This is a genomic window from Pseudomonas sp. p21 (assembly GCF_001642705.1).
Taxonomy (GTDB): domain Bacteria; phylum Pseudomonadota; class Gammaproteobacteria; order Pseudomonadales; family Pseudomonadaceae; genus Aquipseudomonas.
Map to the genome: position 1 here is coordinate 171262 of NZ_LWBV01000004.1, position 56660 is coordinate 227921.

The 56660-nt window shown below is 63.5% G+C and carries 49 protein-coding genes and 1 pseudogene (2 of these 50 only partly in view); 25 read left to right on the plus strand and 25 right to left on the minus strand.

What is annotated here, in order from left to right:
• Together A4C63_RS14235 and A4C63_RS14240 are read right to left on the minus strand one after the other, a co-directional pair.
• Positions 1 to 443: the 5' portion of a prepilin peptidase gene (locus A4C63_RS14235; RefSeq protein WP_063913209.1), read on the minus strand. The gene continues 76 nt to the left of window position 1, outside the view; only the first 443 of its 519 coding nucleotides appear in the window; its start codon is at positions 441 to 443; the stop codon falls past the left edge of the window.
• A 36-nt stretch (positions 444 to 479) separates the two neighbouring features.
• The gene (locus A4C63_RS14240; protein WP_063913210.1) at positions 480 to 674 is read right to left on the minus strand and encodes a Flp family type IVb pilin; all 195 of its coding nucleotides are present in this window, start codon (positions 672 to 674) and stop codon (positions 480 to 482) included.
• Positions 675 to 1119: 445 nt separating this feature from the next.
• On the opposite strand from A4C63_RS14240, the gene A4C63_RS14245 reads away from it, so the two are divergent.
• Complete coding sequence (locus A4C63_RS14245) at positions 1120 to 2001, plus strand: AraC family transcriptional regulator (protein ID WP_063913211.1); 882 nt, start codon at positions 1120 to 1122, stop codon at positions 1999 to 2001.
• A 4-nt stretch (positions 2002 to 2005) separates the two neighbouring features.
• Here the strand turns inward: A4C63_RS14245 and A4C63_RS14250 are convergent, their stop codons facing one another.
• Positions 2006 to 3229: an SAM-dependent methyltransferase gene (locus A4C63_RS14250; RefSeq protein ID WP_063913212.1), complete on the minus strand. Its 1224-nt coding sequence runs from the start codon at positions 3227 to 3229 to the stop codon at positions 2006 to 2008.
• Between the two features lie 244 nt (positions 3230 to 3473).
• Positions 3474 to 4091 carry a TPM domain-containing protein gene (locus tag A4C63_RS14255; RefSeq protein WP_063913213.1) on the minus strand — a complete coding sequence of 206 codons (618 nt, stop codon included), beginning with the start codon at positions 4089 to 4091 and terminating at the stop codon, positions 3474 to 3476.
• Between the two features lie 186 nt (positions 4092 to 4277).
• On the opposite strand from A4C63_RS14255, the gene bglX reads away from it, so the two are divergent.
• From bglX to A4C63_RS14275, 4 genes are all read left to right on the plus strand, one after another.
• Positions 4278 to 6569, plus strand: a complete 2292-nt coding sequence (gene bglX, locus A4C63_RS14260) for a beta-glucosidase BglX (RefSeq protein WP_063913214.1) — start codon at positions 4278 to 4280, stop codon at positions 6567 to 6569.
• Positions 6570 to 6717: 148 nt separating this feature from the next.
• The gene (locus A4C63_RS14265; RefSeq protein ID WP_063913215.1) at positions 6718 to 8475 is read left to right on the plus strand and encodes an ATP-binding protein; all 1758 of its coding nucleotides are present in this window, start codon (positions 6718 to 6720) and stop codon (positions 8473 to 8475) included.
• A complete protein-coding gene (locus A4C63_RS14270; RefSeq protein ID WP_063913216.1) occupies positions 8469 to 9803 on the plus strand; it encodes a sigma-54 dependent transcriptional regulator in 1335 nt (444 codons plus the stop codon). Before A4C63_RS14265 ends, A4C63_RS14270 begins: the two co-directional genes overlap by 7 nt.
• A 278-nt stretch (positions 9804 to 10081) precedes the next feature.
• Positions 10082 to 11401 (plus strand): MFS transporter, encoded by a 1320-nt coding sequence (locus A4C63_RS14275; protein ID WP_063913444.1) that lies wholly within the window; start codon positions 10082 to 10084, stop codon positions 11399 to 11401.
• A 277-nt stretch (positions 11402 to 11678) separates the two neighbouring features.
• Here A4C63_RS14275 and A4C63_RS14280 read toward each other — a convergent pair whose 3' ends face one another.
• A complete protein-coding gene (locus A4C63_RS14280) occupies positions 11679 to 12431 on the minus strand; it encodes a hypothetical protein (protein WP_063913217.1) in 753 nt (250 codons plus the stop codon).
• Between the two features lie 343 nt (positions 12432 to 12774).
• Here A4C63_RS14280 and A4C63_RS14285 point away from each other — a divergent pair, with 343 nt between their 5' ends.
• Together A4C63_RS14285 and A4C63_RS14290 are read left to right on the plus strand one after the other, a co-directional pair.
• Entirely contained in the window at positions 12775 to 13140 is a 366-nt protein-coding gene (locus A4C63_RS14285; RefSeq protein WP_063913218.1) for a hypothetical protein, read from the plus strand.
• Between the two features lie 118 nt (positions 13141 to 13258).
• Positions 13259 to 13864, plus strand: coding sequence for a flavin reductase family protein (locus tag A4C63_RS14290; RefSeq protein ID WP_063913219.1), 606 nt, complete (start codon positions 13259 to 13261; stop codon positions 13862 to 13864).
• Here the strand turns inward: A4C63_RS14290 and A4C63_RS14295 are convergent, their stop codons facing one another.
• Both A4C63_RS14295 and A4C63_RS14300 read right to left on the minus strand, forming a co-directional pair.
• Positions 13865 to 14098 carry a hypothetical protein gene (locus tag A4C63_RS14295; RefSeq protein WP_051098363.1) on the minus strand — a complete coding sequence of 78 codons (234 nt, stop codon included), beginning with the start codon at positions 14096 to 14098 and terminating at the stop codon, positions 13865 to 13867.
• Positions 14099 to 14180: 82 nt separating this feature from the next.
• A complete protein-coding gene (locus A4C63_RS14300) occupies positions 14181 to 14474 on the minus strand; it encodes a putative quinol monooxygenase (RefSeq protein ID WP_063913220.1) in 294 nt (97 codons plus the stop codon).
• A gap of 202 nt (positions 14475 to 14676) precedes the next feature.
• On the opposite strand from A4C63_RS14300, the gene A4C63_RS14305 reads away from it, so the two are divergent.
• Positions 14677 to 15597: an AraC family transcriptional regulator gene (locus A4C63_RS14305; protein ID WP_063913221.1), complete on the plus strand. Its 921-nt coding sequence runs from the start codon at positions 14677 to 14679 to the stop codon at positions 15595 to 15597.
• 136 nt (positions 15598 to 15733) lie between these two features.
• Here the strand turns inward: A4C63_RS14305 and A4C63_RS14310 are convergent, their stop codons facing one another.
• Complete coding sequence (locus A4C63_RS14310) at positions 15734 to 17371, minus strand: 5-guanidino-2-oxopentanoate decarboxylase (RefSeq protein WP_063913222.1); 1638 nt, start codon at positions 17369 to 17371, stop codon at positions 15734 to 15736.
• A gap of 114 nt (positions 17372 to 17485) precedes the next feature.
• Between A4C63_RS14310 and A4C63_RS14315 the strand changes: the two genes are divergently transcribed.
• Entirely contained in the window at positions 17486 to 18361 is an 876-nt protein-coding gene (locus A4C63_RS14315; RefSeq protein ID WP_063913223.1) for a LysR substrate-binding domain-containing protein, read from the plus strand.
• Between the two features lie 98 nt (positions 18362 to 18459).
• Here the strand turns inward: A4C63_RS14315 and A4C63_RS14320 are convergent, their stop codons facing one another.
• Together A4C63_RS14320 and A4C63_RS14325 are read right to left on the minus strand one after the other, a co-directional pair.
• Positions 18460 to 19074, minus strand: coding sequence for an NAD(P)-dependent oxidoreductase (locus A4C63_RS14320; RefSeq protein ID WP_063913224.1), 615 nt, complete (start codon positions 19072 to 19074; stop codon positions 18460 to 18462).
• Positions 19075 to 19101: 27 nt separating this feature from the next.
• Positions 19102 to 19977 carry an MBL fold metallo-hydrolase gene (locus A4C63_RS14325; RefSeq protein ID WP_063913225.1) on the minus strand — a complete coding sequence of 292 codons (876 nt, stop codon included), beginning with the start codon at positions 19975 to 19977 and terminating at the stop codon, positions 19102 to 19104.
• Positions 19978 to 20080: 103 nt separating this feature from the next.
• On the opposite strand from A4C63_RS14325, the gene A4C63_RS14330 reads away from it, so the two are divergent.
• Positions 20081 to 20986, plus strand: coding sequence for a LysR family transcriptional regulator (locus A4C63_RS14330; RefSeq protein ID WP_063913226.1), 906 nt, complete (start codon positions 20081 to 20083; stop codon positions 20984 to 20986).
• Positions 20987 to 21008: 22 nt separating this feature from the next.
• On the opposite strand, the gene A4C63_RS14335 is transcribed toward A4C63_RS14330, so the two are convergent.
• Complete coding sequence (locus A4C63_RS14335; protein WP_003259571.1) at positions 21009 to 21878, minus strand: oxaloacetate decarboxylase; 870 nt, start codon at positions 21876 to 21878, stop codon at positions 21009 to 21011.
• Between the two features lie 440 nt (positions 21879 to 22318).
• On the opposite strand from A4C63_RS14335, the gene A4C63_RS14340 reads away from it, so the two are divergent.
• Positions 22319 to 23770, plus strand: a complete 1452-nt coding sequence (locus A4C63_RS14340; RefSeq protein ID WP_063913227.1) for an MDR family MFS transporter — start codon at positions 22319 to 22321, stop codon at positions 23768 to 23770.
• 250 nt (positions 23771 to 24020) lie between these two features.
• On the opposite strand, the gene ttgR is transcribed toward A4C63_RS14340, so the two are convergent.
• Positions 24021 to 24653 (minus strand): efflux transport transcriptional regulator TtgR, encoded by a 633-nt coding sequence (ttgR, locus tag A4C63_RS14345; RefSeq protein WP_025340482.1) that lies wholly within the window; start codon positions 24651 to 24653, stop codon positions 24021 to 24023.
• A gap of 258 nt (positions 24654 to 24911) precedes the next feature.
• Between ttgR and ttgA the strand changes: the two genes are divergently transcribed.
• From ttgA to A4C63_RS14375, 6 genes are all read left to right on the plus strand, one after another.
• Positions 24912 to 26066, plus strand: a complete 1155-nt coding sequence (ttgA, locus tag A4C63_RS14350) for a toluene efflux RND transporter periplasmic adaptor subunit TtgA (RefSeq protein WP_063913228.1) — start codon at positions 24912 to 24914, stop codon at positions 26064 to 26066.
• A 3-nt stretch (positions 26067 to 26069) separates the two neighbouring features.
• Positions 26070 to 29222 (plus strand): multidrug efflux RND transporter permease subunit TtgB, encoded by a 3153-nt coding sequence (gene ttgB / locus A4C63_RS14355; protein WP_063913229.1) that lies wholly within the window; start codon positions 26070 to 26072, stop codon positions 29220 to 29222.
• Complete coding sequence (locus tag A4C63_RS14360; RefSeq protein WP_063913230.1) at positions 29219 to 30676, plus strand: AdeC/AdeK/OprM family multidrug efflux complex outer membrane factor; 1458 nt, start codon at positions 29219 to 29221, stop codon at positions 30674 to 30676. Before ttgB ends, A4C63_RS14360 begins: the two co-directional genes overlap by 4 nt.
• 363 nt (positions 30677 to 31039) lie before the next feature.
• Positions 31040 to 32296, plus strand: a complete 1257-nt coding sequence (locus A4C63_RS14365) for an OprD family porin (protein WP_063913231.1) — start codon at positions 31040 to 31042, stop codon at positions 32294 to 32296.
• Positions 32297 to 32497: 201 nt separating this feature from the next.
• Entirely contained in the window at positions 32498 to 33421 is a 924-nt protein-coding gene (locus tag A4C63_RS14370; RefSeq protein WP_063913232.1) for a LysR family transcriptional regulator, read from the plus strand.
• 193 nt (positions 33422 to 33614) lie between these two features.
• Positions 33615 to 34139: a DUF962 domain-containing protein gene (locus tag A4C63_RS14375; protein WP_063913233.1), complete on the plus strand. Its 525-nt coding sequence runs from the start codon at positions 33615 to 33617 to the stop codon at positions 34137 to 34139.
• A 110-nt stretch (positions 34140 to 34249) separates the two neighbouring features.
• Here the strand turns inward: A4C63_RS14375 and pcaC are convergent, their stop codons facing one another.
• The 9 genes from pcaC to pcaR form a co-directional block, all read right to left on the minus strand.
• Positions 34250 to 34645 carry a 4-carboxymuconolactone decarboxylase gene (gene pcaC, locus A4C63_RS14380; protein ID WP_003259581.1) on the minus strand — a complete coding sequence of 132 codons (396 nt, stop codon included), beginning with the start codon at positions 34643 to 34645 and terminating at the stop codon, positions 34250 to 34252.
• A 10-nt stretch (positions 34646 to 34655) separates the two neighbouring features.
• Entirely contained in the window at positions 34656 to 35447 is a 792-nt protein-coding gene (gene pcaD, locus A4C63_RS14385) for a 3-oxoadipate enol-lactonase (protein WP_063913234.1), read from the minus strand.
• Positions 35448 to 35458: 11 nt separating this feature from the next.
• Complete coding sequence (locus tag A4C63_RS14390; protein WP_063913235.1) at positions 35459 to 36811, minus strand: 3-carboxy-cis,cis-muconate cycloisomerase; 1353 nt, start codon at positions 36809 to 36811, stop codon at positions 35459 to 35461.
• A gap of 9 nt (positions 36812 to 36820) precedes the next feature.
• A complete protein-coding gene (locus A4C63_RS14395; protein ID WP_063913236.1) occupies positions 36821 to 38110 on the minus strand; it encodes an MFS family transporter in 1290 nt (429 codons plus the stop codon).
• Positions 38111 to 38298: 188 nt separating this feature from the next.
• On the minus strand, positions 38299 to 39504 hold the full coding sequence (gene pcaF / locus A4C63_RS14400; RefSeq protein WP_172827527.1) for a 3-oxoadipyl-CoA thiolase: 1206 nt from the start codon (positions 39502 to 39504) through the stop codon (positions 38299 to 38301).
• Positions 39501 to 40280 carry a CoA-transferase subunit beta gene (locus A4C63_RS14405; protein WP_063913238.1) on the minus strand — a complete coding sequence of 260 codons (780 nt, stop codon included), beginning with the start codon at positions 40278 to 40280 and terminating at the stop codon, positions 39501 to 39503. The genes pcaF and A4C63_RS14405 overlap by 4 nt, the downstream gene beginning before the upstream one ends.
• Positions 40277 to 41137, minus strand: coding sequence for a CoA transferase subunit A (locus A4C63_RS14410; RefSeq protein WP_015271654.1), 861 nt, complete (start codon positions 41135 to 41137; stop codon positions 40277 to 40279). The genes A4C63_RS14405 and A4C63_RS14410 overlap by 4 nt, the downstream gene beginning before the upstream one ends.
• 178 nt (positions 41138 to 41315) lie before the next feature.
• Positions 41316 to 42662, minus strand: a complete 1347-nt coding sequence (locus A4C63_RS14415; protein WP_063913239.1) for an MFS transporter — start codon at positions 42660 to 42662, stop codon at positions 41316 to 41318.
• A gap of 325 nt (positions 42663 to 42987) precedes the next feature.
• Positions 42988 to 43878 carry a pca regulon transcriptional regulator PcaR gene (gene pcaR / locus A4C63_RS14420; RefSeq protein ID WP_063913240.1) on the minus strand — a complete coding sequence of 297 codons (891 nt, stop codon included), beginning with the start codon at positions 43876 to 43878 and terminating at the stop codon, positions 42988 to 42990.
• A 488-nt stretch (positions 43879 to 44366) separates the two neighbouring features.
• On the opposite strand from pcaR, the gene A4C63_RS26580 reads away from it, so the two are divergent.
• The gene (locus A4C63_RS26580) at positions 44367 to 44567 is read left to right on the plus strand and encodes a hypothetical protein (protein ID WP_063913241.1); all 201 of its coding nucleotides are present in this window, start codon (positions 44367 to 44369) and stop codon (positions 44565 to 44567) included.
• 312 nt (positions 44568 to 44879) lie between these two features.
• Positions 44880 to 46352: an inorganic phosphate transporter gene (locus tag A4C63_RS14430; RefSeq protein WP_063913242.1), complete on the plus strand. Its 1473-nt coding sequence runs from the start codon at positions 44880 to 44882 to the stop codon at positions 46350 to 46352.
• A gap of 156 nt (positions 46353 to 46508) precedes the next feature.
• Here the strand turns inward: A4C63_RS14430 and A4C63_RS14435 are convergent, their stop codons facing one another.
• Positions 46509 to 47984, minus strand: a complete 1476-nt coding sequence (locus A4C63_RS14435; protein ID WP_063913243.1) for a helicase HerA-like domain-containing protein — start codon at positions 47982 to 47984, stop codon at positions 46509 to 46511.
• Between the two features lie 169 nt (positions 47985 to 48153).
• On the opposite strand from A4C63_RS14435, the pseudogene A4C63_RS27035 reads away from it, so the two are divergent.
• The 5 genes and pseudogenes from A4C63_RS27035 to A4C63_RS14455 all read left to right on the plus strand — a co-directional run.
• A pseudogene (locus tag A4C63_RS27035) lies at positions 48154 to 49170 on the plus strand (cache domain-containing protein); the annotation flags it as partial.
• Between the two features lie 93 nt (positions 49171 to 49263).
• The gene (locus tag A4C63_RS27040; protein WP_370464237.1) at positions 49264 to 50028 is read left to right on the plus strand and encodes a methyl-accepting chemotaxis protein; all 765 of its coding nucleotides are present in this window, start codon (positions 49264 to 49266) and stop codon (positions 50026 to 50028) included.
• A gap of 226 nt (positions 50029 to 50254) precedes the next feature.
• Positions 50255 to 51376, plus strand: coding sequence for a glycosyltransferase family 1 protein (locus tag A4C63_RS14445; RefSeq protein WP_063913245.1), 1122 nt, complete (start codon positions 50255 to 50257; stop codon positions 51374 to 51376).
• On the plus strand, positions 51369 to 52133 hold the full coding sequence (locus A4C63_RS14450) for a DUF2334 domain-containing protein (protein WP_063913246.1): 765 nt from the start codon (positions 51369 to 51371) through the stop codon (positions 52131 to 52133). Before A4C63_RS14445 ends, A4C63_RS14450 begins: the two co-directional genes overlap by 8 nt.
• Positions 52130 to 53122: a lysylphosphatidylglycerol synthase transmembrane domain-containing protein gene (locus A4C63_RS14455; RefSeq protein WP_063913247.1), complete on the plus strand. Its 993-nt coding sequence runs from the start codon at positions 52130 to 52132 to the stop codon at positions 53120 to 53122. Before A4C63_RS14450 ends, A4C63_RS14455 begins: the two co-directional genes overlap by 4 nt.
• Positions 53123 to 53419: 297 nt before the next feature.
• Here A4C63_RS14455 and purU read toward each other — a convergent pair whose 3' ends face one another.
• Positions 53420 to 54271: a formyltetrahydrofolate deformylase gene (gene purU, locus A4C63_RS14460; RefSeq protein ID WP_023662871.1), complete on the minus strand. Its 852-nt coding sequence runs from the start codon at positions 54269 to 54271 to the stop codon at positions 53420 to 53422.
• A gap of 282 nt (positions 54272 to 54553) precedes the next feature.
• Between purU and mvaT the strand changes: the two genes are divergently transcribed.
• Complete coding sequence (mvaT, locus tag A4C63_RS14465) at positions 54554 to 54931, plus strand: histone-like nucleoid-structuring protein MvaT (protein ID WP_063913248.1); 378 nt, start codon at positions 54554 to 54556, stop codon at positions 54929 to 54931.
• 84 nt (positions 54932 to 55015) lie between these two features.
• Here mvaT and sbcB read toward each other — a convergent pair whose 3' ends face one another.
• Together sbcB and A4C63_RS14475 are read right to left on the minus strand one after the other, a co-directional pair.
• Positions 55016 to 56449, minus strand: coding sequence for an exodeoxyribonuclease I (gene sbcB / locus A4C63_RS14470; protein ID WP_063913249.1), 1434 nt, complete (start codon positions 56447 to 56449; stop codon positions 55016 to 55018).
• 77 nt (positions 56450 to 56526) lie between these two features.
• Positions 56527 to 56660, minus strand: the end of a protein-coding gene (locus tag A4C63_RS14475; RefSeq protein WP_063913250.1) for a PilZ domain-containing protein. 226 nt of this gene lie beyond the right edge of the window; 134 of the gene's 360 nt are visible here — the last part of the coding sequence; its start codon lies off the right edge, out of view; the stop codon is at positions 56527 to 56529.

The following is a 56660-nucleotide window of genomic DNA, read 5'->3' on the forward strand; positions in this document are numbered from 1 at the left end:
CCTGCCACCTCATCCGCCTTCGGCGCAAAATAGGCCTGCGCAGTCAAGATCAACCAGTAGCGTTCTAACGTCTGTTTCAACTGTCCGCGCAGGAGCACTATCAACATCCCGCACACGCCACCGGCGATCAGGCTAAAAAGTGCTGCTGAAAGTGCGTCAGGTGGTGCAAGAAAACTACCGACCATGGCCATAAGTTTGACGTCGCCGGCTGCCATGCCCCCCAGCGCGTACATCGGAATAAACACGGCAAATCCGATAAACATACCCAGTACGCCATAACCTAGCCCGGTAAGTTCTGCGGAATAAACCTGGCCCGCCAACCCCAACCCCAACCCCAGCAAGACCAGAAAGTTGGGAATGCGGTGGTTACGAAGATCCCCGACCACCGCAATACCCAGCAGCCCTAGCAGCACGACAATGGCGAACAGAGACTCTGCTGACATTGCTGCATCCCCCTTGGGGCTTAGTTAAGAATGAGTTCAAGGGGCAGCGGTGCCTCCAAGCGCAGTGATCAGCCCGTTGATTTTCCCCTTGACCGCGGTTCCCAAGTTGGTGAACGCAGTAATAAGGGCAAGGGCAACCAACCCACCTGCTACCGCATATTCCACGACGGTCAGGCCATCTTCATCTTTGACGAACTTCATCAACGAAGCCTTGATAGTTTGCATATTCATTTCGCTCACCTCGCTAAGGACATTATTTTTATTCCCAGGCAGTGGTGTTTTGCACTACCTGTTGGGAATCCTAGTCAGAGGGTGACAGTGGTGGTTAGGAGATTTTTGCGAATCGCTAGGACTTTTTTGCGGCCATTTGCCAGCATCGAAAAAAGTGACAGGCCACCAGGGAAACAAGCGGGAAAGGATAATGTGAGAAGCACTTTCGAACGCATTTGCACTCGATTCAGCATAAGCGTACGGCCCACTCAGTCAAAGGCGACAAGCGGTCGTTCTGGCCAAACACCAACAAAAATCCGCAGCCCGTCTAGCATGAGGGCTTTAGCCAACACATAGAACGCAATAGACAAAAACTACCTAGCCTAATAACCAAATTAATCGGCGAGCTGATGGCATGTTGTCAATACTGCAGCACGTAGGGACACCCTCAGGAGCAGGTTAAGTCATGATGTCTAACCCGGGCAAAAAGCCCCTGTTGTTGTGGTTCGATCTGACACGTGATCGCTCCACCGAAGCGTTGATGGCACAGTTCAGTCATGTCTGCGAATGCAAGCTGGCAAAGACGGTCGCGCATTCCGAACGTCAGCAGGCAGACATGATCTGCATGCATTTCGATCGTCCCGATACCCTGAACCTCAACCTGCTCCTTGAGGTAAAGCGCAGCTCGCCTGCCATCCCGATCACCATGCTCACGGTGCAGCATTCTGAAGAACTGGCCGTCTGGGCCATGCGTTCGCGTGTCTGGGAATATCTGGTGTTGCCGCTTACAGCCAGCGAGATGAGCCGCTACCTCGGTGTCCTGAAGCAGCTTTGCGAAGTCCGCCGCACTATCAAGAGCCAGGGCAATTCGCAGCAGATCGACCATCTGCCGTCGCTGCCCGACAGCATTCGCCTGACTGGCGAACACCACAAGCACCAGGCGCTCAGCAAGGTGATGCCGTACATCGACCAGCATTTTCGCGAATGCATCGATCAAAAGGACCTGGCGCAGCGCTGCGGCATGACTACCGCTCGCTTCAGCCGCCTGTTCAAGGAGGTCAACGGCGTGGGGTTTCTGGATTATATCCTGAGCAAGCGCATGAACCTGGCCATGGACCTGCTGGTCAACAGCCAGATGCCGATTACCAGCATCGGCTATGAGGCCGGCTTCAAGGACCCGTCCTACTTCGCCCGCGCCTTCAAGCAGGTCAGTAACTGCACGCCCAGCGAATACCGCCAGGCCCGTCAGCTCGGAGCAATGGCCGGCGAAACCGAGCCCCTGAAAGGTTCAAATGCGCTACTACCGGATAAAGTGTTACCGAGTGCGGCACATCACAAGAACCGCTGAAAAATCACGCCCTCGGCAGCAACCCATCCGCCCGCAACAATGTCTCCAGGCAATGCTCCTGCACCCCATAGAACGCCTTGAGCTGCCCGATCTTCTCCAGCAACGCCCCGTTGTCCCCTGCCTGGCGCCGCTTCACCGCAAGAATCATCTTGTTCTTGTTGGTGTGCTCCAGCGAGATGAACTCGAACACCTTGGTCTCGTACCCGCAGGCTTCCAGGTACAGCGCGCGCAGGCTGTCGGTCAGCATCTCGGCCTGCTGGCCCAGGTGCAGGCCGTATTGCAGCATCGGTTGCAACAACCCCGGGCTGTGCAGTTGCGGGCGGATCTGCTTGTGGCAGCACGGCGAGCACATGATGATCGCGGCGTTGCAGCGGATGCCGGTGTGGATGGCGTAGTCGGTGGCGATGTCGCAGGCATGCAGGGCGATCATCACTTCGATCGCCTCGGGCACCACGCTCCGCACGTCGCCACACTGGAACTCCAGGCCCGGGTGTTCCAGGCGCGAGGCGGCGGCGTTGCACAGGTCGACCATGTCCTGGCGCAACTCGACGCCGGTTACCTGCGCTTCGCGGCCCAGGCTGTTGCGCAGGTAGTCGTGCATGGCAAAGGTCAGGTAGCCCTTGCCCGAGCCGAAGTCGGCCACCCGCAGCGCCTGCTCCACCGGCACCGGGGCGCTGGCCAGGGCGTGGTCGAAGACTTCGATGAACTTGTTGATCTGCTTCCACTTGCGCGACATGGACGGGATCAGCGCGCCTTGTGCGTCAGTTACGCCGAGGTCACGCAGGAACGGCCGTGACAGCTCCAGGTAGCGCTTCTTCTCGCGGTCATGGCCACTGCTGGTGGCAGCTTCACGCGGGGCCTGTGCGCCGTGGCGCTGGAGCATGGGCTTGCCCTTCTTACTGAAGGTCAGCTGCACTTCGCCGTCGGCGTCGAACAGGTGCGCGTTGCGGAAACTGTCCGGCAGCAGCTCGGCGACCAGCGCCTGGGCCTGCTCCAGTGGCAGGTTGCGGGTGATATCGCGGGTCTGGTGGCGGTAGACCAGCGACAGGCACAGCTGGCCCTTGACCTGCAGCGGCTTGGCGATGATCCGTTGCAAGGTCTGGTCGGCACCGACATGGCGCGCCAGCACCAGTTTGACCAAGGTATTGCCATGCAGGGCGGCGTTCAGCAGGTCGAGAAACTGGGTGCGCGCATCCGGCGCGGATGGGGCAGAAGTACTGGCGGACATGGAGAAACGGTGCCTCGGATAGCGGGGAGCGCTTGGCGCAATGCACGCATTCTACAGGGTGGCTAACTTCCTGTGGGAGATCGCCCGGTCCTTTGGGCTGCGCTGTCGCGTAGAGAGCTGAATTCGCAAGCGGCCCGCGTTCCCTGTGTGCATGGCACCGGTTTGAAATGTAAACGATGTCTCCGGTTTGTACCGCGGGCGCGCCCGCTCCCACAGGGGAAGCATCAAGCCATCGGACGCCGACTCAATCGAGAATCACCAGCCGGTTGGGCAACTCGTTACGCGCATGGGTAGGTGGCACGTGCTCGCTGAGCAGCTCGCCGCACGCCTCGATGCACTCGACAAAACCCTGCAAGGTACGGCCCTGGCGTACCTGTTCGGCAAAGCGGGCGACGATGGCCGCGCGGGCGGTGGCATCCAGGTAGTGCTCGATGCCGCGGTCGACCAGGATCTCCACATGCCGCTCCGCCTCGCTGACAAAAATCAGTACGCCCGTGGCACCAGCAGTACGCTGCAGGTTCTGCTCGCGAAACTGCTGGCGGGCCAGGCGCGAAGCGCGCCAGCGGCGCAATGTCCGGGGGATCAGCCAGCCGGCCAGGCGTGGGTTGCGCAGCAGCAGGCACAGGCCGACGAACAGCAGCACATTGGCCACCAGCAGGCCACGCACGCCGGGCCAGCCCAGCAGCCAGTGCATCAGGCACGGCACGGCCAGCGCCAGCACGGCGGCCCAGAACAAAGGCCAATAGGCGTAATCATCGGCACGGCGGGCCAGCACCGTCACCAGTTCGGCATCGGTGCGCCGCTCGGCACGGGCAATGGCTTCAGCGATCTGGCGCTGATGGTATTCGTCGAGGGGGGTCATGCCGTCGGTCTCTTGAGCGTTCTTATAGTTGTTGTCCCGGCATTCGGGGCTTCGTCCGCAGGCGACATATTCAGGCATAATCCGCCGCTGGAAGAAATGCCTGCAAATCGTACAACAATAGCCGCCTGAAAAACTCGGCCGCGTACGTATCACCGTGGATACGGCAGAGGCCCCATAACGGAATTGATGATGAAACTGTCTTTGCTGGGCCTGGCCATGGGCCTTGCCAGTCAGGCGGCCCTCGCCGCCCCCTCCGCCCCGCCCCTGCAGGACAAGCAGGCGTTCATCGACCATCTGATCAGCCAGATGACCGAAGCCGAGAAGATCGGCCAGCTGCGCCTGATCAGCATCGGGCCGGAAATGCCCAAGGATAAGATCCGCGAGGAAATTGCCGCCGGGCGCATCGGCGGTACCTTCAACTCACGCACGGCCCCCGAGAACCGCCCCATGCAGGACGCGGCGATGCGTAGCCGGCTGAAGATTCCGATGTTCTTCGCCTACGACACCGTTCACGGCGAACGCACCATTTTCCCGATCGGTCTGGGCATGGCCGCGACCTGGGACATGGACGCCGTCGCCAAGGTCGGCCGCACCGCTGCCATCGAAGCCGCTGCCGACGCCCTGGACATGACCTTCGCACCGATGGTCGATATCGCCCGCGACCCGCGCTGGGGCCGCACCAGTGAAGGCTTCGGTGAAGACACCTACCTGACCTCGAAGATCGGCCAGGTGATGGTCCGCTCGTTCCAGGGCAGCAGCCCGGCCAACCCCGACAGCATCATGGCCATCGTCAAGCACTTCGCCCTGTATGGCGCGGTGGAAGGCGGGCGCGACTACAACACGGTCGATATGAGCCTGCCGAAAATGTACAACGACTACCTGCCGCCCTACCGCGCCGCACTCGACGCGGGTGCCGGCGGGGTGATGGTGGCGTTGAACTCGATCAACGGCGTGCCGGCCACCTCCAACACCTGGCTGATGAATGACCTGCTGCGCAAGGAGTGGGGCTTCAAGGGCGTGACCATCAGCGACCACGGCGCCATCCAGGAACTGATCCGCCATGGCGTCGCCCGCGACGGCCGCGAAGCCGCCAAGCTGGCGATCAAGGCCGGCATCGACATGAGCATGAATGACACCCTGTACGGCGAAGAGCTGCCAGGCCTGCTGAAGTCCGGTGAAGTTACCCAGGGCGAGCTGGACCAGGCGGTGCGCGAAGTGCTTGGTGCCAAGTACGACATGGGCCTGTTCAAGGACCCGTACGTACGCATCGGCAAGGCCGAAACCGACCTGAAGGACTACTACGGCAACGACCGCCTGCACCGCGACGCCGCGCGTGACGTGGCGCGCCGCAGCCTGGTGCTGCTGGAAAACCGCAACCAGACCCTGCCGCTGAAAAAGGCCGGCACCATCGCCCTGGTCGGCCCGCTGGCCGATGCCCCGATCGACATGATGGGCAGCTGGGCTGCCGACGGCAAACCGGTGCACTCGGTGACTGTGCGCGAAGGCCTGCGCCGTGCCGTGGAGGGCAAGGCCAAGCTGGTCTACGCCAAAGGTTCCAACGTCACCGGCGACAAGGCGATGTTCGATTACCTGAACTTCCTCAACTTCGATGCCCCGGAAATCGTCGACGACCCGCGTCCGCCTGCAGTGCTGATCGACGAAGCGGTGAAGGCGGCGAAGCAGTCCGACGTGGTAGTGGCAGTGGTCGGCGAATCCCGCGGCATGTCTCACGAGTCGTCGAGCCGCACCACCCTGGAAATCCCGGCCAGCCAGCGTGAGCTGATCAAGGCCCTGAAGGCCACCGGCAAGCCGCTGGTGCTGGTGTTGATGAACGGCCGCCCACTGTCGATTGCCTGGGAACGCGAGCAAGCCGACGCCATCCTCGAAACCTGGTTCGCCGGTACCGAAGGCGGCAACGCGATCGCCGACGTGCTGTTCGGCGATTACAACCCGTCCGGCAAGCTGGCCATCACCTTCCCCCGTTCGGTCGGGCAAATCCCGATGTACTACAACCACACCCGTATTGGCCGCCCCTTCACGCCGGGCAAGCCGGGCAACTACACCTCGCAGTACTTCGAGGAGCCCAATGGCCCGCTGTACCCGTTCGGCTATGGCCTGAGCTACAGCAGCTTCGAGCTGTCGGACCTGACCTTGTCCACCAACAACCTCAAGCGTGGCGACACACTGTTGGCCAAGGTAACAGTGACGAACACCGGCAAGCGTGACGGTGAAACCGTGGTGCAGCTGTACTTGCAGGATGTGTCGGCGTCCATGAGCCGCCCGGTCAAGGAACTGAAGAACTTCCAGAAACTGATGCTCAAGCCTGGCGAGTCGCGCACATTGAGCTTCCGCATCAGCGAGGAAGACCTGAAGTTCTACAATGGCCAGCTGCAGCGGGTTGCCGAGCCAGGGGAGTTCAATGTCCAGGTAGGGCTGGATTCCCAGGCGGTGCAGCAGCAGAGCTTTGAACTGCTGTAACTGACAGGTTTTGCCTGTACCGGCCCCTTCGCGGGCTTGCCCGCTCCCACAGGTAATGCACAGGTCCATCGGGCTGTGAATCTCCTGTGGGAGCGGGCAAGCCCGCGAATAGGTCGGCCCTGATGTCCCATTCATCCGGATCCGCCCCATGCCCTTTTCCGTTCGCGCCCTGCGTCTGGGGCTGATCACCCTGCTGATCGTGCTGGGCACCGCCTTCAGCGCCGGCTGGGCCATGCACCAGGCCAAGCGCCAGGCCATGGAAGACGACGCCCGGCGTGCCAGCCAGCAGTTGGGCCTTTACGCCAATGCCCTGCACACCCTGATCGATCGCTACCGCGCCCTGCCCGCCGTGCTGGCGCTGGACCCGGAGCTGATCGCCGCCCTGCGCGGCCCGGTCAGCGAACCGGTGCAGGACGCCCTGAACCGCAAGCTTGAGCGCATCAACGGTGCCGCCAATTCCTCTACCCTCGAACTGCTCGACCGCACCGGCCTGGCCATCGCCGCCAGCAACTGGCGACTGCCCAGCAGCTACGTGGGCTCCAACTACGGCTTCCGCCCCTATTTCAAGCAAGCCCGCAGCCAGGGCAGTGGCCGCTTCTACGCCGTGGGCGTGACCAGTGGCGTGCCGGGCTACTTCCTCGCCAGCGCGGTGAACGACGAGCATGGCCGCTTCCTCGGTGCCATGGTGGTGAAGCTGGAGTTTCCCGAACTGGAGCGCGAGTGGCGCCAGGGCAGCGATATCCTGCTGGTCAGCGATGCCCGTGGCATCACCTTCATCGCCAACCAGGACGGCTGGCGCTACCGCGAGCTGCAGCCACTCAGTGGCGCCGACCGTGCCGAGCTGGCCGAAACCCGTCAGTACGACAAGCAACCGCTGGTGCCGCTGCAGCACCAGGTGCTGACGCGCTTTGCCGCCAATAGCACCCTTAGCCGCGTGCAAGGCCCGGAGGGCAATGCCGAGTACCTGTGGGAAAGCCTGCCGCTGGAGGGCGAGAACTGGACGCTGCACCTGCTGCGCAAGCCGCAGGTCGCCGCCGACGGCCGCAATGCCGCGCTCGGCGCCGCCGCCGTATGGCTGAGCCTGGTGTTCGCTGCACTGTTCGTCAGCCAGCGCCTGCGCCTGGCCCGCCTGCGCCAGCGCAGCCGGGAGGAGCTCAAGCGCCAGGTCGAGGAGCGCACCCGGGAGCTGCGCACCGCCCAGGAAGGCCTGGTGCAATCGGCCAAGCTGGCCGCGCTGGGGCAGATGTCGGCAGCCATGGCCCATGAAATCAACCAGCCGCTGACCACCCAGCGCATGCAGCTGGAAACCCTGCGCCTGCTGCTCGACCATGGCCGCCATGACGAAGCACGCCGGGCGCTGGAACCGCTGGAGCAGATGCTCACGCGCATGGCCGCGCTCACCAGCCACCTGAAAACCTTCGCCCGCAACAGCCCGGTCGGCCTGCGCGAGCGCCTCGACCTGGCCACCGTGGTCGACCAGGCCTTGCACCTGCTGGAAGCGCGCATCCGCAGTGAAGAAGTGGAGGTAGCCCTGTACCTGGCGCGCCCGGCCTGGGTGCGCGGCGATGCCATTCGCCTGGAGCAGGTGCTGATCAACCTGCTGCGCAATGCCCTCGACGCCATGGCCGACAAGCGCTACAAACGCCTGGAAATCCGCATCGAGCCCGACGGCGAACTGTGGCGCCTGAGCGTGCTGGATTCGGGCGGCGGCATCGCCGAGGCCGACCTGGCCAAGGTCTTCGACCCGTTCTTCACCACCAAGCCGGTGGGCGAAGGCCTGGGGCTGGGCCTGGCCATTTCCTACGGTATCGTCCATGAGGCCGGTGGCCAACTGCAGGCCGAAAACCTGCCCGGCGGTGCGCGCCTGAGCCTTACCCTGCCCCGTGACCTGGAGCCTGTATGTTGAATTCAGTGATCGTCGTCGACGATGAAGCCAGTATCCGCACTGCGGTCGAACAATGGCTGAGCCTGTCCGGCTTCAGCGTGCAACTGTTCGCCCGCGCCGAGGAATGCCTGGCGCACCTGCCGCGGCACTTTCCCGGGGTGATCATTAGCGATGTGCGCATGCCGGGCATGGATGGCCTGCAATTGCTCGAACGCCTGCAGGCGGACGACCCCGACTTGCCGGTGATCCTGCTGACCGGCCACGGCGATGTGCCCATGGCGGTGGAAGCCATGCGCTGCGGGGCCTATGACTTCCTGGAAAAACCCTTCACCCCGCAGCACCTGCTGGGCAGCCTGCGCCGGGCCCTGGAAAAGCGCCAGCTGGTGCTGGAAAACCGCCGGCTGCACGAGCAGGCCGACCTCAAGTCACGCCTGGAAGGCACGCTACTGGGCATGTCCCAGGGCCTGCAACAGCTGCGCCGGCAAGTGCTGGACCTGGCCAGCCTGCCGGTCAATGTGCTGATCCGTGGCGAAACCGGCAGTGGCAAGGAGCGCGTGGCCCGCTGCCTGCACGATTTTGGCCCGCGCGCCGGCAAGCCGTTCGTCGCCCTCAACTGTGCAGCCATCCCCGAGTCGCTGTTCGAGGCCGAGCTGTTCGGCCATGAAAGCGGCGCCTTTACCGGCGCTCAGGGCAAGCGCATCGGCAAGCTGGAGTACGCCAACGGTGGCACAGTGTTCCTCGACGAAATCGAAAGCATGCCACTGGCCCAACAGGCCAAGCTGCTGCGGGTGATCCAGGAACAGAAGCTGGAGCGCCTGGGGGCCAACCAGAGCATCAGCGTCGACCTGCGCATCATTGCCGCGACCAAGCCCGACCTGCTCGAAGAAGCCCGCGCCGGGCGCTTCCGCGAAGACCTTGCCTATCGCCTGAACGTGGCCGAGTTGCGCCTGGCGCCATTGCGTGAGCGACGTGAGGACATTCCACTGCTGTTCGAGCACTTTGCCCGTGCCGCCGGCGAAAAGCTTGGCCGTGCGGCCCCGCCGCTGTCGGGTGCACAACTGGCGCAGCTGCTGTCGCATGACTGGCCAGGCAACGTGCGTGAACTGGCCAATGCGGCGGAACGCCATGCGTTGGGGCTGGGTTCGCCGAACATCGAGGTGGCGCCTGCCGGGCAGTCGCTGGGCGAGCAGATGGAAGCGTTCGAGGCGCAATGCCTGCGCGCGGCGCTGCGCCAGCATGGGGGCGAAATCAAGGCGGTGATGGAGGCCTTGCAGCTGCCGCGGCGCACGCTTAACGAAAAGATGCTGCGGCATGGTTTGGTACGCGAGGATTTTATTGGGCGGGAATGAGCGAAAATCCGCCTATAGCGCTCAGCCAGTAAGCAAAAAGCCGCTCATTTTCAAGATTTTTTGGGGCTGCGTTGCAGCCCTTCGCGGGCACGCCCGCTCCTACAAAGAACTGCGACACGTCAGGCGCCACGCGGTACCTGTAGGAGCGGGCGTGCCCGCGAAGGTGCGCACAGCGCCCCCATTTGAAGCCCCATGCACCCATTTGGCACACCTTCTGCAATCACCTGTGCAAGCTGCGCCACGGCGCGCTCCACAAAAACAACGAGAAGGTATCCCTGATGGATAATGCCACCTCCCTGCCCGCCGGGGCGGCCACCGCGCCTGCCGCAGAAAAAACCACCGCCAGCCGCCTGAAGTCGATCTTCAGCGGGTCCATCGGCAACATGGTCGAATGGTACGACTGGTACGTCTACGCCGCATTCTCGCTGTACTTCGCCAAGGCCTTCTTCCCGGCCGGCGACTCCACCGCACAATTGCTCAATACCGCCGCGATCTTCGCTGTGGGCTTCCTCATGCGCCCGATCGGTGGCTGGCTGATGGGCCTGTACGCCGACCGCAAAGGCCGCAAGGCCGCATTGATGGCTTCGGTGCTGCTGATGTGCGCCGGCTCGCTGGTCATCGCCCTGACCCCGGGTTACGAAACCATCGGCGTCGCCGCGCCAATCCTGCTGGTCATCGCACGCCTGATGCAGGGCCTGTCGGTGGGCGGTGAATACGGCACCTCGGCTACCTACCTGAGCGAAATGGCCAGCAAGGACCGCCGTGGCTTCTTCTCCAGCTTCCAGTACGTGACCCTGATCTCCGGCCAGCTCATCGCCCTGGCGGTACTGATTGTCCTGCAACAGACCCTGACCACCGAGCAGCTGTATGCCTGGGGCTGGCGCGTTCCGTTCGTGATCGGTGCGCTGTGCGCCGTGGTAGCCCTGTACCTGCGTCGCGGCATGGAAGAAACCGCCTCCTTCACCAAGAAGGAAAAGGCCAAGGAAAGCCTGATGCGCACCCTGCTGCGCCACCCCAAGGAGCTGATGACCGTGGTCGGCCTGACCATGGGCGGCACCCTGGCCTTCTACACCTACACCACCTACATGCAGAAGTACCTGGTCAACACCGTGGGCATGAGCATCAGCGACTCGACCACCATCTCGGCCGCGACGCTGTTCCTGTTCATGTGCCTGCAGCCGGTGATCGGCGGCCTGTCCGACAAGATCGGTCGACGCCCGATCCTGATCGCCTTCGGCGTGCTCGGCACCCTGTTCACCGTACCGATCCTCAGCACCCTGCACACCATCCAGACCTGGTGGGGCGCTTTCTTCCTGATCATGGCGGCGCTGATCATCGTCAGTGGCTACACCTCGATCAACGCCGTGGTCAAAGCCGAGCTGTTCCCCACTGAAATCCGCGCCCTGGGCGTGGGCCTGCCGTATGCCCTGACCGTGTCGATCTTCGGCGGCACCGCCGAGTACGTGGCCCTGTGGTTCAAGAGCGCGGGCATGGAGAGCGGCTTCTACTGGTACGTCACCGCCTGCATCGCCTGCTCGTTGCTGGTGTACGCGACCATGAAGGACACCAAGCAGCACTCGCGAATTACCACTGAGTGATGCTGGCCTGGCAATACTGAAAAGGGGCGCTCCAGTGCATGGGGCGCCCCTTTTTTATCGGGCGTTTGAGGATATGTCAGGGTTGCCAGGCGTTCGTCGTGAGCGGTTCAGCGCCTATCAGATCGAGCGCCGCGCGGGCGGCGCTCGATTTCAGCAACACCGCAAACATCAAGCCATACCTCCAAAACCCTCTGACGAGCCGATTAGAAATCCTATTCGGCTCACCATGTGAGCCGAATAGCCCAATTAATCGGCTCATAGGTACCTGAAAGCAGGCTCAGGACATCTCCAACACCTGACGCGGTTCACGGCGCTGGTACCAGGTGGCCATCAGCACCAGCACCAGCAACACCCCGCCCAATACCGCCGAAGAGCCGACCGTGCCGAAGTCCAGGCCGCCCTTCTCGTGAGGCTTGGTGAGGAAGTCGCCCAGGGTGGCGCCGAACGGCCGGGTGAGCACGAACGCAACCCAGAACAACACCACGCCGGGGATGCGCGTCCAGTAGCGGGCCACCACCACCAAGGCGATGGCACTGCCGATCAGCAGTGCACCACCGGCAAACCCGAGCCCCGAGTCATCGGCCAGGTAGTCGCCCAGAGCAGTGCCCAGCGTGTTGGAAAACAGGATAGCCACCCAGTAGAACAGCTCGCCCGTGCGGTTCTTGATGCGGGTGACATCCAGTGGGTTGCCGCTCAGGCGCCATACCAGGAAGGTCAACAGCAGGATGCCGATGAGGATGGCCGAACCTGCGGCATAGCCCAGGCCCAGGGTGCGGTCCATGAAGTCGGACATGGTGGTGCCGGCAGTACTGGTAGAGAGGATCACCAGCCAGTACAGCATCGGGTGGTAGCGGCGCGAGTACAGCTGGCCGAGCAGGGTCAGCAGGAACACGCTGATCAGCAGCAGCGAGCTAAGGGCATAGCCGATGTTCAGGGTCATCGACAGCAAGTCACCTGCCGTTTCGCCAAGGGTGGTAGCGCAGATCTTCATGACCCAGAAGGCCAAGGTGATTTGCGGGAGTTTGTTCATTGTTGTGCCGCTCCGGTTTGAGGTGCGGCGATGGTGCTGAGCAGCATTTGAAAAATCGGTTGGTGATGTATGAAAAATGCGTTGAGCAGCCTTCAATGAAAGATCTTTCATCCTTAACGCCCCATTAATTTCCCCCTCTCAAGCTGAAATGGCTGGCAGAACGTCGCCTTATGGGCAGGCACATCCTGAGCCAGAACCGCTGCCAGAGCCACAGAATCCACGCCAACACATATCGAATTATTCGATTTTTAAGCACTATTATTTGCGCTTTTTAATCAAATTAATCGGCGTAGGATTAAACCCATAGAAACAAACAACCTCAAGAACCCCTGGAGCAACGACCATGAAAAACAAACTGATCCTCACCCTGGCCCTCTCGGTTTTCGCTACTGGCGCCTTCGCCGAAGATGGCTTCAACCGCACCAACGCCCACACCTTCGCAGCGGCCCAGAGCCAATCCGCTGCCTACGCTGAAGATGGTTTCGACCGCACCGGCGGCCAACGCTTCGCAGAAGACGGCTTCGACCGCACCGGTGGCCAGCGCTTTGCTGAAGACGGTTTCGACCGCACCGGTGGCCAGCGTTTTGCTGAAGACGGTTTCGATCGCACCGGTGGCCAACGCTTCGCCGAAGACGGCTTCGACCGCACCGGTGGCCAACGCTTCGCCGAAGACGGCTTCGAACGCACCAACGCCCACCGCATCAGCTGATCCCTGATGCGCGCACCCAGCCCGGCTTCGGCCGGGCTTGATCATTTGCAGGCGAGCACAGGCTTGGCACACTAGGCACCTTGTCCACCAGGAGGTAGGGCCAGCAAGCCCAGCACAGATGTATTACTACGAACCCGCCAAAGGCCACGGCCTGCCCCACGACCCGTTCAACGCCATCGTCGGCCCCCGCCCTATCGGCTGGATTTCCTCACAGGACCGCGAAGGCCGCCTGAACCTGGCGCCCTACAGCTTCTTCAACGCCTTCAACTACATCCCGCCGATCATCGGTTTCTGTAGCGTCGGGCGCAAAGACAGCCTGAACAACATCGAGCAGACCGGCGAGTTCGTCTGGAACCTGGCCACCCGCCCGTTGGCCGAGCAGATGAACCAGAGCTGCGCACCGGTTGCCGCCGAGATAAACGAATTCGAATTGAGCGGCCTCACTGCCACAGCGTCGAGCATTGTCAACGTGCCGCGTGTCGGCGAAACCCCGGTGGCCTTCGAGTGCAAGGTCAGCCAGATCGTCCAGCTCAAGCGGGCCGATCAGGAACCGGTGCCCAGCTGGCTGATCCTGGGTGAAGTGGTGGCGGTGCACATTGCCGAGCACCTGTTGAAGAACGGCATCTACGATACCGCTGCTGCCGAACCGATCCTGCGTGGCGGTGGCCCGGCAGACTATTTCGAGCTGGGCAACCTGTTCAAGATGGCCCGCCCGCCGGCCTGATCACCAGATCAGCTCACCTTCTTCGCTGACGCCCTGCAGGCGTTGCAACTCGGCCGTGGCCGCTTCGTCGGCGGCCACGGCGCCCTTGAACACCTGGCCGTCAAGAATCTTGTGAAAGCGCGGCGCACCGCCCATGCCCAGGGCCTTGACCGCGATGGCCGCGTTGTAGCCACCACCTTCTACCGGGACCATCGCCGAAACCGCTTCGAAATGCGGGAATTCCCTACGTGCCATGTTGCAATCTACCTGGTTGATCAAGGGGCAGCATCTTACCCTATTCACCTGTACCGGCGATGAGGCCAGAACAGGCAACACCTCAATCAAAGGTATGCAAGTCCAGACTACTGACCACTCGCGCCTGTACCAACTCACCAAACACCTCCAGCGTTGGCGAAGCAAAGTAGCCACTCATCGCCTGCTGGTCCCGCCAGCTGCCACTGAGCAACCACAAGTCGGCATCAGCTTGCGAACGCTGCACCGTGAAACTCAGGCAGCCCGGTGCCCGCAGCGATGGCTCGAGCAGGTCACGCAGGCGCGCGCCCAGCTCCGCCGAGCGCCCGCTGCTGGCACGGATGAAAGCAAGGTGGGTGACCGGTTGTGTCGGGGTCATTGCACAATCTCCTTGAAGCAGGCGGACGGAAAAGCCAGGTTGCCAAGGTTAGGGGCTCACCCGCGCGGCGCGTTAGGCCATTACTGCTCGGCGATTGCCTGATCCTGCGGCGCGGCAGGATCAGGCAATCGACGTGCAGCTTTTGACTAGCGCCCGCCATTGCCCAAACCTATGCTGCGTCGGTCAGCAGAGGAAAGCCATCATGACCACCGCCACGTCCATCGACCCGAGCCTGGAACTGCAACGCCAGGAGCTGGCCGAGCTGATCCGCCGCCACGCCGGCGAGCCTCACGGCCCGGCATCGGCCATCGATGACCTGTACCTGGTGCGCTACACCGAGAACGTGCGCTCGGTGCCGACCCTGGCGCAACCCGCGCTGTGCATCCTCGCCCAGGGCAGCAAGAGCCTGTTCCTCGGGGACGAGCAGTACGCCTACGACCCGCTGCACTACATGGTGGTTTCGGTAACCTTGCCGTTGAGCGGCGTGAGGCTCGACGCCAGCCCCGAGCACCCCAGCCTTGGCCTGCGCATGGACCTGGACCCGGCCGAGATCAGCCAGCTGATCGCCGACAGCGGGCCGATGCTGGTGCCCAACCGGCCTTCCGGTCGTGGCCTGTATGTGGAAAGAACCGATGCCGCGTTGCTCGACGCCCTGCTGCGGCTGATCCGCCTGCTGGATACCCCGCGCGACATCGCGATGCTGGCGCCACTGTTCCGCCGGGAGATTCTCTACCGCCTGCTGCGTGGGCCGCAGGGTTATCGGTTGTACGAAATCGCCTTGGCCAACAGCCAGACCCACCGGGTTTGCCAGGCCATTACCTGGCTCAACCAGAACTACCAGCTGCCTTTGCGCATCGAGGACCTGGCACGGGAGGTCAACCTCAGCACCTCGACCTTGCACCACCGGTTCAAGGCCGTGACGTCGATGAGCCCGTTGCAGTACCAGAAGCAACTGCGCCTGCAGGAGGCGCGGCGGTTGATGCTCAATGACGGGCTGGAGGCAGCGGTGGCGGCCTATCGGGTGGGGTATGAAAGCCCGTCACAGTTCAGCCGTGAATACAGCCGGCTGTATGGCGCGCCGCCGATTCGTGATGTGGCCAGGTTGCGGGCGACTGCTGGCTGAAGTTCAGCCTTCGCCTGCCCCGGCCCTTTCGCGGGTAAACCCGCTCCCACAGGTTTTGCACAGAAACTGAAAACTGTGCAGTACCTGTGGGAGCGGGTTCACCCGCGAAGAGGCCAGCTCAGGCAATAGCAATTCCTCAACCCAACACAGCCCCCTGCCACTGATTCTGGTCAACCTGGATCAGGGTCGGCCCCTTGCGCTCCACCGCGTGCCCCAACGCCGCCTGCAACTGCGCCACATCCGCCACCTGCTCCGCCGCCGCGCCCAGGGCCCGCGCCACACCAATGAAGTCCGGGGTGTGGATATCCACCCCGACCGGCTCGATCGCCCGGTTGACCATGTATTTCTTGATCTCCTCATACCCCTGGTTGTTCCACAGCAGCACGATCAGCGGCACTTGCGCCTCCACCGCGCTGGCCAGCTCCGGCAAGGTGAACTGCAAACCGCCATCACCAATCAGGCACACCGCAGGCGCACGCTCGCCGACCTGTTCCGCGCTGCCCAGCCAGGCGCCCATGGCCGCCGGCAACGCATAACCCAGGGTGCCGTAGCCGGTCGAGGCATTGAACCAACGCCGTGGCTGGTCCATGTCCAGGGTCAGGTTGCCGGTGTACACCGGCTGGGTCGAATCGCCCACCAGAATGGCATTGGGCAGGCGCTCGAGAATCGCCGTCAGCAAGCGCGTCTGGCTCAGGGTCGGCTGGTCCCAACCCGTCGCCAGTGCCTGGCGCAGATTGGCCACGCGCGCCACCCCCCAGGTGCTTTCGCGCATCGGCTGCGGCAGGGCCTGCAAGGCACCGAGCAGCGCTTCGGCGGCCAGTGCGGCATCGGCCACCAGCGAAAGCTCCGGCAGATAATTGCGCACGGTCTGGTCCGGGTCGATATCGATGCGCAACAGGCTGCCCGGGATCTCGAAACCACCCTTGAAGGTCACGTCATAGTCGGTTTCGGCCAATTCGGTACCGATTGCCAGTACCACGTCGGCCTCGGCCACCAGCGCCCGTGTGGCCGGCAACGACTGCGTCGAGCCGATCTGCAGCGGGTGGCTGGACGGCAGCAAGCCCTTGGCATTGATGGTCAGCGCCACCGGGGCCTGAAGGAGTTCGGCCAGGCGCGCCAGCGCAGCGCCGGCAGCCAACGCGCCGCCCCCGGCCAGGATCAATGGCCGCCGTGCATTGGCCAGGCGCTCGGCCATCTGCGCCACGCCCTGTGGCGCTGCCCCCGCCCGGCTGCCATGCACCGGGCGCCCCGGCAGCAGGTGATCGGCCGGTTCGACCAGCACGTCGAGCGGGATCTCGATATGCACCGGCCGCGGGCGGGCGCCTTCGAACACGGCGAACGCCCGGGCCAGCACCTGTGGCAGGTCATCGGCACTCATCAAGGTGTGGGAAAACGCAGCAACACCCGACACCAGTGCCGCCTGGTTGGGCAGCTCATGCAGCTTGCCGCGGCCACCGCCCAGCTGGTCGCGGGACTGCACGCTGGAAATCACCAGCATCGGGATCGAGTCGGCATAGGCCTGGCCCATGGCGGTGGTGATGTTGGTCATGCCCGGGCCGGTGATGATGAAGCACACCCCGGGCTTGCCGCGGGTCCGCGCATAGCCGTCGGCCATGAACCCGGCACCCTGCTCGTGGCGCGGGGTGACATGACGGATGGACGAGCCGGCCAGTCCGCGGTAGAGCTCCACGGTATGTACACCAGGAATGCCGAAGACATGGTCCACGCCATAGCCTTCAAGGAGTTTTACCAGTACTTCGCCGCAGGTTGCCATCGGGTTTCACCATGAATCTTGGTTGGGTTATGCCCTTATTGGACCCAGCCACGGCTATCGCCACAATGCAAAAAAACACATACTAGCCATGTTCTGTAATCATGGCTTAGCGCAATGAAACGCCTCCCCCCCCTACCCGCCCTGCATACCTTTCTGGTCACCGCCCAGCACTGCAACTTCACCCGTGCAGGGCAACAGCTGCATATCACCCAGGGCGCCGTCAGCCGGCAGATCGCGGCCCTCGAGGAGCACCTGGGTTATGCCTTGTTCCAGCGCCAGGCCCGCGGGCTGAGCCTGACCCGTGAAGGCCAGGACTGGCTGCCACGAGTGCAGCAGGTGTTCGCGCTGATCGAACAAGGGGTGCGTGAGGTAGGTGGGCGCAGCACTACCTTGCAGCTCAAGGCTCCGACCTGCGTGATGCGCTGGCTGCTGCCGCGCCTGATGGAATGGCAGGCGTTACGCCCGGATGTGCCGGTGGAGCTGACCACCACGGTGCAGCATGGGGTGGATTTCCGCCGCGAGGGTTTCGATGCGGCGGTGGTCTACGGCGAGGCGCCGAACCACGGGCTGCGCGTGCGCAAGCTGTTCGATGAGCAGCTGACGCCGGTGTGCGCGCCGTCATTGCGCCAGGGGCCGGTACCGTTGCAGCAGGTCGAGGACCTGGCGCGACACATGCTGCTGCACCCGTCGCGGGATGAGCATGACTGGCGGTTGTGGCTGCAGGCAGCGGGGGTGACGCTGGGCACTCAAGGGCCGAAGCAGCATTTCGAGACGCTGGACATGGCGATGGCCATGGCCTCGCAGGGGACCGGCGTGGCCATCGGCGACTGGTCGCTGATCGGCGATGACTTGCGCGGGGGGCGGTTGTGCATGCCGTTTGCGCTGAAGGTGATGACCGGCAAGGGGTATTACCTGGTGAGCCAGGCCAGGAGCTTGCCGGCGGGGTTGGGGGAGTTGCTGGATTGGCTGGAACACCAGGCCAGCAAGTGAGGGCCTCTTCGCGGGCACGCCCGCTCCCACAGGTACTGCACAGATTCCAAGACCTGTGCTTTACCTGTGGGAGCGGGCGTGCCCGCGAAGCAGGCGACTCAGTACCCGACCGTGAACCGCTGCCGCGAATGTTGCGGCTTTTCCAGCTCGTCGAGCATGGCAATCGCGTAATCGGCAAAGGTGATCCAGCTCTTGCCATCCGCACCGATCAGCAGATGATCCTTGCCCAGCGTGTAGTGCCCGCTGCGCTCACCTTCAACGAACTCCGCCGACGGCGACAGGAAGGTCCAGTCCAGGTTCGGCTCCCGTTGCAACACCTCCAGAAAACGCACACCGGCAGTGGCCTCGGCCTTGTATGCCTCGGGGAAGTCCGGGCTGTCGATCACTCGATGCCCCGATGGCAGCAACAGGCTGCCGGCACCACCCACCACCAGCAGGCGCCTGACCCCGGCCCGCTTGACCGGCTCAATGATGGCGTGCGGTTCGATGGTCGAGAAATGCGCTGCACTCAGCACCGCATCCACACCCGCGACCGCCGCTTGCAGGGCCGCGCTGTCCTTGGCATCCAGCGCCTTGACGGTCACCCCGTCCCGCCCCTGCAGCCGCGACGGGTCGCGGGCGATGGCCAGCACACTGTGGCCACGGCGCAGGGCCTCTTCCAGCAACTGGCTGCCAGCGCGGCCAGTGGCACCGATGATTGCGATCTTGCTCATGGGATACTCTCCATCAGTTGAACGGAATTACCACTTCATCTCGCCCTTGGCGACCTTGGCCCCCAGCTCCAGCGAGCTTTCATCAGCCAGGCCCGGGTAACGTCGCTTCATCGCCGCGATCAACGCACCGGCGTCTTTCGCCTTGGCGGTCTCGGCGTCGAAATCACGAATATAGTTCGCCGTGAAATGCACGGCCTCAAGCGATCGGCTGCTGTCCCCCAGGTAGTGCCCGGGGATGACCGTGCGCGGCGCCAGCGCTTCGATGTGCGCCAGGGTGCCGAGCCAGTCGGCGTGGGATTTGGCCGTTTGAGTGTCGGCCATCCACACATGAATGTTCTCCGACACCACCACGCCACCGACCACCGCCTTGATCGACGGAATCCACACAAAACTGCGGTCAGGTTGCGGGCCGTCCAGGCCGATCACCTCGAGGGCCTGCCCTTCCAGCGTCAGGCGGTTGCCTTCGAGCACCTGTGGCAGCACCAGCCGCGCTGGCTTGTCCGCGCCCATCTGCGGGCCCCAGTAAGCCAGCTTGGCATCCATGGTCTGGCGGATATGGGCAACCGTGGCGGCCGAAGCCAGCACCTTGGCGTCGGGGAAGGCCTGGGTCAGGGTATCCAGGCCGAAGTAGTAGTCCGGGTCGCCATGGCTGATGTAGATGCTGGTCAGCTGCTTGCCACCTGCCCGCAGGCGCTGCACCAGCTGCTCGGCCTGGGCCTTGCCGAACTGGGCATCGACGAGGATGGCTTCGTGCTCGCCACTGACGATCACCGAAGAGACCGGGAAAATCGCCTCGTGCCCGGGGTTGTACACCTCCAGCCGCAAGGGTTCGGCAGCCAGCGCCGGGCCGGCCAGGGTCACGCAAGCCAGCAGCAAGCCACGCAAGGGAGTGAAAAGAGACATCGCAAACACCCGTCAGATGAACAATGCCCACCAGCTTAGTTGCCCAATCCATGACAAAAAATGCGATGCTCGAACATAGTTTGTTTCTGAAATCGGGCAAATCATGGACCGTCTCAACGCCATGCGCGTTTTCGTCACCGTCGTCGACCTGGGCAGCCAGTCGGCGGCGGCGGATCATCTGCAGCTGTCCCGACCGGTGGTGTCGCGCTACCTGGCAGAGCTGGAAGACTGGGTTGGCGCACGGCTGATGCAGCGCACCACGCGCAAGCTCAGCCTCACCGCCGCCGGCCAGGAAACCCTGCCCCGCTGCCGGCAACTGCTGGAACTGGCCGGCGACCTGCAGGCCGCGGTGCAGCAGCCGGATGACGCGCCCAAGGGCGCACTGCGCATCAGTGTCAGCACCTCGTTCGGCCAGGCACAGCTGGTGGATGCAGTGGCTGCCTACGTGCGGCGCTACCCCGGGGTGAAGGTGGAACTGCAGATGCTCGATCGCACGGTCAATCTGGTGGACGAGCGCATCGACCTGGCCATCCGCACCAGCAATGACCTTGACCCCAACCTGATCGCCCGGCGTCTGAGCGTGTGCCGCTCGGCGGTATGTGCGGCACCGGCCTACCTGCGCGAGCACGGCACGCCGCAACGGGTCGAGGAGCTGAGCCGGCACAATTGCCTGACCCATGCCTACTTCGGCCACAGCCTGTGGCATTTCGAGGTGGCCGGCCAGCAGGTCGCTGTGCCGGTGGCGGGGAACATCAGTGCCAATGAGGCGATGACACTGCAGAAGGCGGCGCTGGCCGGCGCTGGTATCGCCATGCTGCCGACCTACCAGGCTGCGCAGGCCCTGCGCCGGGGCGAGCTGGTGCGCCTGCTGCCCGAGGCCAGGCCGCGCGAGCTGAACCTGAATGCGGTGTACACCTCACGCAAGCACATGCCGGCGACCTTGCGCAGCATGCTGGATTTTCTCGTGCAGCGGTTCCAGGACGAACCCGAGTGGGATCGGGACCTGTGACGCTCCTACAGGGAGCGCGCTGTCACTCCTCGACGCTCATGTATTCCTTGGCCCAGCGGATGTAGTCCTCGGGCTGGGTGTAGGTGTGCGAGAGCTCGGTGGCGCTGAGGTTTTCCGACTTGTTCTGCTGGCCGCGCTGCAGCCGCAGGCAGTCGTAGGTGGCCTTGATCGCGGCAAAGTAGGCCGCGTGACCATCGACCACGATGCGCACGCCCAGGCGCGCCAGGCGCTCGTCGTCGCGCAGGTTCGGGTTGCCGTAGGTCACCAGCATCAGCGGCACCGTCAGGTGCTCGGCAATCTGCTCAAGCTGCTCGAAGTCCTTCACCCCCACCATGCAGATACCGTCGGCTCCGGCCTTCTGGTAACTCTGGGTACGCACGATGATTTCTTCGGTAGTGAGCACGCCAGCGTTGGTCCGGGCAATGATCGAAAGCGACGAATCGACCCGTGCCTCCAGCGCCGCACGGATCTTGCCAACGCCCTCTTCAACCGGGATCAGGTCGGTGGACTTGCGCCCGAACTGGGCCGGCAGCAGGGTGTCCTCGATGGTCAGCGCAGCCACGCCGGCGCGCTCCAGTTCGATGACCGTGCGCATGACGTTCAGCGCGTTGCCATAGCCGTGGTCGGCATCCGCCAGCACCGGCAGTTGCGCCACGCGACCAATACGGGTGGCCTGCTCGACGAACTCGCTGAGGGTAATCAGGGCGAAATCCGGTGCGGCCAGTACCTGCAACGAAGCGACGGAACCACCGAGGATGCCGACCTCGAAGCCCAGGTCTGCGGCAATGCGTGCCGACATCGGGTCGAACACCGATGCGGTGTGATAACAGGAACCTGAAGCGAGCAGCTCGCGGAAGGCAAAACGCAGATCTTGATGGGAAGCCTTGGGCATGATCACTCCGCAAAATAAGTTGAAATTCGAACGGTAACTACCGACCCCTGTAATCGGGTCTACCTGGGCTGTTCCAACCGTCGCCATCTGGGCGGTCATGCTCGACATGCAGGCAGAGGAATAAAAGGTGTGGGAGACAGCGGCGCGAAAACCCTGCGGCATAATGCTGCACCAAGCTGGTGCAGGCCCCGGTTTTCAGCCTCTGTGGCATACCAACGATATCACGCAGCCATGCCGCACTGGATGAATGCGCCAATGCCGATCTTGCATAGGGGATGCAGATAGTACATAGGAAGCTACCTAACTCAGGTTACAATCCAAGGGCCCTTTCGCGGGTAAACCCGCTCCCACAGGTACGGCGTTGCCCTCAGGAACAGCGACATACCTGTGGGAGCGGGTTCACCCGCGAAGAGGCCGCCAAAGACAAACAAGGTATCCCCGTGACCGCCGCCCTGCCCCCCACCACCCTGCGCAACGTGCTCACCGCCCTGATGCTGGCCATCTTCCTCGGCGCCCTGGACCAGACCATCGTCGCCGTCTCGCTGCCGGCGATTTCGGCGCAGTTCAACGATGTCGGCCTGCTGGCCTGGGTCATCTCTGGCTACATGGTGGCGATGACCGTGGCCGTGCCGATCTACGGCAAGTTGGGTGATCTGTATGGGCGGCGCCGGATGATCCTCACCGGCATCAGCCTGTTCACCCTGGCCTCGATCGCCTGCGCCCTGGCCCAGGACATGCAGCAACTGGTGCTGGCCCGGGTACTGCAGGGCATTGGCGCCGGCGGCATGGTCTCGGTGAGCCAGGCGATCATCGGCGACTTCGTGCCCCCGCGAGAGCGCGGCCGCTACCAGGGCTACTTCAGCAGCATGCACGCGGTGGCCAGCGTCGCCGGGCCGGTGCTGGGCGGCTGGCTGACCGAATACCTGTCCTGGCGCGGGGTGTTCTGGATCAACCTGCCGCTGGGGCTGGTTGCACTGTGGGCGATCCGCCGCGCCCTCGGCGGCATGCCGGCGCAGCGCCGCGAGGCGCAGGTGGACTACCTCGGCGCCGTGCTGCTGATCCTCGGCCTGGGTAGCCTGTTGCTGGGCATTACCCTGGTTGGCCAGGGCCACGCCTGGGCCGCCCCACCCGTGCTGGCCCTGTTCGCCTGCGCCGCGCTGGGCCTGGTGCTGTTCATCGCCCATGAACGCCGCTGCCCGGAGCCACTGCTGCCGCTCGGCCTGTTCGGCAACCGCGTGGCGGTGCTGTGCTGGGGCGTGATCTTCTTCGCCAGCTTCCAGTCGATCTCTCTGACCATGCTCATGCCGTTGCGCTACCAGAGCATCACCGGCGCCGGTGCCGACAGCGCGGCCCTGCACCTTCTGCCGCTAGTGATGGGGCTGCCCATGGGTGCCTTCACCGGCGGGCGCATGACCAGCCTGACCGGGCGCTACAAGCCGCAGATCCTGGCCGGCGCGCTGCTGATGCCGCTGGCCATTTTCGCCATGGCACTGACCCCGCCACAGTCGGCCTTGCCCAGTGCGCTGTTCATGTTGCTGACCGGCATCGCCTGCGGGCTGCAGTTCCCGACCTCGCTGGTAGGTACGCAAAGCGCGGTGGACAGCAAGGACATCGGCGTGGCCACCAGCACCACCAACCTGTTCCGCTCGCTGGGCGGGGCCATGGGGGTGGCGTGCATGTCCAGCCTGCTGCTGGCGCTGCTGCACCAGGGCGGGTTCGAGTCGCTGGGTAATCCGTTGCTGGGGAGCCTGAAGGCCGGCGAAGTGGACCTGGTGACACAGGGGCGGTTGCTGGAGACGTTCCGGCAGTTGTTGATGGGGAGTGCCGGGGTAGCCGTGCTGGGACTGATTGCAGCGTTTGCATTGCCCGACCGGCAACTGCGCGGACGCTGAAGGCGGCCGTACTTTTGTGGGGCTGCTGCCTTGCTGCAAACCTGCGTCTTGTGCGATCCCTGTGGGAGCGGGTTCACCCGCGAAGAAGGCAGCGCGGTGGATGGCACCGGCTTCGCCGGTGTTCGCGGGTAAACCCGCTCCCACAGAGACCTCGGCGCGCCGGCAGAACCTGCACAGCTGAGCAATCCGAAAGCATTAATCGCCCCTTAACACAAAGGGGTAACACTCCCTCACAATCCTTCACAAAGAGTCATTTGCGCAGAGCCGGGCTCAAGCGCAGCATATCCAGCCCGGTGTCGACCCATTTTTCGACATCCTTCAACAAATCGACACTGTCAGGCAGCAACAGCCAGCGCCCGATCAGGCCATCGACATAGGCGAACATGGCCACCGCTGCGCGCTCGACATCCAGCTCGCCTGGCAACTGGCCCCGGCGCACGGCATTGGCCAGCGCCAGGGTGATGCCCTTGTGGCAATCCAGCACCGCACCCTGGCGCTGCTGGCGAATTTCACACATGTCATCGGTGAACTCGCACTTGTGATGCAGGATTTCATTGATACGCCGGGTTCGGGCATCGAGCACCAACTCGTTGAACACTTGCAGCAACAACTTGCGCATGCAGCCAAGCGGGTCCACTTCGTCCTCGCTTTCGCTCGCCCGCGCCAGGTGGTCATGGGTTTCATGCAGGCTGTCGAGCAGCGCCTGCACCAACTCGGCCTTGTTGTTGAAGTGCCAGTAGATAGCCCCCCGCGTCACACCCGCCAGTTCGGCGATGTCGGCCAGGGTGGTTCGCGCAACCCCGCGCTTGTAGAAGGCCTTTTCCGCCGCCTCGATGATCTGGGCGCGGGTTTCCTGGGCTTCTTCTTTGGTTCGACGGACCATGGCAGTACAAACCTCATCTGCCCCGAACGCGCAGCGCGTGCGGGGAACACTCCGGGGGCACCTCTGCAGGGTGCCTCGCGGATGAGCTAATCAAGGACTGTGGCAGTACCCGAGTACAACCCAGCGGTATTTACAAACAACCATGAATGTAAGTATATTCCTTAGCAAGCTATTTATCCACCGGATAGCAATTTTTCCAGATCAAGACTCTTCCACTACTCTTGAGCGTCTCCCAGCTCCAGCGACCCGAGGATCCTCATGCAATTCAAGCCAGCCGTTACCGCTCTGGTTTCCGCCGTCGCCCTGGCCACCCTGCTCAGTGGCTGTAAGAAAGAAGAAGCAGCGCCAGCGGCGCAGGCTCCTCAGGTCGGCGTCGTGACCATCCAGCCCCAAGCCTTCACCCTGACCTCGGAATTGCCGGGGCGTACCAGTGCCTACCGCGTCGCCGAAGTGCGCCCGCAGGTCAACGGCATCATCCTCAAGCGCCTGTTCAAGGAAGGCAGTGAGGTCAAGGAAGGCCAGCAGCTGTACCAGATCGACCCTGCCGTGTACGAAGCCAACCTGGCCAATGCCCAGGCCAACCTGCAGGCCACCCGCTCGCTGGCCGAGCGCTACAAGCAGCTGATCGACGAACAGGCTGTCTCCAAGCAGGAATACGACGACGCCAATGCCAAACGATTGCAGGCCGAGGCTTCGCTCAAGAGCGCGCAGATCGACCTGCGCTACACCAAGGTCCTGGCACCGATCAGCGGCCGTATCGGCCGTTCTTCGTTCACCGAAGGTGCACTGGTGAGCAATGGCCAGGCCAACGCCATGGCCACCATCCAGCAACTCGACCCGATCTACGTCGACGTCACCCAGTCCACCGCCGAGCTGCTCAAGCTGCGCCGTGACCTGGAAAGCGGCCAGCTGCAAAAGGCCGGCGACAACGCCGCCTCGGTACAGCTGGTGCTGGAAGACGGCAGCCTGTTCAAGCAGGAAGGCCGCCTGGAGTTCTCCGAAGTCGCGGTCGACGAGACCACTGGCTCGGTCACCCTGCGCGCCCTGTTCCCCAACCCCGATCACACCCTGCTGCCAGGCATGTTCGTGCATGCGCGGCTCAAGGCCGGGGTCAACGCCAACGCCATCCTGGCCCCGCAACAGGGCGTGACCCGCGACCTGAAAGGCGCGCCGACCGCGCTGGTGGTCAACCAGGAGAACAAGGTCGAACTGCGCCAGCTCAAGGCCAACCGTACCCTGGGCAGCGACTGGCTGATCGAGGAAGGCCTGAACCCGGGTGACCGCCTGATCACCGAAGGGCTGCAGTACGTGCGCCCGGGCGTCGAGGTCAAGGTCAGCGAAGCCACCAACGTCAAGAAGCCGGCCAGCCCTGTTCAGGCCAACGCGGCGAAAGCAGACGCCAAAGCGGAGTAAACCATGTCGAAGTTCTTTATCGATCGCCCGATCTTCGCCTGGGTGATCGCCTTGGTGATCATGCTGGTCGGCGCCTTGTCGATCCTGAAGCTGCCGATCAACCAGTACCCCAGCATCGCGCCGCCGGCCATCGCCATCGCCGTGACCTACCCGGGCGCCTCGGCGCAAACCGTGCAGGACACTGTGGTACAGGTGATCGAGCAGCAGCTCAACGGTATCGACAACCTGCGTTATGTGTCGTCGGAAAGTAACTCCGACGGCAGCATGACCATTACCGCCACCTTCGAGCAGGGCACCAACCCCGACACCGCGCAGGTGCAGGTCCAGAACAAGCTGAACCTGGCCACCCCGCTGCTGCCGCAGGAAGTGCAGCAACAAGGTATCCGCGTCACCAAGGCAGTGAAGAACTTCCTGCTGGTGATCGGCCTGGTGTCCGAAGACGGCAGCATGACCAAGGACGACCTGGCCAACTACATCGTCTCCAACATGCAGGACCCGATCTCGCGTACTGCGGGTGTGGGTGACTTCCAGGTGTTCGGTGCGCAGTACGCCATGCGTATCTGGCTTGATCCGGCCAAGCTGAACAAGTTCCAGCTGACCCCGGTCGACGTCAAGACCGCCGTGGCCGCGCAGAACGTGCAGGTGTCCTCCGGCCAGCTCGGCGGCCTGCCGGCCATGCCGGGTACCCAGCTGAACGCCACCATCATCGGCAAGACCCGCCTGCAGACTGCCGAGCAGTTCGAGAAGATCCTGCTCAAGGTCAACAGCGACGGTTCGCAGGTGCGTCTGGGTGATGTCGCCCAGGTTGGCCTGGGTGGTGAAAACTACGCCGTCAGCGCACAGTTCAACGGCAAGCCGGCCTCCGGTCTGGCAGTAAAGCTGGCCACCGGCGCCAACGCCCTGGACACCGCCAAGGCCCTGCGCCAGACCATCGCCGACCTGGAACCGTTCTTCCCGCCCGGGGTGAAAGCGGTATTCCCGTATGACACCACTCCGGTGGTCACCGAATCGATCAGCGGCGTGATCCACACCCTGATCGAAGCCGTGGTCCTGGTGTTCCTGGTGATGTACCTGTTCCTGCAGAACTTCCGCGCCACCATCATCACCACCATGACCGTACCGGTGGTGTTGCTGGGTACCTTCGGCATCCTTGCCGCTGCCGGCTTCAGCATCAACACCCTGACCATGTTCGCCATGGTCCTGGCCATCGGCTTGCTGGTGGACGACGCCATCGTCGTGGTGGAGAACGTCGAGCGGGTGATGTCCGAGGAAGGCTTGCCGCCCAAGGAAGCGACCAAGCGCTCGATGGAGCAGATCCAGGGTGCCCTGGTGGGTATCGCCCTGGTGCTGTCGGCGGTACTGCTGCCCATGGCGTTCTTCGGCGGCTCCACGGGTGTGATCTACCGGCAGTTCTCCATCACCATCGTCTCGGCCATGGGCCTGTCGGTGCTGGTGGCGCTGATCTTCACCCCGGCCCTGTGCGCCACCATGCTCAAGCCGCTGAAGAAGGGCGAGCACCATGTGGCCAAGCGCGGCTTCTTTGGCTGGTTCAACCGCAACTTCGACCGCAGCGTTACCGGCTACGAGCGCAGCGTGGGCACCATCCTGCGCAACAAGGTACCGTTCCTGCTGGCCTACGCACTGATCGTGGTCGGCATGATCTGGCTGTTCGCCCGCATCCCTACGGCGTTCCTGCCGGAAGAAGACCAGGGCGTACTGTTCGCCCAGGTACAGACCCCGGCCGGCTCCAGTGCCGAGCGCACCCAGGTGGTGGTCGACCAGATGCGTGAGTACCTGCTCAGCGAAGAGGCCGACACCGTGGCTTCGGTGTTCACCGTCAACGGCTTCAACTTTGCCGGCCGTGGCCAGAGCTCGGGTATGGCATTCATCATGCTCAAGCCGTGGGATGAGCGCTCCAAGGAAAACAGCGTGTTCGCCCTTGCCCAGCGCGCCCAGCAGCACTTTTTCACCTTCCGCGACGCGATGGTGTTCGCCTTTGCCCCGCCTGCGGTGCTGGAACTGGGTAACGCCACCGGCTTCGACGTGTTCCTGCAGGACCGCGGTGGTGTCGGCCATACCAAGCTGATGGAGGCACGCAACCAGTTCCTGGCCAAGGCCGCGCAGAGCAAGATCCTCAGCGCCGTGCGCCCGAACGGTCTGAACGATGAGCCGCAGTACCAGCTGACCATCGATGACGAACGTGCCAGCGCCCTGGGCGTGACCATCGCCGACATCAACAACACCCTGTCGATTGCCCTGGGTGCCAGCTACGTCAACGACTTCATCGACCGTGGCCGGGTCAAGAAGGTGTACATCCAGGGCGAGCCGAACGCGCGGATGAGCCCGGAAGACCTGCAGAAGTGGTACGTGCGCAACGGCGCCGGCGAAATGGTGCCGTTCTCCTCCTTCGCCAAGGGCGAATGGACCTACGGTTCGCCGAAGCTGTCGCGTTACAACGGCGTCGAGGCAATGGAAATCCTCGGTGCACCGGCCCCGGGCTACAGTACCGGTGAAGCCATGGCCGAAGTCGAGCGCATTGCTGGCGAACTGCCAAGCGGCATCGGCTTCTCCTGGACCGGCATGTCCTACGAGGAAAAACTCTCCGGCTCGCAGATGCCGGCGCTGTTCGCCCTCTCGGTACTGTTCGTGTTCCTGTGCCTGGCAGCCCTGTACGAAAGCTGGTCGATCCCGATCGCCGTGGTGCTGGTAGTACCGCTGGGTATCATCGGTGCCCTGATCGCCACCAGCCTGCGCGGGTTGTCCAACGACGTGTACTTCCTGGTCGGCCTGTTGACCACCATCGGCCTGGCGGCGAAAAACGCCATTCTGATCGTCGAGTTCGCCAAGGAACTGCACGAGCAGGGCCGCAGCCTGTACGACGCGGCGATCGAGGCGTGCCGCATGCGTCTGCGCCCGATCATCATGACCTCGCTGGCGTTCATCCTCGGCGTGGTACCGTTGACCATCGCCAGTGGCGCCGGCGCCGGCAGCCAGCACGCCATCGGCACCGGTGTGATCGGCGGCATGATCAGTGCGACCGTGCTGGCTATCTTCTGGGTACCACTGTTCTTCGTCGCAGTGTCGTCGCTGTTCGGCAGCAAAGAGCCGGAAAAAGACGCCACCCCTGAAACTCCACGTTATGAGGCTGGGCAATGACCAAGTCTTTGTTGTCCCTGGCGGTAACCGCTTTCATTCTTGGCGGCTGCTCGCTGATCCCCGACTACCAGACCCCGGAATCGCCGGTGGCTGAGCAGTGGCCGCAAGGCCCTGCGTACTCGCCGACGCAATCGGCGGAGGTTGCCGCCGCCGAACAGGGCTGGCGCCAGTTCTTCCATGACCCGGCACTGCAGCAGCTGATTCAGACCGCGCTGGTCAACAACCGCGACCTGCGCGTCGCCGCGTTGAACATCGACGCCTACCGTGCGCAGTACCGTATCCAGCGTGCCGACCTGTTCCCGGCGGTTTCGGCCACCGGCAGTGGCAGCCGCCAACGCGTACCGGCAAACATGTCGCAGACTGGCGAAGCAGGTATCACCAGCCAGTACTCGGCTACCCTGGGCGTCAGCGCCTATGAGCTGGACCTGTTCGGCCGTGTACGCAGCCTGACCGAGCAGGCCCTGGAAACCTACCTGTCCAGCGAACAGGCGCGTCGCTCCACGCAGATCAGCCTGGTAGCCAGCGTGGCCAATGCCTACTACACCTGGCAGGCCGACCAGGCGCTGTTCAAGCTGACCGAAGAAACGCTGAAGACCTACGAGGAAAGCTACAACCTCACCCGTCGCAGCAACGAAGTCGGCGTAGCCTCGGCACTCGACGTCAGCCAGGCGCGTACCGCCGTGGAAGGCGCTCGGGTCAAGTACTCGCAGTACCAGCGCCTGGTCGCCCAGGACGTCAACAGCCTGACCGTGCTGCTGGGCACCGGCATTCCCGCCGACCTGGCCAAGCCACTGGAACTCAATGCCGACCAACTGGCCGAAGTACCGGCTGGCCTACCGTCGGACATCCTCCAGCGTCGTCCGGATATCCAGGAAGCCGAGCACCTGCTCAAGGCCGCCAATGCCAACATTGGCGCGGCCCGCGCAGCGTTCTTCCCGAGCATCAGCCTGACCGCCAATGCCGGCAGCCTGAGCCCCGACATGGGCCACCTGTTCTCGGGCGGCCAGGGCACCTGGCTGTTCCAGCCGCAGATCAACCTGCCGATCTTCAACGCCGGCAGCCTGAAGGCCAGCCTGGACTACTCGAAGATCCAGAAGGACATCAACGTCGCCAAGTACGAAAAGACCATCCAGACCGCCTTCCAGGAAGTCTCCGATGGCCTGGCGGCGCGCAAGACCTTCGAAGAGCAGCTGCAGGCGCAACGCGACCTGGTGCAGGCGAACCAGGATTACTACCGCCTGGCCGAACGCCGCTATCGCATCGGTATCGACAGCAACCTGACCTTCCTCGACGCCCAACGCAACCTGTTCAGCGCCCAGCAGGCGCTGATCGGCGACCGCCTGTCGCAGCTGACCAGCGAGGTCAACCTGTACAAGGCGCTTGGCGGTGGCTGGTACGAGCAGACCGGGCAGGGCAACAACCAGCAGGCAGCGGTGGAAGCACCGAAGAGCTGATCAGCCCTGTTACAGCAAAGAGCCCACCTTTAACGGTGGGCTTTTTGTTTGTCGGTTGCCTGTACTGGCCTCTTCGCGGGTAAACCCGCTCCCACAGGGTTTTGCACGAATTCTGAAGGCAGTGCAGTACCTGTGGGAGCGGGTTTACCCGCGAAGAGGCCAGTACAGGAAAACAATTAACCAACCGGAACATTCCGTTCGATTATCGCCCGTTTCCGTTTGCGGCGAATTGCCTCACCCCTGCCCTACCCCGCACCATCCTCCCCACGCAACGTTGCCCCGGTTCATCCAAAAAGACCCGCACCTGCAGGCCGCATCCTGCAGCGCACCGGCTCGCCCATAAAAACAAGAGATCCACGACAGATGAGCACTTTGCAACCCGCACGCCAGCTGCTGCCCGGCCTGTTGGCCATGTCCTGCGCACTCCCCGTGTTCGCCGCCGACAACGGTGGCTTTCTGGAGGACGCCAAGGCCACCCTCAACCTGCGCAACTTCTACATCAACCGCAACTTCGTCGACCCGGCCCACCCGCAGGCCAAGGCCGAGGAATGGACGCAGAGCTTCATCCTCGACGCCCGCTCCGGCTTCACCCAGGGCACCGTCGGTTTCGGCGTGGACGTACTGGGCCTGTACTCGGTCAAGCTCGACGGCGGCAAAGGCACTACCAACACCCACCTGTTGCCGGTGCACGACGATGGCCGCCCCGCCGATGACTTCGGCCGCCTGGGCGTGGCACTGAAAGCCAAGCTGTCCGAAACCGAGCTGAAATTGGGTGAATGGATGCCGGTACTGCCGATCCTGCGCTCGGACGATGGCCGCTCGCTGCCGCAGACCTTCCGCGGCGGCCAGCTGACCTCGAAGGAAATCGCCGGTCTGACCCTGTACGCCGGCCAGTTCCGCGGCAACAGCCCACGCAACGACGCCAGCATGGAAGACATGTCGCTGAACGGTAAGGCAGCGTTCACCTCCGACCGTTTCAACTTTGGCGGCGGCGAGTACACCTTCAACGACAAGCGCACCATGATCGGCCTGTGGGATGCCCAGCTCAAGGACATCTACCGCCAGCAGTACCTCAACCTGGTGCACAGCCAACCCTTGGGCGACTGGACCCTGGGCGCCAACCTGGGCTACTTCATTGGCAAGGAAGACGGCGCCGAACGCGCTGGCGAACTGGACAACCGCACCGCCTCGGCCATGCTCTCGGCGCGGTACCAGGGCCACACCTTCTACGTCGGCCTGCAGAAGGTCAGCGGCGACAACGCCTGGATGCGGGTCAACGGCACCAGCGGCGGCACCCTGGCCAACGACAGCTACAACTCCAGCTTCGACAATGCCAAGGAACGCTCCTGGCAGGTGCGCCATGACTTCAGCTTCGCCACTGTCGGCGTACCCGGCCTGACCCTGATGAACCGCTACATCAAGGGTGACAACGTCACCGCAGGCGGCGTGGACGATGGCAAGGAATGGGCACGGGAAACCGAGCTGGCCTATGTGGTGCAGTCGGGCAGCTTCAAGGACCTGTCAGTGAAGTGGCGCAACTCCACCATGCGCCGGGACTTCAGCACCAACTCGTTCGACGAGAACCGGTTGATCGTGAGTTACCCGCTGAATCTGCTTTGAATTCTTCGCGGGTAAACCCGCTCCCACAGGTTCACCACAGTTTCAGAATCTGTGGTGAACCTGTGGGAGCGGGTTTATCCGCGAAGAGGCCAGATGCCACCGCAAATAACCTCAAGCTATAAACAAATCAATAAACCTTCTTTGACGACATATGCAGCAACCGCTTGAATAGGCCCCTGATCCCCGCCCCAGAGCCGTGAAATGGACCTCCGTCAGCTGCGTTACTTCATCGCCCTCACCGAATACCGCAGCTTCGTCCGCGCCGCCGAGGCCATGGGTATCACCCAACCCGCCTTCAGCCGCGCCATCCAGAGCCTGGAGCACAGCTTCGGCTGCCCATTGGTCGACCGCGCCAGCAAAGCCCTACCGCCCACCCCCGAAGGCCTGGTGGTGCTGCAACATGCCCGGCGCCTGGTACAAGGTGCCGCACAACTGAGCAACGAAGTGCTGCAGATGACCAAACTCGACGCCGGCGAGCTGCATTTCGGTAGCGGCCCGGCGCTGGCCGTGCGCCTGGTGCCCGATGCCCTGCGCCACTTCCTCGAACGCCACCCAGGCATCCGCACCTCGCTGCTGGTGGACAACGCCGAACGCCTCGGCCAGGCCCTGCGCCGCGAACAGATCGAGTTTTTCGTCGACGATATACGCCCGTTCGAAGCCGACCCCAACTTCCACACCGAGCCCCTTTCACCGCGCCCCGGCCTGTTCTTCTGCCGCCCGGGGCACCCGTTGCTGGCCAAGGACAGCCTGTCGACCAACGACCTGTTCAGCTACCCGCTGGCCAGCGCCCTGCTCGCCCCTGGTGTGCGCAAGCGCCTGGCCAACCTGAGCGGGCGCAGCGACTTCACACCGCACCTGCAGACCGAGCACCTGGCCGTACTGCGCAGCGTGGTGCAGGCCAGCGACGCCATCGGCAGCGCCAGCGAAGAAGCCGTTGCCGAAGACCTGGCCAGCGGCCGCCTGGTGCGCCTGCACTGGCGCAACCTGCCGCCGGCGCTGGAAGTGCTTAGCGTGCGCTGTGGCGTCGTCAGCCGCAGCGGTTACCGACTGTCGCCGGCGGCGCGGGCGATGATCGAGACGCTAGTGGGGCTGGATACGCCAGTGCGGGCTGCTGCCATTCGCTGAGCTGATGATGGTGGCAGGGGCGGTCTATCCTGAGCTATACCGGTCGCCTGTAGCGGCCCTTTCGCGGGTGAACCCGCTCCCACAGGGTCACCACAGTTCCTGAGGGCTGCGCTGTACCTGTGGGAGCGGGTTCACCCGCGAAGAGGCCAGAACAGGCAATACACCTCGATCAGGCAACCAGGGAGGCACAACAATGAAAAACCTCGTCGACCACCTGAGCCAATACGCCAGCTACCACCGCGACCCACGCAACATCGCCACCCACTTCGTGGGCATCCCCATGATCGTGCTGGCGGTCACCATCCTGTTGTCGCGCCCGGGTTGGGACGTGACCGGTATGTGGCTGTCCCCTGCCCTGCTGGCAGCATCAGCCTCGGTCTGGTTCTACCTGCGTCTGGACCTGCGCTTCGGGCTGGTGATGGGGGTGTTGCTGGGGCTATGCCTGTGGGTCGGCCAGGTGCTGGCGATGCAGACGACAGCGCTGTGGCTCGGCGCCGGGCTGGGGGCGTTCGTGGTGGGCTGGATCATCCAGTTCGTCGGCCATTACTACGAAGGCCGCAAGCCGGCGTTTGTCGATGATGTCAGCGGGCTGATCATCGGGCCGTTGTTCGTGGTGGCAGAAGCGGCATTCATGCTCGGCCTGTGCCCGGCCCTGAAACGCGCCGTCGAGGCCAACGCCGGGCCCGTGGCCATGCGGCAGAAGAATGCGGCCCTGTAAACATTCATGGCCCTATCGCCGGCAAGCCAGCTCCACAGGGACTGCACTGCCCTCAGGCCTGATGCAATCACTGTGGGAGCTGGCTTGCCGGCGATAGGCCGGTACAGGCATTACTGCTGTCGCGACTCCACGCCCAGCTCATCCCACACCGACTCCGCCATGTGGAAGGTGGCATTGGCCGCCGGAATGCCGCAATAGATCGCGCTCTGCATCAGCACCTCCTTGATCTCGTCGCGGGTCACGCCGTTGTTGGCCGCCGCGCGCAGGTGCAGCTTCAGCTCGTCGTTGCGGTTCATGCCGATCAGCATGGCGATGGTAATCAGGCTACGGGTATGCCGCGGCAGGCCCGGGCGGGTCCAGATGTCACCCCAGGCGTGACGGGTGATCATCTCCTGGAACTCGCCGTTGAAGTCGTTGAGCTTCTCCAGGCTGCGGTCCACGTGGGCATCGCCAAGCACTGCACGGCGTACTTGCATGCCGGCGTCGTAACGTTGTTTCTCGTCCATGGCGGTGTCCTCAGTGAGCCAGCAGGAAGTCGAGCACGCGGCGGCTGAACGCCTCGCCGATCTCGACGTTGGACAGGTGCGCCGCCGGGAAGTCGACGTACTCGGCACCCACGATACCGGCCTGCATGAAGCGGCCGTGCTCCGGGGTGGTCACCACGTCTTCGGTACCGGCAACGATCAGCGCCGGCACCTGGATGCGGCCCAACTGCTCGCGGTAGTCGGCATCGCGCACCGCGGCGCAGTTGCCGGCGTAGCCTTGCGGGCTGGTTTGCGCCAGCATCTGGCAGATACGCTGGGCTTGCGCTGGCTGGGCCTGGGCGAAGCCCGGGGTGAACCAGCGGGCGATGGAGGCATCGCGCAGGTCGACCATGGCCTGCTGGCCGCCCTTGAGCACGGTGTCGATACGGGTGTTCCACACCTCGTCGTTGGCGATCTTGGCCGCGGTGTTGCACAAGGTCAGGCTGTGCAGGCGCTGGCCAGCATTGATGCCCAGCCACTGACCGATCAGGCCGCCCATCGACAGGCCGACGAAATGCGCCTTGGCGATGTCCAGGCCATCGAGCAGGGCCAGCACGTCACGCCCCAGCTGCTCGATGCGGTAAGGGCCTTCAGTGACCAGCGACCCACCGTGGCCACGGGTGTCGTAGCGCAGCACGCGAAAGTGCTGGCTCCACAGTGGAATCTGCGTGTCCCACATGCCCAGGTCAGTGCCCAGCGAGTTGGACAGGACCAGCACCGGGGCGTTTTCCGGGCCATCGATCTGGTAGTTCAAAACGCCATCGGCCAGTTGCAAGTGCGCCACAGCGGTCTCCTTCAGGCAGTGAAACGTTGATGTTCGGACACGGCGCGCGCCACCCAGACGCGGGCCTGCCCCAGGTAATGGGCAGGGTCGAGCAAGCGATCGAGTTCTTCGGCGGACAGTTCGGCGCTGACCTGCGGCTCGTCACCCAGCACGGTGCGCAGGTGGCGCTGTTCGGCTACGGCGCGCTGGCAGCACTGCTCCAGCAGGTGGTGGGCGCGGTCACGGCCCAGGCGTTGGGCGAGGACGATGCTCACCGCTTCGGCCAGCACCAGGCCCTGGGTCAGGTCGAGGTTACGGCGCATGCGCGCGGCATCCACTTCCATGCCCTCGGCAATCACCTGGGCCTGGCGCAGCGCGCCAGAGACCAGGCAGCAGATGTCCGGCAGGGTTTCCCATTCGGCATGCCACAGGCCAAGGCTGCGCTCGTGCTCCTGGGGCATGGCGGCGAACAGCGTCGAGACCAGGCCCGGCACTCGGGTCGCGGCACCGATCAGCACTGCGGCGCCCACCGGGTTGCGCTTGTGCGGCATGGTCGAGGAACCGCCCTTGCCCGGCGCGGAAGGCTCGAACAGCTCCCCCGCCTCCGTCTGCATCAGCAGGCTGACATCACGGCCGAACTTGCCCAGGCTACCCGCGACCAGGCCCAGCACCGAGGCAAACTCCACCAGGCGGTCGCGCTGGGTGTGCCAGGGCTGCTCGGGCAGGCTCAGCTTGAGCTGCTCGGCCAGGCCTTCGGCCACCGGCATCGCCTTGCTACCCAGGGCGGCCAGGCTGCCGGAGGCGCCGCCGAACTGCAGTACCAGCAAACGTGGGCGCAGCTCCTGCAAGCGCTGGCGGTGACGGGTCAAGGCGCCCAGTACACCGGCCAGTTTCATGCCCAGGGTTACCGGGGTGGCGTGCTGCAGCCAGGTGCGCCCCACCAGCGGCGTGTCGGCGTGCTGCAAGGCCTGGCGCGACAGGGTATCGGCCAGCTTGCCAAGGTCGGCTTCGATCAGGTCGAGGGCTGCGCGCAGCTGCAGGACCAGGCCGGTGTCCATCGCGTCCTGGCTGGTGGCGCCCAGGTGCACGTAGCGTTCGGCCTCGGGCACGCCACTGGCGATCACCTTGCCCAACGCCTTCACCAGCGGGATTGCCGAGTTGCCAGCAGTGGCGATGGCATTGGCCAGGGCGCCAATGTCATAGCGCTCGGCGTGACAGGCCGCCTCGATGGCCGCTACCGCGCTGTGCGGGACCAGCCCGGCGGCCGCCTCGGCCCGAGCCAGCGCCGCTTCGAAATCGAGCATACCCTGCAGGCGGCCACGGTCGGAGAAGATCTCGCGCATGGCCGGCGCGGTGAAGTAGGCGTCGAACAGTTGGTTGGTCATGCCACGTCCTTAATTATCGTGGTGCAGGTACGCCGCCTGCTTCGGCAGGCGCAGGCTGAACAGGAAGGCAATCGCCATCATCGCCGTCACGTACCAGTAGAATGTGTTTTCCATGTCCAGGGTCTTCAGGCCCAGGGCCACGTACTCGGCCGAACCGCCGAACGCCGCATTGGCCACCGCATAGGCCAGGCCCACACCCAGCGCGCGCACCTGCGGCGGGAACATCTCAGCCTTTACCAGACCGCTGATCGAGGTGTAGAAACTGACGATACACAACGCCAGGGTAATCAGCACGAAGGCCATGAACGGGCTGCTCACGGTTTTCAGCGCCATCAGCAGCGGCACTGTGAACAACGTACCCAGGGCGCCGAACAGCATCATCGAATTACGCCGGCCGATGCGGTCGGAGAGCATGCCGAAGAACGGCTGCAGTACCATGAACAGGAACAACGCACCGGTCATCACATAGCTGGCGTTTTTCGCGGTCATGCCAGCGGTGTTGACCAGGTACTTCTGCATGTAGGTGGTGAAGGTATAGAAGATCAGCGAACCGCCCGCGGTGTAACCGAGCACGGTGATGAAGGCCGCCGTGTGGTCGCGGAACAGGCCCTTGATGGTGCCGGCATCCTTGTCCTTGCGGGTTTCGGCGCTGCTGGTCTCATGCAGCGAGCGGCGCAGTATCAGCGAGATCAGCGCGGCGATGGCACCGACCACGAACGGAATGCGCCAGCCCCAGGCGCGCAGCTCTTCTTCAGTGAGCAACTGCTGCAGGATCACCACCACCAGCACCGCCAACAACTGGCCACCGATCAGGGTCACGTACTGGAACGAGGCGAAGAAGCCGCGCTGGCCACGCAGGGCCACTTCACTCATGTAAGTGGCAGTGGTGCCATATTCGCCGCCTACCGACAGGCCCTGGATCAGCCGGGCCAGCAACAGCAGCGCCGGAGCCCAGGTGCCGATGCTGGCGTAGGTAGGCAGGCAGGCGATCATCAGGGAGCCGAAGCACATCATCAGCACCGAGATCATCAGGGAATTCTTGCGACCATGGCGGTCAGCGAGGCGGCCGAAGATCCAGCCACCGATGGGGCGCATCAAAAAGCCCGCGGCGAATACGCCCGCCGTGTTCAACAGCTGTACGGTGGGGTCGTCGGAGGGGAAGAAAGCCGGGGCAAAGTAGATTGCGCAGAAGGCGTAGACGTAGAAGTCGAACCATTCCACCAGGTTGCCTGAAGAGGCACCAACGATAGCGAAGATGCGTTTGCTGCGTTCTTCGCCGGTGTAATAGGCTGAGGTCATGACGGTTTTACTCCTGGAGGGTCGCAGGTAATTCTAGACACACCTGGTAACACACTCGTTCCGCAATCTGGCTGGCAATTGGCCTTATGTCTGGCAGGGCCGGCCTCTTCGCGGGTAAACCCGCTCCCACAGTGAGAGGCGTGGTCCCCCTGTGGGAGCGGGCGTGCCCGCGAAGAGGCCGGTACAGGTCAAACCCGCTCGATGGCCAGCGCCAAACCTTGGCCGACACCCACACACATGGTCGCCAGGCCCTTGCGCCCACCACTCTTCTCCAGCTGGTGAAGCGCGGTCAGCACCAGGCGCGCACCGCTCATGCCCAGCGGGTGGCCCAAGGCGATGGCACCGCCGTTAGGGTTCACCTGCGGCGCATCGTCGGCCACACCCAGCTCGCGCAGCACCGCCAGACCTTGGCTGGCAAAGGCTTCGTTGAGCTCGATCACATCGAAATCATTCACCGCCACACCCAGGCGCTCGGTCAGCTTGCGCACCGCCGGCACCGGGCCAATACCCATCACCCGCGGTGCAACACCGGCACTGGCCATGCCCAGTACTCGGGCACGTGGGGTCAGGCCGTGCTTCTTCACCGCCTCGGCCGAAGCCAGGATCAGCGCCGCAGCACCGTCGTTAACGCCCGAGGCATTGCCAGCGGTGACGGTCTTGTCCGGGCCGTTGACCGGCTTGAGCCTGGTCAGGGCTTCCAGTGTGGTTTCCGGCCGCAGGTGCTCGTCATGCTCGACGATAGTCTCGCCTTTCTTGTGCGCGATACGCACAGGCACGATCTCTTCGGCGAAGAAGCCGGCGGCCTGGGCGGCAGCTGCCTTCTGCTGGCTGCGCAGGGCGAAAGCGTCCTGGTCAGCACGCGAAACCTGGTAATCGTCGGCCACGTTGTCGGCAGTTTCCGGCATGGAGTGCACACCATACTGGCTCTTCATCAGCGGGTTGATGAAACGCCAGCCGATGGTGGTGTCTTCAAGCTTCATGTTGCGCGAATAGCCGCTTTCGGCCTTGCCCATGACGAACGGGGCACGCGACATCGACTCGACGCCGCCGGCAATCGCCAGTTCCATTTCGCCGCTGGCAATGGCGCGGAAGGCAGTGCCGACAGCATCCATGCCCGACGCGCACAGGCGGTTCAGGGTAACGCCCGGGATGCTCTCCGGCAGGCCGGCCAGCAGCAGCGCCATGCGCGCCACGTTGCGGTTGTCTTCACCGGCCTGGTTGGCGCAGCCGAAGAACACTTCGTCAACCTGATCCCACTGCACGCTGGGGTTGCGCTCGATCAGCGCCTTCAGTGGCACGGCGGCCAGGTCGTCGGCCCGCACGCCGGCCAGGGCGCCGCCGAAGCGGCCGATCGGGGTGCGGATGGCGTCACAGATGAATACGTCGCGCATCAGGCTTCTCCTGCCACCTGGCCATGGGCCACGGCGGTGCGGGCTTCGAGGTCACGCAGGGCGGACAGCTCGACTTCGGTAGGTTCGGCAGTGGTCTGCACATCATCGGCAAAGCGGATCGCCCAGCCAGTGGCGGCGATGATCTGCTCACGGGTCACGCCCGGGTGGATGGCGGTGACGACGAATTCGTGGGTGCCGGCTTCCGGCTCCATGATGCACAGGTCGGTGATGATGCCGACCGGGCCATCGCCTGGCAGGCCAAGGCGTTTGCGCGAGTCGCCGCCTTCACCATGGCCAACCGAGGTGATGAAGTCCAGCTTGTCGACGAAGGCTCGCGGCGACTGCTTGAGGATGATCAGCACCTGCTTGGCGGAACCGGCGATTTCCGGTGCGCCACCGGCACCCGGCAGGCGGGTTTTCGGGGCGTGGTAGTCACCGACCACGGTAGTGTTGATGTTGCCGAAGCGGTCGACCTGGGCGGCGCCAAGGAAGCCGACGTCGATGCGACCACCTTGCAGCCAGTAGCGGAAGATCTCGCCGGTCGGCACCACGGTGTCAGCGGTTTCGGCCAGCTCGCCGTCACCGATCGACAGCGGCAGCACGCTTGGCTTGGCGCCGATCGGGCCGGATTCGTAGATCAGCACCACGTCAGGCGACGAGGTCAGGCGCGCCAGGTTGGCAGCCTTGGACGGCAGGCCGATGCCGACGAAGCACACAGCACCGTTGCGCAGGCGACGGGCTGCGGCGACGGTCATCATTTCGGAAGTGGAGTAGCTCATTGTGCGGCCTCCGCAGTGCTGGCCAGCTTGGCCTTGAATTCGTTGAAATCGGCAGTGCCACGGATGTAGGTGTCGATCCAGGCGGTGAACGATTCACGGCTACGCGCGATCGGGTCCCAGGCCTGGTAGAAGCGGTTGTCACGCTCGTAGTAGCCGTGGGCATAGGACGGGTGCGCACCACCCGGTACCAGGCATACCGCGCTCAGGGCCCAGGTCGGCAGCACACAGGCGTTCATCGGGGCCTGCAGGTCGTCGACGATTTCCTCAACGGTGACGATGCAGCGCTTGGCGGCCAGGGCGGCCTCCTTCTGCACACCGAGGATGCCCCACAGCAGCACGTTGCCTTTGCGGTCGGCCTTTTGCGCGTGGATCACGGTCACGTCCGGGCGTACCGACGGCACGGCTGCCAGCACTTCACCAGTGAACGGGCAGGTGACGCTCTTGATCAGCGGGTTGACCTTCGGCAGGTCGGAGCCGGCGTAGGCACGCAGCACGGCGAACGGCAGGCCCGAAGCACCGGCGACATAGGCGTTGGCCAGGTCGGCGTGGCTGTGCTCTTCGATTTCGATGGCGTGTGGCCACTGCTTCTCGACGGCATCACGCAGGCGGTGCAGCGAACCGACACCCGGGTTACCACCCCAGGAGAAAATCAGCTTGCTGGCGCAACCGGCGCCGATCAGCTGGTCGTAGATCAGGTCCGGAGTCATGCGCACCAGGGTCAGGTCGCGTTTGCCCTGACGGATGATCTCGTGGCCGGCGGCAGTCGGGATCAGGTGAGTGAAACCTTCGAGGGCGACGGTATCGCCGTCCTGGATGAACTGCTTCACGGCTTCGTGAAGCGGGAGAATTGCAGCCATTTGGAGACTCCTGGTCAGGGTGCTTCGGTGAGCTCAGATTAAGGAGACTGGTGGGGGGCTTACAATCCGATAATCGACTATTCGTGCGATTATCGAACCAATTATTGCGTCCCTACCTATCTCCCCTGGCTGCCTGTAGTGGCCTCATCGCCGGCAAGCCCACGATGAGGCCATTACGTCAGGTCGCGTCAGCGTGGCTCACCAGCCCTTTCACGATCACACCCACGGTCGCCAGCCCCGCCGGCACCAGCAATGCCGTGAGCACCTGTTCGAAGTTCCAGCCCAGCCCCAGCAGCGTCGCCCCACTCCAGGCGCCGAGAATCGCCCCGAAGCGGCCAATACCCAGCATCCACGATACGCCCGTGGCGCGGCCCTGGGTCGGATAGAAGCGCGCCGCCAGCGACGGCATCGCCGACTGGGCGCCGTTCACGCACATACCGGCAACCAGCACCAGCGTGGCCAATACGGTGATATTGCCCAGGCTCTGCCCCACGGCGTAGGCGAACACCCCGGCCAGCAGGTAGAAAATGCCGATCACCTTGTGCGGATTGAAGCGGTCCATGGCCCAGCCCACGCCGACGGCACTCAGCACGCCACCGAACTGGAACAGCGCGCCGATGAAGGCAGCCTGCTCCATGCTCGCGCCGCTGTCGCGCATCAAGGTTGGCAGCCAGCTGGTCAGCAGATAGACGATCACCAGGCCCATGAAGTAGGTCAACCACAGCAGCATGGTGCCCATGCCGTAGGTGCCGGAGAAAATCAGCGCAAACACGTTGCGCGCGGCCACCGCCTTCTGCTCCGGCACGCTGAAGCTGCCCGCCTCGGCCACCACCTGCGGCGCGATGGGCGATAAGGTCTTGCGCACCTTGTCGGTGCCCCGGTTGCGCACCACCAGGAACCGCGCCGACTCCGGCAACCACACCATCAGCACCAGCGCCAGCAGCAACGGCAGCACGCCACCGATCACCAGCAGGCTGTGCCAACCGTAGGCAGGGATCATCTTGGCGGAAATGAAACCACCACCGGCCATACCCAGGTTGAAGCCACAGAACATGCTGGTCACCAGCAGCGACTTGAGGCGCTCGGGGGTGTATTCAGACAACAGCGTGGTGGCGTTGGGCATGCCTGCGCCAAGGCCCAGGCCGGTCAGGAAGCGCAATACCAGCAACTGGTCGACGTTGGTGGCGAAGGCCGAGGCCAGGCTGAAGCCGCCGAACACCAGCACCGCGCCCACCAGCACGCCCTTGCGGCCAAAGCGGTCGGCCAACGGGCCGGAGCCGAGGGCACCGAATACCATGCCGATCAATGCAGCACTCATGACCGGGCCGAGGCTGGCGCGGTCAATCCCCCACTCCTGCGACAGGGCCGGGGCGATGAAGCCCATGGCGGCGGTGTCCAGGCCATCGAGGAAGACGATCAGGAAGCACAGCAGCACCACCCGCCACTGGTAGCGGGACAGCGGCTGCTGATTGATGAACGACTGGACGTCGAGGCTTTTACCGACGTTGGTTTGCGCTTGGTTCATTATTGTTGTCCAGAATGAGGGGCACAGCCAGGCCACTGCACGCGATCAAACGGTACAGAGGACGATGGTTTGGGGGAATGGGGCCGGCGTCAGCCTGGATACAACGGTACTGCGCGCGAGTGCGGCCGCGGCAGCGAGGGGACAGTATTCATGGTAAGTGCCTCTTATGTTTTTCTTGTTCGGTCGGCATAGCCGACTGCGGAGACATTAATCAGCGGGCGGTGGTGGCGCAATTGACCGCGAACGACACTGTGCGTTTATCGCACAGGAAACGGTTTTGCCTGTTCCAGATTTGAAAGGGGGCGCTTTACGGCCCCCTGCAGGCTCAGCCAAACAACTGATGGCAAAGGTCCCGGCTAGCCGCCAGCAGGATCGGCAGGAACCGCTGCTCCAGTTCACTGCGCGTCACCCGCCCGACATGGGTACTCACATTCAACGCTGCCAACACCTGCCCCGAGGCGTCATACACCGGCACGGCAATCGAGCGCAGCCCCTGCTCCAGCTCCTGGTCCACCACGCACCAGCCCTGGGCGCGCACCTGCTGGATACAGGCGAACAGCGACTCGGGGTCATGCAAGGTACGACTGGTTCGCGCCTTCAGGTCGGCACGTTCCAGGTATTCACGCAGGCTGGTGTCATCCATGGCCGCCAACAGAATGCGCCCCATCGATGTGCAATAGGCCGGCAGGCGCCCGCCCACCGACAGGTCGACCGAAATCAGCCGCTCCACCGTGGCCGAACGGGCTATATAAAGAATGTCGTCACCTTCGAGCGTGGCCATGTTGGCCGCCTCGTGCAGCTGATCGCTGATGCGGTCCAGGTAAGGCTGGGCAGAAATCGCCAGCGGCGTCGACGACAGGTACGCATGCCCCAGCGTCAGCACTTTGGGCAACAGCGAATAGGTGCGCCCGTCAGTGGTGGCGTAGCCCAGCTTGATCAGCGTATGCAGGCAACGGCGCACCGCCGCCCGGGGGATTTCGGTGCGGTGGCTGATCTGGGCGATGGTCAGGTGGCGCTTGCGTTCCTGGAAGGCCTGGATCACAGCCAGGCCACGCGCCAGGGAGGTCATGAAGTCCGGGTCGCCGGTAAAGGCCTGGATGCGTTTGGCCGGGGAAGCCACGATCGGCGGTGCCAGGGCTGCCGAGGCAGATCGTGCCTGCTCTGGATTGGCCGACTCTGGATTGACGGAATCGTTGACCAGGGTTTCGTCACTCATCGCACACCTCAAAAAAACGCCCACTCGTGCGATTATCGAACAAACGGCCGATAATCGCAATTGACCGCTGACACTTTTACTTATACCTTTCTCCTGCCACTTGTGGCTTCTTTGGAGAGACTGGTCAGGTACCCACCGTAGAAGTCCCCAGGCAACGGCCTCGCCTTTTGGCGAGGCCGTTTTTCATTACCCTCCCGGTCAACGGACCCGCTACTGCATTGCAGCGAACTTTTGTCCGTCTTGCCTTTCAAACTTGCACGAAAGGCCCAAACTGTTGTCGGACGCATCCCGTTACTTGCGTCAGGTGATGTAAGGGTTGGGTAAACAACGATGTTCGGCGCAATATCGGTTGCTATAATCGAATGCGCAGGCCTCGACGATGCCGTGGTAACGGAACCTTCCGCTGTATCAAGCCGTTGCGGCCAGCAAGGCATGTGCACGCGGTACAACGCACAACAACACTCATCGAACTTGATTCAGGTACTACTGTGACGAAAGATGAACTGCGCGCGGAACTCGAGCGCCAGGCGGAGCGTTACAAGGATGTTTACGGTGGTGAAGTCACCACTTACGCCGCACAACCGGACCCGGAACGCAAACCTTGGCGCAAGCGTGCCAGCGTGCGCGACCAGGCCTTCAGCCAGGAACTGGAACGTATGGAAAAGGAACTGCGCAGCGACAATCCCTGACTCCCGGGACCACGCCAGCGCGTCGCCGCCCGGCCTGCCGGGCGCGGTCGATCTTTACTGTCAGGCCGAAGATGAAATGGAATCACACAAATTTCATACGATCGTTTGAATAGTAGGGGAACGGCTTTTTCTCCATCTTTTTGCCGGCTTTAGCCAGATTTCGCGCTTTTTAGCAGACATTTCCCTGCCTGCACGCCCTGACGTTCACATCGCGCTCGCGTCAGGAAGATTGCCGTCGGTCTGTCGCAGATGCATCGATTGCCAAGGTTTTCTGGCATAATCCCGCCCCCCTAAGACCGCCAGACAACCTTCATGATCGAATTATTCAGCGGACTGGATGCCTGGGTGTTGGTGAGCCTGCTGCTCGCCTTGACCTTCGTACTCGCCTTCGAGTTCATCAATGGCTTTCATGACACCGCCAATGCGGTAGCTACCGTCATCTATACCAAAGCCATGCCGCCGCACCTCGCCGTGTTCTTCTCCGGCGTGTTCAACTTCCTTGGCGTTCTGCTCGGTGGTGTCGGGGTGGCCTATGCCATCGTGCACCTGCTGCCGGTAGAGCTGCTGATCAATGTGAACACCGGACACGGCCTGGCCATGGTCTTCTCGCTGCTGGCTGCTGCCATCACCTGGAACCTGGGCACCTGGTACTTCGGCATTCCCGCCTCCAGCTCGCACACGCTGATCGGCTCCATCCTCGGCGTCGGCCTGGCCAATGCCCTGATCAACGACATCCCGCTGGGCGACGGTGTCAATTGGCAGAAGGCGATCGACATCGCCATGTCGCTGGTGATCTCGCCCATGGCCGGCTTCGCCGTTGCCGCCCTGGTGCTGATCGGCCTGAAGTGGTGGCGCCCGCTGTCGAAGATGCACAAGACCCCCGAGCAGCGCCGCAAGCTGGACGACAAGAAGCACCCACCGTTCTGGAACCGCCTGGTACTGGTGGTTTCGGCCATGGGCGTGAGCTTCGTGCACGGCTCCAACGACGGCCAGAAAGGCATCGGCCTGATCATGCTGGTGCTGATCGGTATCGTCCCGGCCAAGTTCGTCCTCGACCTGAACAGCACCACCTACCAGATCGAGCGCACCCGCGACGCCACCCTGCACATGAGCCAGTTCTACCAGCGCAACGCCGCCACCCTGGGCGAGTTCCTGGCACTGGGCAAGGCCAAGTCCAGCGACCTGCCGGAGCAGTTCAGCTGCAACCCGCAGCAGACCGAGCCGACCATTGCCGCGCTGCAGTCCTCGCTGCAAGGCGTTACCGACTACCACAGCCTGAGTGCCGACAAACGTGTCGAAGTGCGTCGCTACCTGCTGTGCCTGGACGACACGGCGAAAAAGGTCGGCAAGCTGCCGGGCCTGGAAGCCCGTGAAAAGGCCGACCTGGAAAAACTGCGCAAAGACCTGACCGCCACCACCGAATACGCCCCGTTCTGGGTGATCGTGGCCGTCGCCCTGGCCCTGGGCCTGGGTACCATGGTCGGCTGGAAGCGCGTGGTACTGACCGTTGGCGAGAAGATCGGCAAGCAGGGCATGACCTATGCACAGGGCATGTCGGCGCAGATCACCGCGGCTTGCGCCATCGGCATGGCCAACATCTTCGCCCTGCCGGTATCGACCACCCACGTGCTGTCGTCCGGTGTGGCCGGCACCATGGTCGCCAACAAGAGCGGCCTGCAAGGCGGCACCGTGAAGACCATCCTGCTGGCCTGGGTACTGACCCTGCCTGCGTCGATGGGCCTGGCGGCCGGCCTGTTCTGGCTGGCGTCCAAAGCCATTGGCTGAGTGATACGGCTCTGAAAAAGGCGGCCTTCGGGTCGCCTTTTTTCTGTAGCGGCCCCTTCGCGGGTAAACCCGCTCCCACAGGTCATGCACAGCTCTTAATATCTGTGAAGAACCTGTGGGAGCGGGCGAGCCCGCGAAGAGGCCGGTACAGGTAACCTACCTTTTCTTGCCCCCCAGCAACGACCCCATCAACCCCCGCACCAACTGGCGCCCCAACTGGTTGGCCGCCTGGCGCACCGCCGACTTGATCGCCTGCCCTGCCGCACTCTGCAAAAACTCACCGGCCTTGTCGGCAAAGCTCTCCTCATCCGCCTTGGGTTGCGGCGTCGGCTCCACCGGTTCGCCCTTGCGCTGGGTCAGCATTTCATAGGCCGACTCACGGTCCACCGGCTTGTCGTAACGCCCCGCCAGCGGCGAAGCGGCAATCAGCGCACTGCGCTCAGCCGCGCTCAACGGCCCGATACGCGCCTGCGGCGGTGCAATCAGTACCCGTTGCACCATCGCAGGCGTGCCCTTCTCTTCCAGCGTCCCCACCAGCGCCTCACCAATCCCCAGCTCGGTCAGCACCGCCAGAGTGTCGAACGCCGGGTTGGGGCGGAAGCCATCGGCCACCGCCCGCAGCGACTTCTGCTCCTTGGCGGTAAACGCCCGCAAGCCATGCTGAATGCGCAAACCCAACTGGGCCAGCACCGCATCCGGCAAGTCCCCCGGCGACTGGGTGACGAAGTACACCCCCACGCCCTTGGAGCGGATCAACCGCACCACCTGTTCCAGGCGGTCCTGCAATGCCTTGGGCGTATCGTTGAACAGCAAGTGCGCTTCATCGAAGAACAACGCCAGCACCGGTTTGTCGGCATCGCCGCGCTCGGGCAACTGCTCGAACAACTCGGCCAGTAGCCACAACAGGAAGGTCGCGTACACCTTGGGTGCTTCGTGCACCAACCGGCTGGCGTCCAGCAGGTGGATCCGCCCACGGCCGTCCGGGTCTGGCCGCAGGAGGTCCTCGAGCTGCAACCCCGGCTCACCGAACAGCGCCTCGGCGCCCTGCTGCTCCAGGGTCGCCAGCCGGCGCAACAGAGCCTGGGTGGAGGCCGTGGTCATCAGCGCACTGTCTTCGCCCAGCAGTTGCGGGTTGTCCTTCAGGTGCGCGAGCAGCGCCTTGAGGTCCTTGAGGTCGAGCAGCAGCAGGCCTTCACGGTCGGCCACCTTGAACGCCGCGTACAGCGCCGCCTGTTGGCTGTCGGTCAGCTCCAGCAAGTTGCCCAGCAGCAGCGGCCCCATTTCACTGAGGGTGGTGCGCAGCGGGTGGCCGGACTGCCCGGCAATGTCCCACAGGCTCACCGGGTAAGCCTGCGGCCTGTGCCCTAGCCAGGGCATACCGGCGATACGCTCGGCCACCTTGCCCTGCGGCGCACCAGCAGCGCCCAGGCCGCACAGGTCGCCTTTGACATCGGCGGCGAACACGGCCACCCCCGCATCACTGAACGCTTCCGCCAGATGCTGCAGGGTGACGGTCTTGCCAGTACCCGTCGCACCCGCCACCAGGCCATGGCGGTTGGCCAGCCTCATCGCTTGCCCAACTGGCTGGCCATCCGGGCCAGCGCCTACAACGATGGTCGAAAATTCCGACATCTCTTTAATCCTCTGCTCAAGCTTTGCCTTAATTCGGCCGATACCTGTGGGTGATATTCGCCTTAATAGAGAGGGACAACCGAAAAGGGACTTTTCGGGATGTTGCACTGCATTGCGACTCCACGCGTGCAAACGCCTGATATAAAACCTTAGCGGAACCGATTACGCCATGAACAAAAGCCTTCGTTTCAGCCACAAGATTCTTTTGGCCGCATCACTGATCGTGATACTCGCCTTCAGCCTGTTCACGCTCTACAACGATTACCTCCAGCGTAATGCGATCCGCGAGGACCTGGAAAACTATCTGGAGGAAATGGGCGCCTCCACTTCGACCAACATCCGCAACCTGTTCGAAGGCCGTATCAAGCTGGTGGAAAACCTGGCACAGAACATTGCCCAGGACCCGGCTAACGCCGAAAACCTGTTGGGCCAGAATGCACTGATCTCAAGCTTTCTCACGGTATACGTGGGCAAGGTCGACGGCGGCTTCAGCGTGCGCCCGGACACGAAGATGCCCGACGGCTACGACCCACGTACCCGCCCCTGGTACAAGGACGGCATGAACGCCGCCGGTGCGATCCTGACCGAGCCTTACATCGACATGGCCACCAACAAGATGGTCATTGGCATCATCGACAAAGTGTCCAGTAGTGTCGGCGTGGTCGGTGGCGACCTGGCCCTGGACGGCCTGGTGCAGATCATCAACTCGCTGAACTTCGGCGGCATGGGCTACGCCTTCCTGGTCAACGACCAGGGCAAGATCCTGGTGCACCCGGACAAAGACCTGGTGATGAAGTCGCTGTCGGACCTGTTCCCGCAGCACACGCCGAAACTGACCGGTGAGCTGACCGAAGTGCAGAGCGAAGGCCAGGCCCGCCTGCTGACCTTCACTCCGATCACCGGTCTGCCGTCGGCCAACTGGTACATCGGCCTGTCAGTGGACAAGGACAAGGCCTTCTCGATGCTCAGCACCTTCCGCACCTCGGCGGTGATCGCCACACTGGTGGCGGTGGTGATCATCATCGGCCTGCTCGGCCTGCTGATCCGCGTGCTGATGCAGCCGCTGCACACCATGACCCGCGCCATGGAAGACATCGCCGAAGGTGAAGGCGACCTGACCAAGCGCCTGCGCATCCACAACCACGACGAATTCGGCATCCTGGGCAGCGCCTTCAACCGTTTCGTCGAGCGTATTCACAGCTCGATCCGCGAAGTGTCCTCGGCCACCGAACAGGTCAACGAAGTGGCCCTGCGGGTAATCAGTGCCTCGAACTCGTCGATGACCAACTCCGACGAACAGTCCAACCGCACCAACAGCGTGGCCGCCGCCATCAACGAACTGGGCGCCGCCGCCCAGGAAATTGCCGGCAACGCCGCCCAGGCTTCGCAGCACGCCAGCTCGGCGCGGTTGCTGGCAGAAGAAGGGCAGCAGGTGGTGGAGCGCAACATTGCGGCGATGAACCGCCTGTCCGACCTGATCGTCACCTCCAGCGCGCACATCGAGACACTGAACAGCAAGACCGTCAACATCGGCCAGATCCTCGAGGTGATCACCAGCATTTCCCAGCAGACCAACCTGCTGGCGCTGAACGCGGCCATCGAAGCGGCCCGTGCCGGTGAAGCCGGGCGTGGTTTTGCCGTGGTCGCCGATGAAGTACGCAACCTGGCGCACCGCACCCAGGAGTCGGCGCAGCAGGTGCAGACCATGATCGAAGAACTGCAGGTCGGCGCCCGCGAGTCGGTCGAAACCATGGACCAGAGCCAGCGCCACAGCCAGGACAGCATGCAGATCGCCAACCAGGCCGGTGAGCGGCTGGACAGCGTTACCGTACGTATCGGCGAGATCGACGGCATGAACCAGTCGGTGGCCACCGCCACCGAAGAGCAGACCGCCGTGGTCGAGGCGATCAACATGGACATCAACGAGATCAACATGCTCAACCAGGAAGGCGTGGAAAACCTGCAGGCCACCCTGCGTGCCTGCTCCGATCTGGAGCAGCAGGCCGGCCGCCTGAAGCATCTGGTCGGCAGCTTCCGCATCTAGTCATACACCGCGTCGCCTGCTCCCACAGCAACTGCACAGCCCCTGGGGCCTGTGTAATCCCTGTGGGAGCGGGCAAGCCCGCGAAGAAGCCCACACCGCTCCCCCGCCTTACCCTGCCCCGCCCAACCCCGATCGAACAAACTATCCTTCTGATAGGTCAACCTTTAGGCGCGTCATCGCCGGCCCGCTAGCGCCGGATGACGGACCCGAAGACGATCCCGGAGGGATGCTGATCGTGCACATCGCCGACATCACCATGTTCTACGCCCCCGCCAGCGGCGGCGTACGTACCTATCTTGATGCCAAACACCACCGCCTCGACGCCATCCAGGGCGTGCGCCACAGCTTGCTGATACCCGGTGCCAGCGCGCAACACGCCGATGGCATCTACCAGGTACCCGCACCACCGCTGCCGTTCGGCAACGGCTACCGCTTCCCGGTGCGCCTGGCCCCCTGGTGCAATGTACTGCGCAGGCTCAAGCCCGACCTGATCGAAGTCGGCGACCCCTACCTGACCGCCTGGGCTGCGCTGGAGGCCCGGCGCAAGCTCGATGTGCCGGTGATCGGCTTCTACCATTCCGATCTGCCGCTGCTGGTCAGCAACCGCATGGGCAACTGGTTCACCCCTAACGTTGAAGCCTATGTCAGCAAGCTGTACGGTAATTTCGACCGGGTCCTGGCCCCCAGCCAGATCATGGCCGACAAGCTTCGCCGCCTCGGAGTGCGCGATGTGCATGTGCAGCGCCTGGGCGTGGACCTGGCCACCTTCCACCCCAGCCGGCGCGACCCGCAGCTGCATGCCGAACTGGGCATTGCCGACACCAGTCGCCTGCTGATCTACGCCGGCCGTGGCTCGCGGGAAAAGAACCTGCCGGTGCTGCTCGACTGCATGCAGCACCTGGGCCACCCCTACCACCTGTTGCTGGTGGGCTCGAACATGCCGGCCAACGTGCCGCAGAACGTCAGTGTGATCGATCACTTCTGCCCGGCACCGGAAGTCGCTCGGCTGATGGCCAGCGCCGACCTGCTGGTGCACGCCGGCGACCAGGAAACCTTCGGCCTGGTCATTCTCGAGGCGATGGCCAGCGCCACACCAGTGGTGGCCGTGCGTGCCGGTGCCTTCGGCGAAATCGTCAACCAACAGTTCGGGCGCCTCTGCCGCCCCAACGATAGCCAGGCCATGGCGACAGCTGTACAAGAGGCGTTCGAAGCCGGCGTGCGCAAACTCGGGGCACAGGCCCGTCGCCATGCCGAGCAACACTATTCGTGGGACCATGTGGTCGCCGGCCTGCTGCAGCACTACCAGGCCGTGCTCGGCCACCAGCCGCAGGTTCGTGCCCATGGCTGAGCCACTGCCGGCATCGCGCAGCCTGATGCTGGTGCTGCACGATATCGCGCCCGAGACCTGGCCCGACTACCAACCTTTCGTCCAGGCCATCGACGCCATCGGCGGCATCCCCATGACCTGGCTGGTGGTGCCGGACTTTCACCACTGCAACCCACTGCAGCGCTCGCCCACCTTCTGTCGCTTGCTCGAACGGCGCCTGGCCCTTGGCGACGAGCTCGCCCTGCACGGCTTCTACCATGCCGACAACGGCCCGCCACCGCGCATGCCCGGCGAATACTTCATGCGCCGCATCTATACCCATGAAGGTGAGTTCTACGCCCTCGACCGGCAGCAGGCCCTGCAACGCCTGGAGCAAGGCCTGGCCCTGTTCGGCCAGCAGGGCTGGCCAGTGGCCGGCTTCGTCGCGCCCGCCTGGCTGATGAGCGAAGGCACCCGCCAGGCCTTGCGCTGCCTGCCGTTGCGCTACACCAGCACCCCGCAGCACCTTTACCGCTTGCCAGACTTCACCGCGATCAAGGCCCCAGGGCTGGTCTGGAGTGCCCGCAGTGCCTGGCGCCGCGGCCTGTCCCGGGTGGTGTGCGACTGGCAATGCCGGCGCTGGCGCGACGCCGAGACCCTGCGCCTAGGCCTGCACCCGGTAGACATGCGCCATCGCGCATCGCGCGACTATTGGCTGAACACCGTGCGCACCCTGCTGGCACAGGGCCGCGAGCCCCTGACCAAGTCCACCTGGCTCGACCGCCAGGCCAGCGCATGACCCGCCTGGCCTGGCTGGGCCTGGCACTGCTCGGCGCCGTGCTGGTGCCGGCCCTGCTCGGTGGCAGTGAGCTGCTGCCAAGGCTGCAGCGCTTCGCACCCAGCCTGATGCTGACCCTGCTGGGCATGATCCTGCTGTGCTGGGTAATCAACGCCATTCGCCTGCGCCTGCTGCTCGGCCAGCAAGGGGCAAGCCTTGGGCGCCTGCGCAGCCTGGGCGTGGTGATGGCCACCGAGTTCGCCATCTGCACCACCCCCGGTGGCAGCGGCGGCCCGTTGACCCTGATGGCCCTGCTGGCACGCGACCGTATCGGCCCGGCGCGCAGCGGTGCGGTGTTTGCCATGGACCAGTTGAACGACCTGGTGTTCTTTTTCTGCGCAATGCTGGCGATTGCCGGCTATGCGCTGTTCCACAGCCTGGGCCGCAGCCAGGAAAGCATGTTGCTGGGCAGTGCGTTGCTACTGTGCACGGCACTGGCCGGAGTGATCGGCCTGTTGCGCTACCGGCGCACGGTAATGCGCGTGAACGGCAGGTTGCTACGCTGCCTGGGCATGAGCCGGCAGCGCAAACGCCGCTGGGCGCGCAAACTGCTGCACTTCATCGGCGCGCTGGCGCAGACCTGGCGCCTGCCCAAACGTACGCTGACCCTGGTGTTCACTCTGACCTGCGCCCACTGGGGCCTGCGCTACAGCGTGTTGTACCTGGTATTGAGAGGGTTGGGGGTAGACCTGGCGTGGATCCCCAGCTTCCTGGTGCAGATGCTGTCGCTCAGTGCCGGCCAGTTCAGCCTGCTGCCTGGCGGTGCCGGTGCCGCCGAGCTGACTTCGGCCAGCCTGCTGACGCCACTGGTGGGCAGTTCGACCGCGGCTGCGGCGGTCCTGATATGGCGGGCGGTCACTTACTACTTTTATCTGCTGGCGGGTGGGCCAGTGTTCGTGTGCCTGCTGGCGCGCCCGCTGCTGGAGCGCTGGCGGCGTCAGGCGGGTTGAGCTGCTGCCACAGTTCGGCGGCGCCGGGGAAATCGGTGCCATCGGTGTCGGCCAGGGCTTCGGGGTCGTAGCGCGCCAGGCAGCCTTCGCCGAGGGTAGGTGGGGGTGAGGCGGTGGGGTTGTTGCGGGTCTTGGCCATTGCGTATCCCTCAGGATTGCCGGGGGCGCCTTGCGCCCCTTTCGCGACACAAGGCCGCTCCCACATGGAACGGGGTACAGCATACCTTTGTGGGAGCGGCCTTGCGTCGCGAAAGGGCTGCGCAGCAGCCCCAGGATCTCACCGACAACCCGACTCTGTCAGTCAAACACCACAGTCTTGTTGCCATGCACCAGCACCCGGTCTTCCAGGTGGTAACGCAGGCCACGGGCCAGCACCATCTTCTCCACATCACGGCCAAAGCGGACCATGTCGTCGATGCTGTCGGCATGGCTGACACGCACCACGTCCTGCTCGATGATCGGGCCGGCGTCCAGCTCTTCGGTGACGTAGTGGCAGGTCGCGCCGATCAGCTTCACACCACGCAGGGCGGCCTGGTGATACGGCTTGGCGCCGACGAACGACGGCAGGAAGCTGTGGTGGATGTTGATCACTTTTTCAGCATAGTCCTGGCACAGTTGCGGCGGCAGGATCTGCATGTAGCGGGCCAGCACCACCACGTCGGCAGCGTGCTCCTGCACCAGGCGCGACACTTCGGCAAAGGCCGGGGCCTTGTCCTTGGGGTCGACCGGTACATGGAAGAACGGAATACCGTGCCACTCGACCATGCTGCGCAGGTCGTTGTGGTTGGAGATCACGCAGGGGATCTCGCAGTCCAGCTCATCGGTGTGCCAGCGGTGCAGCAGGTCGGCCAGGCAGTGCGACTCGCGGCTGGCCATCAGCACCACGCGCTTTTTCTGCGCCGAGTCGGTAATGCGCCAGGTCATGGAGAACTCTTCGGCGATCGGCGCAAACGCCTCGCGGAAGGCTTCGATACCGAACGGCAGCGATTCGGCGCGGATTTCATGACGCATGAAGAACCAACCGCTCTGCTCATCGGAGTGGTGGCTGGCTTCGTTGATCCAGCCATTGTACAAGGCCAGGAAATTACTGACTTTCGCCACGATGCCAACACGGTCGGGGCAGGCGATCACCAGACGATAGGTGCGCATGAATGAGACTCCAGAACTTCGCAAAGGCGCTCATTCTAGCGGCCCGCCAGGAAAAACGCAGTATTGATCGCTGCGGCCGTAGCCTGTGTAGCTGTCGAGATGCACCGCCGTCACTCTCTGACAGACATGACGAAATGCCGGGTTAATTGTAAATTTTTGTTCACGCAGAGATATGTTGTCACAGCTTAATTAACAGTTAATTGCCCAACAATATGTTTACTTGCGAGTATCGCCTGTCTATTATTGCCCCACACATTTCTGAAACGCATTAAGGAACACTCCATGTCCCTGATCAACGAGTACCGCGCTACCGAAGAAGCCATCAAGGAACTTCAGGCCCGCCTGGCCAACCTGTCGCAGGATGACAAGCTGAAGAAAGAACTGGAGTTCGAAGGCAAACTGCGCACACTGATGGGCGAGTACTCCAAGTCGCTGCGCGACGTGATTGCCCTGCTCGACCCAGATTCGAAACTGAGCAAAGCCCCTCGTGGTGCGGTCAAGACTACCGCCACCAAGCGTGCGCGCAAGGTCAAGCAATACAAGAACCCGCACAACAATGAAGTGATCGAAACCAAAGGCGGCAACCACAAGACCCTGAAAGAGTGGAAAGCCAAGTGGGGTGGCGATGTGGTTGAAAGCTGGGCAACCCTGCTGGACTGATAGTCCGCATACGCCTTTTGCTTATCGCAACGAAAACGCCGGCACATTGCCGGCGTTTTTGTTTGTCCGCGTTTTTTTCAGCGCTCAGCCAACTGCAAACTGTGTCTGCAATTGCCGGGCATGCACCTGCCAGGCCTCCAGCACACGCCGCCCCGCCTCGTCGGCGCCTTCCCAGGCCTGCTGCCGCGCCCGTTCGAAGTCGCCCAGCGTATTCGGCGCCCCCCACTGCGGGTCGCTCAGGCGTTGCTGGCAGAAGCTGAACCAGCGTTGCCGCTCTTCGCCGGTCAAGGTCTCGGGGAAGTTGCGCGCCCGATAGCGGAACAACAGTTCAGGCAGGCGCGGGTCATCGAACATCCAGTGCCCGCGGCCCAACTGCGCCGGTTCCAGTGCACGAACTTGCTCGCATAAGCGGCGGTCACGGTCCCCCAGAAAACCGTCATACAACTGTTGCTCCGGGTCTTCACTCGGGGCGAAGTCTTCCTTGCCGTAGATGTGTTCCAGCTTGTCTTGCCATTGCGCCTGTTGCTTGGCCAATGCTTCGCCGCGCAATTGTAACAACGTCAAGTCCAGGCCCAACCGTTGTTGATCGGCCGGGCGCAATACCGAGAGTGGCGCCAGTACCGGGCAGCGATTGATCTGCACCAGTTTGAGCGGCACGGGTAATTCACCCTCGGCCAGTTCTTCATGGCGGGTATACAAACGCTGGCGTAGAACTTCAGCACTTTCCCGTAGTAACGGTAGGGTTTCCTGATGCAGGTCGCACACAATCAGTGCATTGCGATTACGCGGGTGCCAGGCTAATGGCAATATGATACCAAGGTAATTACGTGCCGCCGAAAAGCGCCCGGATATATGCACCAGTGGCTGCAACAAACGGATCTGTTCCATCACTTTATGCTTGCTGCGCAACTGGAACAGCCAGTCATACAACTTGGGCTGTTTCTGCCGGATCAGGCGGGCCAGGGCGATGGTTGCCCGAACGTCGGAAAGCGCTTCGTGGGCATGCCCATGGTCGATGCCATTGGCCTTGCTCAGCAGTTCCAGCCGCAGGCTGGTGCGCCCATCCTGTTGCGGCCACTCGATGCCGTCCGGGCGCAATGCATAGGCCGTGCGCACGATGTCGATCAAGTCCCAGCGGCTGTTGCCGCCCTGCCACTCTCGGGCATAAGGGTCGAAAAAGTTGCGGTACAGGCTGTAGCGGGTAACTTCGTCGTCGAAGCGCAGGGTGTTGTAGCCGGCACCACAGGTACCTGGGTGCGCCAGTTGGGCGTGCACCCGGGTCATGAACTCGGCTTCGCACAGGCCCTGCTCAGCCAACAGTTGCGGGGTGATGCCGGTCACCAGGCAGGCGGCCGGGTGCGGCAGGATATCGTCGGAGGGCCGGCAATAAAGGCTGATCGGCTCGTCGATTTCGTTGAGGTCGAAGTCGGTGCGCACGCCGGCCACCTGCAGCGGCCGGTCACAGCGCGGGTTGATGCCGGTGGTTTCGTAGTCGTGCCAGAAAATGCTGGAGGTCACGGGGTCGTCCTGTATCGAGGTCGACCCGATTCTAGCGCGATTCCGGCGCGACTCCAGCGAGCCAGGGCTCGGGGAGCTCAGGCGGAAGCGTTGGCAGGGCGGAAACTGAAATAGTCACGCAACGAGCGGACGAATTCGTCGTACTCGCGGGGCGCCTGCAGCAGCATGAAGCCCGAATCGTAGTGCCCGGGCGTCTGGTCTTCGCGGCACC

Excerpts from the sequence above, each read along its gene's own strand:
- A4C63_RS14240 (WP_063913210.1), bottom strand. The coding sequence starts at position 674 with ATGAATATGCAAACTATCAAGGCTTCGTTGATGAAGTTCGTCAAAGAT.
- A4C63_RS14245 (WP_063913211.1), top strand. The coding sequence starts at position 1,120 with ATGATGTCTAACCCGGGCAAAAAGCCCCTGTTGTTGTGGTTCGATCTG.
- A4C63_RS14250 (WP_063913212.1), bottom strand. The coding sequence starts at position 3,229 with ATGTCCGCCAGTACTTCTGCCCCATCCGCGCCGGATGCGCGCACCCAG.
- A4C63_RS14255 (WP_063913213.1), bottom strand. The coding sequence starts at position 4,091 with ATGACCCCCCTCGACGAATACCATCAGCGCCAGATCGCTGAAGCCATT.
- bglX (WP_063913214.1), top strand. The coding sequence starts at position 4,278 with ATGATGAAACTGTCTTTGCTGGGCCTGGCCATGGGCCTTGCCAGTCAG.
- A4C63_RS14265 (WP_063913215.1), top strand. The coding sequence starts at position 6,718 with ATGCCCTTTTCCGTTCGCGCCCTGCGTCTGGGGCTGATCACCCTGCTG.
- A4C63_RS14270 (WP_063913216.1), top strand. The coding sequence starts at position 8,469 with ATGTTGAATTCAGTGATCGTCGTCGACGATGAAGCCAGTATCCGCACT.
- A4C63_RS14275 (WP_063913444.1), top strand. The coding sequence starts at position 10,082 with ATGGATAATGCCACCTCCCTGCCCGCCGGGGCGGCCACCGCGCCTGCC.
- A4C63_RS14280 (WP_063913217.1), bottom strand. The coding sequence starts at position 12,431 with ATGAACAAACTCCCGCAAATCACCTTGGCCTTCTGGGTCATGAAGATC.
- A4C63_RS14285 (WP_063913218.1), top strand. The coding sequence starts at position 12,775 with ATGAAAAACAAACTGATCCTCACCCTGGCCCTCTCGGTTTTCGCTACT.
- A4C63_RS14290 (WP_063913219.1), top strand. The coding sequence starts at position 13,259 with ATGTATTACTACGAACCCGCCAAAGGCCACGGCCTGCCCCACGACCCG.
- A4C63_RS14295 (WP_051098363.1), bottom strand. The coding sequence starts at position 14,098 with ATGGCACGTAGGGAATTCCCGCATTTCGAAGCGGTTTCGGCGATGGTC.
- A4C63_RS14300 (WP_063913220.1), bottom strand. The coding sequence starts at position 14,474 with ATGACCCCGACACAACCGGTCACCCACCTTGCTTTCATCCGTGCCAGC.
- A4C63_RS14305 (WP_063913221.1), top strand. The coding sequence starts at position 14,677 with ATGACCACCGCCACGTCCATCGACCCGAGCCTGGAACTGCAACGCCAG.
- A4C63_RS14310 (WP_063913222.1), bottom strand. The coding sequence starts at position 17,371 with ATGGCAACCTGCGGCGAAGTACTGGTAAAACTCCTTGAAGGCTATGGC.
- A4C63_RS14315 (WP_063913223.1), top strand. The coding sequence starts at position 17,486 with ATGAAACGCCTCCCCCCCCTACCCGCCCTGCATACCTTTCTGGTCACC.
- A4C63_RS14320 (WP_063913224.1), bottom strand. The coding sequence starts at position 19,074 with ATGAGCAAGATCGCAATCATCGGTGCCACTGGCCGCGCTGGCAGCCAG.
- A4C63_RS14325 (WP_063913225.1), bottom strand. The coding sequence starts at position 19,977 with ATGTCTCTTTTCACTCCCTTGCGTGGCTTGCTGCTGGCTTGCGTGACC.
- A4C63_RS14330 (WP_063913226.1), top strand. The coding sequence starts at position 20,081 with ATGGACCGTCTCAACGCCATGCGCGTTTTCGTCACCGTCGTCGACCTG.
- A4C63_RS14335 (WP_003259571.1), bottom strand. The coding sequence starts at position 21,878 with ATGCCCAAGGCTTCCCATCAAGATCTGCGTTTTGCCTTCCGCGAGCTG.
- ttgR (WP_025340482.1), bottom strand. The coding sequence starts at position 24,653 with ATGGTCCGTCGAACCAAAGAAGAAGCCCAGGAAACCCGCGCCCAGATC.
- ttgA (WP_063913228.1), top strand. The coding sequence starts at position 24,912 with ATGCAATTCAAGCCAGCCGTTACCGCTCTGGTTTCCGCCGTCGCCCTG.
- ttgB (WP_063913229.1), top strand. The coding sequence starts at position 26,070 with ATGTCGAAGTTCTTTATCGATCGCCCGATCTTCGCCTGGGTGATCGCC.
- A4C63_RS14360 (WP_063913230.1), top strand. The coding sequence starts at position 29,219 with ATGACCAAGTCTTTGTTGTCCCTGGCGGTAACCGCTTTCATTCTTGGC.
- A4C63_RS14365 (WP_063913231.1), top strand. The coding sequence starts at position 31,040 with ATGAGCACTTTGCAACCCGCACGCCAGCTGCTGCCCGGCCTGTTGGCC.
- A4C63_RS14370 (WP_063913232.1), top strand. The coding sequence starts at position 32,498 with ATGGACCTCCGTCAGCTGCGTTACTTCATCGCCCTCACCGAATACCGC.
- A4C63_RS14375 (WP_063913233.1), top strand. The coding sequence starts at position 33,615 with ATGAAAAACCTCGTCGACCACCTGAGCCAATACGCCAGCTACCACCGC.
- pcaC (WP_003259581.1), bottom strand. The coding sequence starts at position 34,645 with ATGGACGAGAAACAACGTTACGACGCCGGCATGCAAGTACGCCGTGCA.
- A4C63_RS14390 (WP_063913235.1), bottom strand. The coding sequence starts at position 36,811 with ATGACCAACCAACTGTTCGACGCCTACTTCACCGCGCCGGCCATGCGC.
- A4C63_RS14395 (WP_063913236.1), bottom strand. The coding sequence starts at position 38,110 with ATGACCTCAGCCTATTACACCGGCGAAGAACGCAGCAAACGCATCTTC.
- A4C63_RS14405 (WP_063913238.1), bottom strand. The coding sequence starts at position 40,280 with ATGAGCTACTCCACTTCCGAAATGATGACCGTCGCCGCAGCCCGTCGC.
- A4C63_RS14410 (WP_015271654.1), bottom strand. The coding sequence starts at position 41,137 with ATGGCTGCAATTCTCCCGCTTCACGAAGCCGTGAAGCAGTTCATCCAG.
- A4C63_RS14415 (WP_063913239.1), bottom strand. The coding sequence starts at position 42,662 with ATGAACCAAGCGCAAACCAACGTCGGTAAAAGCCTCGACGTCCAGTCG.
- pcaR (WP_063913240.1), bottom strand. The coding sequence starts at position 43,878 with ATGAGTGACGAAACCCTGGTCAACGATTCCGTCAATCCAGAGTCGGCC.
- A4C63_RS14430 (WP_063913242.1), top strand. The coding sequence starts at position 44,880 with ATGATCGAATTATTCAGCGGACTGGATGCCTGGGTGTTGGTGAGCCTG.
- A4C63_RS14435 (WP_063913243.1), bottom strand. The coding sequence starts at position 47,984 with ATGTCGGAATTTTCGACCATCGTTGTAGGCGCTGGCCCGGATGGCCAG.
- A4C63_RS27040 (WP_370464237.1), top strand. The coding sequence starts at position 49,264 with ATGACCAACTCCGACGAACAGTCCAACCGCACCAACAGCGTGGCCGCC.
- A4C63_RS14445 (WP_063913245.1), top strand. The coding sequence starts at position 50,255 with ATGCTGATCGTGCACATCGCCGACATCACCATGTTCTACGCCCCCGCC.
- A4C63_RS14450 (WP_063913246.1), top strand. The coding sequence starts at position 51,369 with ATGGCTGAGCCACTGCCGGCATCGCGCAGCCTGATGCTGGTGCTGCAC.
- A4C63_RS14455 (WP_063913247.1), top strand. The coding sequence starts at position 52,130 with ATGACCCGCCTGGCCTGGCTGGGCCTGGCACTGCTCGGCGCCGTGCTG.
- purU (WP_023662871.1), bottom strand. The coding sequence starts at position 54,271 with ATGCGCACCTATCGTCTGGTGATCGCCTGCCCCGACCGTGTTGGCATC.
- mvaT (WP_063913248.1), top strand. The coding sequence starts at position 54,554 with ATGTCCCTGATCAACGAGTACCGCGCTACCGAAGAAGCCATCAAGGAA.